Origin of the sequence: uncultured Microscilla sp. (assembly GCF_947493425.1) — a bacterium.
GTDB lineage: Bacteria > Bacteroidota > Bacteroidia > Cytophagales > Microscillaceae > Microscilla.
In genome coordinates this window covers 1-57671 of sequence record NZ_CANLRP010000013.1, presented here as the reverse complement: position 1 = coordinate 57671, position 57671 = coordinate 1, and the positions used below count along the sequence as shown (strand labels likewise).

At 40.0% G+C, this 57671-nt stretch carries 48 protein-coding genes (1 of these 48 running past the window's edge); 23 read left to right on the top strand and 25 right to left on the bottom strand.

Going from position 1 to position 57671, the window contains the following annotated elements:
* From Q0954_RS06045 to Q0954_RS06030, 4 genes are all read left to right on the top strand, one after another.
* Positions 1-384 carry the 3' portion of a 2-C-methyl-D-erythritol 4-phosphate cytidylyltransferase gene (locus tag Q0954_RS06045; protein WP_299454941.1) on the top strand. It extends 321 nt beyond the left edge of the window, so the window shows 384 of its 705 coding nt (coding positions 322-705); its start codon lies off the left edge, out of view; it ends in the stop codon at positions 382-384.
* Positions 368-562: a hypothetical protein gene (locus Q0954_RS06040; RefSeq protein WP_299454939.1), complete on the top strand. Its 195-nt coding sequence runs from the start codon at positions 368-370 to the stop codon at positions 560-562. The genes Q0954_RS06045 and Q0954_RS06040 overlap by 17 nt, the downstream gene beginning before the upstream one ends.
* A gap of 163 nt (positions 563-725) precedes the next feature.
* A complete protein-coding gene (locus Q0954_RS06035) occupies positions 726-1925 on the top strand; it encodes a VWA domain-containing protein (RefSeq protein WP_299454936.1) in 1200 nt (399 codons plus the stop codon).
* A gap of 157 nt (positions 1926-2082) precedes the next feature.
* Positions 2083-2508, top strand: a complete 426-nt coding sequence (locus tag Q0954_RS06030) for a hypothetical protein (protein WP_299454935.1) — start codon at positions 2083-2085, stop codon at positions 2506-2508.
* A 522-nt stretch (positions 2509-3030) separates the two neighbouring features.
* Here Q0954_RS06030 and Q0954_RS06025 read toward each other — a convergent pair.
* Positions 3031-3441 (bottom strand): hypothetical protein, encoded by a 411-nt coding sequence (locus tag Q0954_RS06025; RefSeq protein WP_299454933.1) that lies wholly within the window; start codon positions 3439-3441, stop codon positions 3031-3033.
* A 367-nt stretch (positions 3442-3808) separates the two neighbouring features.
* On the opposite strand from Q0954_RS06025, the gene Q0954_RS06020 reads away from it, so the two are divergent.
* Both Q0954_RS06020 and Q0954_RS06015 read left to right on the top strand, forming a co-directional pair.
* Positions 3809-6562: an AAA domain-containing protein gene (locus tag Q0954_RS06020; RefSeq protein ID WP_299454931.1), complete on the top strand. Its 2754-nt coding sequence runs from the start codon at positions 3809-3811 to the stop codon at positions 6560-6562.
* Positions 6563-6805: 243 nt separating this feature from the next.
* Entirely contained in the window at positions 6806-8485 is a 1680-nt protein-coding gene (locus tag Q0954_RS06015) for a hypothetical protein (RefSeq protein ID WP_299454930.1), read from the top strand.
* Between the two features lie 361 nt (positions 8486-8846).
* Here the strand turns inward: Q0954_RS06015 and Q0954_RS06010 are convergent, their stop codons facing one another.
* From Q0954_RS06010 to porU, 4 genes are all read right to left on the bottom strand, one after another.
* The gene (locus tag Q0954_RS06010; protein WP_002702537.1) at positions 8847-9065 is read right to left on the bottom strand and encodes a hypothetical protein; all 219 of its coding nucleotides are present in this window, start codon (positions 9063-9065) and stop codon (positions 8847-8849) included.
* A 197-nt stretch (positions 9066-9262) separates the two neighbouring features.
* Positions 9263-10543 (bottom strand): pitrilysin family protein, encoded by a 1281-nt coding sequence (locus tag Q0954_RS06005; RefSeq protein WP_299454923.1) that lies wholly within the window; start codon positions 10541-10543, stop codon positions 9263-9265.
* 140 nt (positions 10544-10683) lie between these two features.
* Complete coding sequence (gene porV / locus Q0954_RS06000; protein WP_299454921.1) at positions 10684-11868, bottom strand: type IX secretion system outer membrane channel protein PorV; 1185 nt, start codon at positions 11866-11868, stop codon at positions 10684-10686.
* Between the two features lie 215 nt (positions 11869-12083).
* Positions 12084-15497, bottom strand: a complete 3414-nt coding sequence (porU, locus tag Q0954_RS05995) for a type IX secretion system sortase PorU (protein ID WP_299454919.1) — start codon at positions 15495-15497, stop codon at positions 12084-12086.
* 304 nt (positions 15498-15801) lie between these two features.
* Between porU and Q0954_RS05990 the strand changes: the two genes are divergently transcribed.
* From Q0954_RS05990 to Q0954_RS05970, 5 genes are all read left to right on the top strand, one after another.
* The gene (locus Q0954_RS05990) at positions 15802-16236 is read left to right on the top strand and encodes a BlaI/MecI/CopY family transcriptional regulator (RefSeq protein WP_299454917.1); all 435 of its coding nucleotides are present in this window, start codon (positions 15802-15804) and stop codon (positions 16234-16236) included.
* Positions 16214-16801, top strand: a complete 588-nt coding sequence (locus tag Q0954_RS05985) for a hypothetical protein (protein WP_299454915.1) — start codon at positions 16214-16216, stop codon at positions 16799-16801. The genes Q0954_RS05990 and Q0954_RS05985 overlap by 23 nt, the downstream gene beginning before the upstream one ends.
* Before the next feature lie 157 nt (positions 16802-16958).
* Positions 16959-18710, top strand: a complete 1752-nt coding sequence (locus Q0954_RS05980; protein WP_299454912.1) for a M56 family metallopeptidase — start codon at positions 16959-16961, stop codon at positions 18708-18710.
* 186 nt (positions 18711-18896) lie between these two features.
* Positions 18897-19442, top strand: coding sequence for a YceI family protein (locus Q0954_RS05975; RefSeq protein WP_299454910.1), 546 nt, complete (start codon positions 18897-18899; stop codon positions 19440-19442).
* A gap of 212 nt (positions 19443-19654) precedes the next feature.
* Positions 19655-20605 (top strand): hypothetical protein, encoded by a 951-nt coding sequence (locus tag Q0954_RS05970; protein WP_299454908.1) that lies wholly within the window; start codon positions 19655-19657, stop codon positions 20603-20605.
* Between the two features lie 33 nt (positions 20606-20638).
* Here Q0954_RS05970 and Q0954_RS05965 read toward each other — a convergent pair whose 3' ends face one another.
* Both Q0954_RS05965 and Q0954_RS05960 read right to left on the bottom strand, forming a co-directional pair.
* Positions 20639-23068 carry a TonB-dependent siderophore receptor gene (locus tag Q0954_RS05965; RefSeq protein ID WP_299454905.1) on the bottom strand — a complete coding sequence of 810 codons (2430 nt, stop codon included), beginning with the start codon at positions 23066-23068 and terminating at the stop codon, positions 20639-20641.
* Between the two features lie 157 nt (positions 23069-23225).
* Complete coding sequence (locus Q0954_RS05960) at positions 23226-23606, bottom strand: DUF1987 domain-containing protein (protein ID WP_299454903.1); 381 nt, start codon at positions 23604-23606, stop codon at positions 23226-23228.
* Between the two features lie 717 nt (positions 23607-24323).
* Between Q0954_RS05960 and Q0954_RS05955 the strand changes: the two genes are divergently transcribed.
* Together Q0954_RS05955 and Q0954_RS05950 are read left to right on the top strand one after the other, a co-directional pair.
* The gene (locus tag Q0954_RS05955; RefSeq protein ID WP_299454901.1) at positions 24324-26207 is read left to right on the top strand and encodes a sodium-dependent transporter; all 1884 of its coding nucleotides are present in this window, start codon (positions 24324-24326) and stop codon (positions 26205-26207) included.
* 310 nt (positions 26208-26517) lie between these two features.
* Positions 26518-27498, top strand: a complete 981-nt coding sequence (locus Q0954_RS05950) for a helix-hairpin-helix domain-containing protein (protein ID WP_299454898.1) — start codon at positions 26518-26520, stop codon at positions 27496-27498.
* Positions 27499-27776: 278 nt separating this feature from the next.
* On the opposite strand, the gene bioD is transcribed toward Q0954_RS05950, so the two are convergent.
* Together bioD and Q0954_RS05940 are read right to left on the bottom strand one after the other, a co-directional pair.
* A complete protein-coding gene (bioD, locus tag Q0954_RS05945) occupies positions 27777-28391 on the bottom strand; it encodes a dethiobiotin synthase (RefSeq protein WP_299454895.1) in 615 nt (204 codons plus the stop codon).
* Positions 28392-28397: 6 nt separating this feature from the next.
* Entirely contained in the window at positions 28398-29537 is a 1140-nt protein-coding gene (locus Q0954_RS05940; RefSeq protein ID WP_299454892.1) for a pyridoxal phosphate-dependent aminotransferase family protein, read from the bottom strand.
* A gap of 80 nt (positions 29538-29617) precedes the next feature.
* On the opposite strand from Q0954_RS05940, the gene Q0954_RS05935 reads away from it, so the two are divergent.
* The 3 genes from Q0954_RS05935 (at position 29618) to Q0954_RS05925 (ending at position 31938) form a co-directional block, all read left to right on the top strand.
* Positions 29618-30442: an Rpn family recombination-promoting nuclease/putative transposase gene (locus tag Q0954_RS05935; RefSeq protein ID WP_299454890.1), complete on the top strand. Its 825-nt coding sequence runs from the start codon at positions 29618-29620 to the stop codon at positions 30440-30442.
* Between the two features lie 32 nt (positions 30443-30474).
* The gene (locus Q0954_RS05930) at positions 30475-31359 is read left to right on the top strand and encodes an Rpn family recombination-promoting nuclease/putative transposase (RefSeq protein ID WP_299454889.1); all 885 of its coding nucleotides are present in this window, start codon (positions 30475-30477) and stop codon (positions 31357-31359) included.
* A 102-nt stretch (positions 31360-31461) separates the two neighbouring features.
* Complete coding sequence (locus Q0954_RS05925; protein ID WP_299454887.1) at positions 31462-31938, top strand: nucleoside deaminase; 477 nt, start codon at positions 31462-31464, stop codon at positions 31936-31938.
* A 230-nt stretch (positions 31939-32168) separates the two neighbouring features.
* Here the strand turns inward: Q0954_RS05925 and bioB are convergent, their stop codons facing one another.
* From bioB to Q0954_RS05900, 5 genes are all read right to left on the bottom strand, one after another.
* Entirely contained in the window at positions 32169-33173 is a 1005-nt protein-coding gene (gene bioB, locus Q0954_RS05920; protein ID WP_299454884.1) for a biotin synthase BioB, read from the bottom strand.
* Between the two features lie 341 nt (positions 33174-33514).
* Positions 33515-34339 carry an ATP-grasp domain-containing protein gene (locus Q0954_RS05915; protein ID WP_299454882.1) on the bottom strand — a complete coding sequence of 275 codons (825 nt, stop codon included), beginning with the start codon at positions 34337-34339 and terminating at the stop codon, positions 33515-33517.
* 38 nt (positions 34340-34377) lie between these two features.
* Entirely contained in the window at positions 34378-35163 is a 786-nt protein-coding gene (locus tag Q0954_RS05910) for a LytTR family transcriptional regulator DNA-binding domain-containing protein (protein ID WP_299454880.1), read from the bottom strand.
* Entirely contained in the window at positions 35117-36247 is a 1131-nt protein-coding gene (locus tag Q0954_RS05905) for a sensor histidine kinase (RefSeq protein WP_299454877.1), read from the bottom strand. The genes Q0954_RS05910 and Q0954_RS05905 overlap by 47 nt, the downstream gene beginning before the upstream one ends.
* Before the next feature lie 34 nt (positions 36248-36281).
* Positions 36282-36719 (bottom strand): NUDIX hydrolase, encoded by a 438-nt coding sequence (locus tag Q0954_RS05900; RefSeq protein ID WP_299454874.1) that lies wholly within the window; start codon positions 36717-36719, stop codon positions 36282-36284.
* A 650-nt stretch (positions 36720-37369) separates the two neighbouring features.
* Here Q0954_RS05900 and Q0954_RS05895 point away from each other — a divergent pair.
* Both Q0954_RS05895 and Q0954_RS05890 read left to right on the top strand, forming a co-directional pair.
* Positions 37370-39883, top strand: a complete 2514-nt coding sequence (locus Q0954_RS05895; RefSeq protein WP_299454872.1) for a DUF5916 domain-containing protein — start codon at positions 37370-37372, stop codon at positions 39881-39883.
* 195 nt (positions 39884-40078) lie between these two features.
* On the top strand, positions 40079-40612 hold the full coding sequence (locus Q0954_RS05890; protein ID WP_299454870.1) for an AAA family ATPase: 534 nt from the start codon (positions 40079-40081) through the stop codon (positions 40610-40612).
* A gap of 50 nt (positions 40613-40662) precedes the next feature.
* Here Q0954_RS05890 and Q0954_RS05885 read toward each other — a convergent pair whose 3' ends face one another.
* From Q0954_RS05885 to Q0954_RS05875, 3 genes are all read right to left on the bottom strand, one after another.
* Positions 40663-41733 (bottom strand): DUF6340 family protein, encoded by a 1071-nt coding sequence (locus Q0954_RS05885; protein ID WP_299454868.1) that lies wholly within the window; start codon positions 41731-41733, stop codon positions 40663-40665.
* Between the two features lie 186 nt (positions 41734-41919).
* Positions 41920-42981, bottom strand: coding sequence for a nucleoid-associated protein (locus tag Q0954_RS05880; RefSeq protein ID WP_299454867.1), 1062 nt, complete (start codon positions 42979-42981; stop codon positions 41920-41922).
* A gap of 446 nt (positions 42982-43427) precedes the next feature.
* Positions 43428-43793 (bottom strand): T9SS type A sorting domain-containing protein, encoded by a 366-nt coding sequence (locus Q0954_RS05875; RefSeq protein WP_299454865.1) that lies wholly within the window; start codon positions 43791-43793, stop codon positions 43428-43430.
* A 157-nt stretch (positions 43794-43950) separates the two neighbouring features.
* Between Q0954_RS05875 and Q0954_RS05870 the strand changes: the two genes are divergently transcribed.
* On the top strand, positions 43951-44367 hold the full coding sequence (locus tag Q0954_RS05870; RefSeq protein ID WP_299454863.1) for a hypothetical protein: 417 nt from the start codon (positions 43951-43953) through the stop codon (positions 44365-44367).
* On the opposite strand, the gene Q0954_RS05865 is transcribed toward Q0954_RS05870, so the two are convergent.
* Positions 44357-44983, bottom strand: coding sequence for a hypothetical protein (locus Q0954_RS05865; protein WP_299454862.1), 627 nt, complete (start codon positions 44981-44983; stop codon positions 44357-44359). The genes Q0954_RS05870 and Q0954_RS05865 overlap by 11 nt on opposite strands.
* A gap of 118 nt (positions 44984-45101) precedes the next feature.
* Positions 45102-45836, bottom strand: a complete 735-nt coding sequence (locus Q0954_RS05860) for a ceramidase domain-containing protein (protein ID WP_299454861.1) — start codon at positions 45834-45836, stop codon at positions 45102-45104.
* A 536-nt stretch (positions 45837-46372) separates the two neighbouring features.
* Between Q0954_RS05860 and Q0954_RS05855 the strand changes: the two genes are divergently transcribed.
* Positions 46373-46969 (top strand): hypothetical protein, encoded by a 597-nt coding sequence (locus Q0954_RS05855; protein ID WP_299454860.1) that lies wholly within the window; start codon positions 46373-46375, stop codon positions 46967-46969.
* Positions 46970-47011: 42 nt separating this feature from the next.
* Positions 47012-47848, top strand: coding sequence for a maleylpyruvate isomerase N-terminal domain-containing protein (locus tag Q0954_RS05850; RefSeq protein WP_299454859.1), 837 nt, complete (start codon positions 47012-47014; stop codon positions 47846-47848).
* A gap of 213 nt (positions 47849-48061) precedes the next feature.
* Here the strand turns inward: Q0954_RS05850 and Q0954_RS05845 are convergent, their stop codons facing one another.
* The 6 genes from Q0954_RS05845 to Q0954_RS05820 form a co-directional block, all read right to left on the bottom strand.
* The gene (locus Q0954_RS05845; protein WP_299454858.1) at positions 48062-48439 is read right to left on the bottom strand and encodes a DoxX family protein; all 378 of its coding nucleotides are present in this window, start codon (positions 48437-48439) and stop codon (positions 48062-48064) included.
* Positions 48440-48736: 297 nt separating this feature from the next.
* Complete coding sequence (locus tag Q0954_RS05840; RefSeq protein ID WP_299454856.1) at positions 48737-49114, bottom strand: DoxX family protein; 378 nt, start codon at positions 49112-49114, stop codon at positions 48737-48739.
* Positions 49115-49187: 73 nt separating this feature from the next.
* Positions 49188-49637 carry a MarR family transcriptional regulator gene (locus tag Q0954_RS05835; RefSeq protein WP_299454855.1) on the bottom strand — a complete coding sequence of 150 codons (450 nt, stop codon included), beginning with the start codon at positions 49635-49637 and terminating at the stop codon, positions 49188-49190.
* A gap of 444 nt (positions 49638-50081) precedes the next feature.
* A complete protein-coding gene (locus tag Q0954_RS05830) occupies positions 50082-50795 on the bottom strand; it encodes a DUF2490 domain-containing protein (RefSeq protein WP_299454853.1) in 714 nt (237 codons plus the stop codon).
* Between the two features lie 153 nt (positions 50796-50948).
* Positions 50949-51917, bottom strand: a complete 969-nt coding sequence (locus Q0954_RS05825; RefSeq protein ID WP_299454851.1) for a type 1 glutamine amidotransferase domain-containing protein — start codon at positions 51915-51917, stop codon at positions 50949-50951.
* A 226-nt stretch (positions 51918-52143) separates the two neighbouring features.
* Positions 52144-53106, bottom strand: coding sequence for an oxidoreductase family protein (locus Q0954_RS05820; protein WP_299454849.1), 963 nt, complete (start codon positions 53104-53106; stop codon positions 52144-52146).
* A 325-nt stretch (positions 53107-53431) separates the two neighbouring features.
* On the opposite strand from Q0954_RS05820, the gene Q0954_RS05815 reads away from it, so the two are divergent.
* The gene (locus tag Q0954_RS05815) at positions 53432-55627 is read left to right on the top strand and encodes a bifunctional alpha,alpha-trehalose-phosphate synthase (UDP-forming)/trehalose-phosphatase (RefSeq protein ID WP_299454847.1); all 2196 of its coding nucleotides are present in this window, start codon (positions 53432-53434) and stop codon (positions 55625-55627) included.
* Positions 55620-57422, top strand: coding sequence for a glycoside hydrolase family 15 protein (locus Q0954_RS05810; protein ID WP_299454845.1), 1803 nt, complete (start codon positions 55620-55622; stop codon positions 57420-57422). Before Q0954_RS05815 ends, Q0954_RS05810 begins: the two co-directional genes overlap by 8 nt.
* Positions 57423-57671 lie beyond the last annotated feature (249 nt).

The window sequence follows — 57671 nt, the reverse complement described above, 5'->3', positions numbered from 1 at the left end:
ACAGTAGCTATTCATGACGGAGTTCGTCCGTTGGTAGCTGTCAAAACCATTGCACTCAGCCACGTAGAAGCGTCTAACAATGGCTGTGCTATTGCCTCAGTAGATCTTAAAGATTCTATTCGTGAGGTGCAACCAGATGGTGGCACCAAGGCAATCAACCGGGATAATTTCAGGCTAATGCAAACCCCTCAGGCTTTTAGGGTAAACGCCATTAAAGCAGCTTACGAAATAGAAGAAACGCCTGAGCTGACCGATGACGCCAGTGTATTTGAGAAAGCCGGGCACGCAGTCCACCTTATCAATGGATCGTACCAAAATATTAAAATTACTACCCCCGAAGATTTGGCAATAGCCAAAGCGATATTGGATGAGTCGCGTAAATAACCTTGAAAGTGGTTGGGAACTGTGCTCGGTATGCCAACTGGCGGTTCCTGCCACTCATTTACAAAAGTTTGCTGCCAAAGATGCTCAAGGCAATATTAAGCATCAGTATTATTGCTATGATAAAGAGCTGTGTCATAAGTTTTTGGAACTCAAAGCGCCTCCTGCCCCCACCTCATAACAGGCATCGCTCTAATGCTTTTCACTTACAACAATTTTTCTTTTCATTAGGTTATGTATATTTTGCAGAAATGCGCCAAAAGCTTCGTTTATACAATAGTATTCAACGACTGTATTTGCTATACCACCGCATAGATAATGTTTGATATTAAACCCACTAAAATATGCTCATCAACTTTTTTTACCTTCTAAGAAACAATGGTTTACCTGTAAGCCTGAGAGAACACCTGACCTTGATGGAAGCACTGAGCAAGGGAGTCATTGAGTATAATGTAGATGATTTTTATGCCTTGAGTAGGTCTATATTGGTCAAACATGAGAAAAACCTTGATAAGTTTGATCAGCTGTTTGGTTTGTTTATGCAAGGGGTACACAACCAAAGTATCGAGCAGTTGGTAGAAATCCCGAAAGAGTGGCTGGAGAACTTGGGAGCACGCGATTTTACCGAAGAAGAGAAAGCTCTTATTGAGGCAATGGGTGGGCTCGAAGCGTTAATGGAACGTTTTAAAGAGTTGATGGAGCAACAAAAAGAAAGACACCAAGGGGGCAACACTTGGATAGGTACTATGGGTACTTCGCCGTTTGGCGCCAATGGCTACAACCCTGAGGGGGTACGTATAGGGCAAAAAGAGGGACGACACGGAAGGGCAACCAAGGTGTGGGACAAGCGTGCTTATAAAAACCTGGACGATAATGTAGAGCTTAACACCCGTAATATGAAGATGGCTTTGCGCCGATTGCGTATATTGACTCGTGAGGGGGTGCAGGATGAGTTGGACATTAATACTACCATTAAAAAAACTTCTAAAAATGGGGGCTGGCTAGACCTGGAAATGGTACCTGTAAAGAAGAACAATGTGAAGGTGTTGATTTTGTTTGACATTGGAGGGTCTATGGATAGTTATATTCATTTGTGTGAGAAGTTTTTCTCTGCTGCTAAGTATGAGTTCAAACATCTTGAGTTTTATTATTTTCATAATTGTCTGTACGAATATGTCTGGAAAGACAACCGCCGTCGTCACGAAGAACGCATTCCCACTTATGAAATTTTCAATAAATACAATAAAGACTATAAGGTGATTTTGGTAGGCGACGCTACTATGGGACCTTATGAAGTAACCGCACAATATGGCAGTGTAGAGCATTATAATGAGGAATCGGGCAAGGTTTGGCTAGAACGCCTGAAGGAGAATTACCCGAATTACATCTGGCTCAACCCTACCGATCATAAGTACTGGGAGTATACCCCATCTATTGAACAAATCAAGGAGATCATGAAAGACAGAATGTATCCGCTTACGCTGGATGGGCTTACGCAGGCAATGCGAGGGCTCAAGGATAAAAAGCTTAAGTTTGAGGGTTAGTTTTTCTGTTCTCTGTGTAGGGTTTAGCCATTAGCTGTTCTGTTTTTTGTGTGGTATTAATGGCTATTCTCTAATTTGCAAATACAAGAAAAAGATAAGTGAGGGTTACTTATTAAAGAACATCCAGTCGCTGGCACCTAAAAAATTTTGACTACTTATGACTGCTAAAGACGAAGATAAAACTGACCATGAGCAAATAAACAAAATACGGTCGTTGATTTATACCCAACAACCTGCCAATATAGAGCTTGCCTTCCAACTGATGGTAAATGTAGTAACAATGCCTCCAGATCAAGCTTTACGGGTATTGTTTGTGGAGCTACTGACGCTGCGTGAGCATACTGGATGCAGTGGTAAGCTGGATGATCCTTTTGTTGACTTTATGATTTATGGGGTGCAAGTCCGCTATTTTTGGGACCGCAACGGTATTTATTATTATACTCAAGGAAAAAAGCATTGTTTGCTCGAAATGGATCGGTATCACTTGTTACACGTCAATCACATCCGTGAACGTTGTGTACAGCACTTTCACCAACACTTGTACCAGTTTGGGTATTTGGTAGCGCAGCAAATGAAGAAGTGATTTTTTTAATTACGAATAGACTAATTACGAATTTGAGAATTACGAATTACGAATGAGCGCAAAGCGACTATGGTCTACAGACTAAATTACGAATTTGAGAATTACGAATTACGAATGAGCGCAAAGCGACGCTAAAAGTCCTTCGTAGCTCAAAAAAAAGCTAAAGGCTAAAACTACACCAGGATCAAAAAAAGCTAAAGGCTAAAGCTACACCAAGATCAAAAAAAGCTAAAGGCTAAAACTACACCAGGATCAAAAAAAGCTAAAGGCTAAAGCTACACCAAGATCAAAAAAAGCTAAAGGCTAAAGCTACACCAAGATAAAAAAAAGCTAAAGGCTAAAACTACACCAGGATCAAAAAAAGCTAAAGGCTAAAGCTACACCAGGATCAAAAAAAGCTAAAGGCTAAAAGCCCCCTACAAACAGACAAAAAAAGGCTAAAACTACACCAAGATAAAAAAAAGCTAAAGGCTCAGAAAAAACTTGAAGCTTGCCGCTCGTACCTTGAGGCTATAACTACACTCAACGCTCAAACCAACCCACTACTTCGTTGTTTTCAAAAGGATTGGAATTGATATATGCCTGGTGGGTTTCGTAAAAAGTATCTTGCTGATTTGCCACAAATACTGGTGGGGGTTTTACCATATTTACATCCCAGTGAATACCTACATACCGCTGAAAATCTTCGTGTACCTGCCACTCCCTCTCTAGTTGCTCAGCTGAAAGCTCTACAATGGCATATCGCCTGAACCAATCATCCTGAGTCCAGTTTTCTTTGATGAGTTCAAACCAAAAAAATTGTGTAGCTATTTGTAGTATTCCTGTCATGGGAGCATCCCAATAATCCCCAATCCATATTACCTGATATTCGTCTTGACTATACTTTTTCAATGCTTTGGGGGGACGAGTATTTCTTAACTCTTTTAGCTTCATAGACTTAGTAAACTCCCTTAAAAGCATTTTTGTTCGGCACACCAGCAATTGGCTTACCCAACATCTATGGCTAGAGAAATGGAGAAAATGAGCAAATGGGATACCTTGATATGTAAATACAATGCCTGTTTTTGACAAGAAAACTCTATTTTCCCTAACTTGAGGGCTTTGTTTATTTCACACTACTTTAACTTTTCAATTATGGAGATATTTTCGTTTATAGGATGGGGACTTTTAGCCGCTACAGTAGTATTGCTTTATCTGACAATGCGCATCAAGAAAAAGTAAATAACCTCGGAGGTCTTAGGTGTTTGGTGGTTATTTAGAATGAAAATGGTATATTTGATAGTGAGGTAAAAATCAAACTATGAGAATACAACAACTGGTTCATTATTTTAAAGATTGTTATCAGGCAGACCAACGCGAGGCTACTGTTTGGAATCTTTTTGATAAAAAAATAGAGCATAAAAATTTTACAGACAAACAAGAGCAACTGCTTAATCAAAACCTCCCTCAGGAATATATTCCGCTCGACACAGCACAGCATATCGAAAAAGAACTGCAGCTTTATCAACGGGAAAAATCACTGTATTACTTTGCTTTTTTTGTAACAGGCAATAACCCCAACGAACACATTGGTCCCCGAAAACTTTGTGCTCCCCTGCTTTATTACCCTGCCGAATTGATCAAGGAAAAAGAAGATTATTATGTAAAAATAGATTTTAGCAAACAACAAGTAAACTACCCTTTGTTGGCAATGCTCAACCAGCCAGATCATAATGTGGAAGAGGTTTTTAAGCAAATTCCACAAGAAGCCATCACTTTTAGCGAAACCAAAGAATTGACAGATGTACTCAAACAATCTTGGACTGAGGTAAATTTTGAGGAGATGTATCGCTATCCAGAAGATTTGCTGAACGAAGAGGCACTCAAAAAATTGATGAAATCGAAAATACTGCGTCTGGTGCCAGCCAGCGCTGCAGGTGTTATGATGAGTTCAAATACAACTCGTGGAGTAATCAATGAACTAGGAATCATTGGCAATAGTGATCAGTTCTCAAGTGCACTCAAGGCATTGTTTGGTGAAGCTGCCCCCACCCACTACCCACCTCCCAAGCCATCGCTGGTGCCTTCAGTGCTCAGCAAAGCCCAGAAAAAAGTATTGGCGATGGCACAATGCCACCCACTAAGCATTGTAGTAGGACCACCAGGCACGGGCAAAACTTATACTATAGCTGCCCTTGCTACTGACCACCTCACCAGAGGCGAGTCGGTATTAATCGCCTCTCAAATGAACCATGCGGTAGATGTGGTAGGCGATAAAATAGAACAACAGCTTGGGTTTAAAAATGGGGTAATTCGTGGTGGTAAAAGCCAGTACATGAAAGACCTTAAACTGTATATTAAGAATATTTTGAGTGGCATTGGCATTCCTGACCCTGGCCAGGTACCTGAGGCAAAAAAGAAATACCAGCAGATGGGTAATCGTTTGCAAACCATTGAGCAAGAAATACAAGCCCTTGAGGTATTGTTTGACCAAAGAGTAAATGAGGAGATAAAATGGGGAAACTTTATTGCTGCCAACAACCAGGCAAAAAACCTGATCAAGCGCTGGATTGTCAATTTTAAAACCAACCGAATACGCAATAAAAGCACTGAACGTCCTATTCACTGGGAACTGGTGTCAAAGCTTGAGGGCTTGCTGGCACAACGTACTAAGCTACTCAAAGAATATATTCACCTGGGCTACCAACTTAAGCTGGTAGATGTAATCAGGTTTAAACGCAAAGACCTGAGTAATTTCCTGAAGGCTATCAAGGCACGCAAAGGGCACAAACAAGCACAGTTTTTTGACAGCATCGATTTTGACACTATACTAAGTACTTTTCCTATTTGGTTGGTTAACCTTTCAGACGTGAGCAATGTGTTACCACTTCGTCAAGATATGTTTGATGTGGCGATTATTGACGAAGCTTCGCAGTGTGACATTGCCAGTTGCCTGGCGATTTTGCAGCGTGCCAAAAGGGTAGTAATTGTGGGTGACCCCTCGCAATTGCGTCATGTATCGTTTTTGTCAGAGGCTAGACAAAATTTTTTACGTAAGCAACACCATTTAGACCATGAGACCGCTTTTGACCTTGACTACCGCAACCAGAGCGTGCTGGATGCAGTAAATGGCTCTATAGAAACCCAGGATGCTATCACGTTTTTGGATGAACACTACCGTAGCTTGCCTGAAATCATCAATTTTAGTAACAAGTTTTTTTATCAAAACAGGCTCAACCTTATGACCCAAACCCCTCATAATGAAAGGGTGAAAAGTTTGCAACTATTGACCAATGAAGGAGAACGCAGCCCCAAAGGTTACAATGAAGGCGAGTCGGAGATGATTATTGCCCGCATAAAAAAGACTGTTGAAAACGAGCAAATTTTATCAAAAGACATTTGTCACAGCATAGGGGTGCTGTCACCATTTAGGGCACAGGTTGACTATCTAACCAAGCGTATTTCGGAGGAAATTTCACTTGCCTCGCTCAAAAAACATAACCTGATGGTGGGTACCGCACACTCGTTTCAAGGAGAAGAGCGCGACATGATGTTTATATCATTTGTAGTAGATCAACACTCGGCAAGTGGCTCGTTTGTACACATCAACAAAGAGGACTTGTTTAATGTAGCGATTACCCGTGCTCGTGCCAAGCAATTTGTAGTTACCTCGGCCGCCCCTCAAGAGTTGAAAAATCAAACTTTGCTTAAGCAATACTTAAGCTATGTGGTAGATGAGGAAAAAAATTTCAGCCGTAACTATGATCCATCGGGGGCTCACTGTACTTTTGCCGATGAGGTAGAAACGGCATTACAATCGCTAAAGTACCATTGCTTTCGGTCTTACCCTATTGCCGGGCTCGACATTGACATTGTGGTACAAGACAAGCATAAAACGATGGGTATCAACCTGATAGGGTTTCCAGGTATTTACGAAAATGCATTTACACTAGAACGTTATAAGATATTAAGCAGGGCTGGAGTGCCTATCGTTCCTCTCCCTTACCTTACTTGGAAATACGACCGGGCAAAATGTATAGAAGTGATTGAAGCTACACTTAGAAAGTTAAAATAACTGTCTTATAAGACAGTTTTCAAAGTTCTGTATGTTCGCTCATATCCTAAAAACAAGTACACATATTCATATAATTTCAAGTTATAACAAACCATCAAATGCACTGTTAAAATCTAGTACCCTAGCCTCTAAGTAAACTGGAAATTGGGCTAGGTTTTGTTTTTTTTAAGAGAAGGTAAAAGAAGCAAATGTAATAAGCTCCAGTGTATTTGGTTGATTGAACAAACTACATAAAGAAAATACATGCACACACAACACAACAAAAAAACAACTGCTAACGATTTAAGCACCATTAACCAATCCGTCCAACAAAAAACGACTAGTAAAAAAGCCCAAAAAGACGGCAAGGCAAACATTCGGGCAAAACAACAACCCATACAACGTAAACTCCAGAACGCTTATGAAAGCAAAGAGGGGCAAAAACAACCCATTCAGGCAAAACAAGCCCCAATACAACGCGCAAGCAGCCAAAAGGTAGCTCCACACCTTCAACAATATGCTGCCCAAAAATACGGTGCAGACCTAAGCCGGGTAAACATTCAGGAGAATTCGCCTTTTCCTTCTTCTGTCAATGCCAAAGCTACTATTCAAGACAACAGTATTCACATAGCCCCTGGAGAAAGTACGACAGTAAAAAACCACGAAATAGGGCACGCCATTGATAACCAGCTCAATGGGGCACCAAAAGCAAATGCTCAGGTAAACGGTCAGGCAGTAAACACCGATCCAACCAGAGAAAGTGCCGCAGATAGAATTGGAACAGAGCTGGGGAATGTACCCGTGCAACGACAAGTAGTTGAGTCGCCACCACCAACCATGAGCACTGTCCAACTAAAGAACAGTGACACACATGTTATACAAAGAAAAATAAATAAAACACAGGGCGCCAACCTCAAGGGTTGCATCGAACCACTGAAAGCTTATTGGAGGTCTATAGGGATTGGCAGGCTATTCAGAGACACTTTAAATGAGCTCTCAACTGATAAAGAGAATACCTATCTTCTCACTGGATTTCAAGCAGCTTTTGAAGAACTTGGTAATCCTGGAACCGATGATGATAAGTTATACGCGATGACCGAAGCACTCATTCTTGACATCAAAGCTTACACGCCTTTTGATTTTGGTTTGGCGCCTTTCCAGAAAGGAGACAAAAGTACCCGTTATCAAGAGCGACCTTCGACTGCATCTGTAAGCCGGGATGGGGTAGTAAGCGGAAACATTAACTTGAGCCATGTTACAGTGGAATCAGGCGTTGACGCCATAGGCGCACAACCACTTTCTGTGGCGCACGGAGCTTCTGGCGAGTTTGGCACAGGTTTTTATACCGTATCGGGAAGTACCAAAGACGGAGCTTATGGTGTATCGGGCAAGTGGAGTGATGCTAAAGACTACGATCAAGTGTTACACATGACTTTAGAAGCTTCTGGAGTGTTGCTTGCCTTGGGTATTCATGATCCTGCTGAGGCAGCACTGGTGTTGGCAATGCTGAGTAACCCGGCTGGATACGGAGTAATACCCCCTGGTGCAGCATACCAGCTCATGTCGCAAATCAATGTGCGTGGTCGGCTTTGTTTGTTGCCCGATGAACGTGATGTAAGGGTAGATGTTGTTCCCTCAGCTAGTCCGGCTGAAGACGGCAAAGCTTCTTGGAATGAGGTAGATGGCAAAGGTGGTGTGTTGGATAGCTATGCCTTGGTTGTGGGCCCGCAACGACCCGCTATTTTACACCAAGTGCGCCAGATTGCCTTTAAAAGCGGACTTATGGAAATATTATTAAACAGGCAACGACACGATCAGGCAGAATGGATAAATAGCCATAAAACAGGAGAATTAAAAGCAGGAAGTGCCTTGGCTGACACCCAGCTTGACACTGATAAAGCATACACAGATGCTTTGGCTCAAATTAGACAACTGCTACTATAGATAACCAATATCATACTCTACTTGTCTGTGCGATCTAATAAAGATAAAACAGGCAAGTGGAGGTGATAAAACAAAAAAAAAATGTTTTTTGGGATACCCAAGCAATGGGTAAGTGATGTGTAAAAAATAAAGTGAGCTGATTCAAGAAAATATTTTGTTTTCTGATGATTTTAAAAAAATGAACATAGCCAAAGCTATGTGATGTTTAGCCTTTGGCAGAGCTCAGCACAGCGAAGCTGTAGCTATCGGTTTTTAAGAGAAATCAGGAGGCAAAAGATACACTTTAATGGCTCAACTTATTTTTGCAGGATCACTAAAGAAAGGGCAAAGTACAAGGCTGGTTGGAGGAGTTTATATCAAACTACGGCTTTCTGACGGCCGCCACTCTATACATGGTTTTTGTATAGGTTTCATATTTTTCCATTTCATAATTTCCCCTCAATTCTTCTTCTACAATCTTGCGCAAAGTGGGTTTAAGTTCCTGAGGACTTACTGCCTTTTGCATACGAATGGTTAAAACACGGTAATGGGCATCAAATGATTGATCTTTGAGTATAGTATGATTATTATTAGTCAACATAGCGAAACTTAAATTTAACAAAGATGAATAGGTTATGATGTATACAAATCATAAACCAAAAACCTAATATACGCAATATAATTCGGTAATTCACTAAAAAACCCAAATACTGGCACTCATCTGTAGCTCATACAACGCAAATACCCTGAACAAATAATGAATCAAAGCATTTTATAAAACACTCATTATCAAATGTTTTACTTCCCTCCTACTACTATTTCATACATTTCTTCGGTACGCAAATATTTATTAGCCAGTTCTATCAAATCTTCAGGGGTAATGTTTTTAAGTATTTCAAAGTAACTGTCATAAAAACTATAGTCCAACCCGTGAAAGTGCAACCCTTTGAACACATCGGCAAGGGCAAAAGGGGAATTAATGGTGCTGGTAAGTGTACCTGACATATAATTTTTTACAAGGCTTAGTTCTTCTTCTGGCACCAGTTCAGTACGCATGCGCTTCGATTCTTTATGAATTTCGTCTATAGTGTGTTGAGTAAACTCTTTGCGTACATCGGTCATGATACCGTAATAAGCTGCTTGTTCCAACAATGCTACTCTGGCATAAATGCCATAAGTATAGCCTTTATCTTCCCGAATGTTGCTCATCAGTCTTGAGCCAAAATAGCCGCCAAAAATTTCATTGAGAATAATAAACTTAGAGTATTCGGGGTGGCTTTTGGTGAATATAAGCCCTCCCATGCGTATAGACGACTGGGTGGCATTTTCGCGGACGTCTAAATGCAACTGTTGCTCTGAAGGCATCGGAGTAGGCACTATCTGGGGCGGATGCAGTAAAAACTCTGCCAAGTCGATCCCTCCAAAATATTTGTTCAACACCTTGAGTACCTCCTCGTTGGCATCGCCTGACACAATAATGTCACAAGGATTGTTTTTAATGTATTTATGGTAAAACCCCTGCAAATCTTCGCGACTTACTTCATCTATAGCTGCTTCGGTGAGGTCTAACCCATAGGGGTGTCTGCCAAACAACACTCGACTCATTTTGCGTGACGCCCTAAAACCATTACGCTTAAGGTTAAGCAGCAGGTTTTGTCGAGTAATATTCTTAAAACTATCCAGTTCTTTTTCAGGAAAGGTAGCTTCGTTGAGCAATTCTGTAATTAAAACCAATAACTTATCGAGGTATTTCGATAAGGTGTATAAAATCACTCCTATACGGTCAGGCCCTGGTTTAAACTCGATAAATGCTCCATATTGATCAATATATTCGCTTATTTGTTGCGTATTGCGGGTGCTTGTACCCTCACGCAACATCTTGATCACAAAAAACGAAGTGGCAAGTTTAGGATCAATCAAAGCCCCCGCTTTAAAAAATAGCTCCACCCTAAGTACTGGCTGCCCTCCGGCATTGATCAGATGCACAGGAATGCCATTGTCAAGGTATCGGGTTTTGGCTTGCAATATAGGCACCTTGTCAGCAACGTGAAAGGCGGGGGGTTGTGATCTGTCTAACATAGTTCGCTCGTTTTTGTATTCGTCTGATGATTCTAACACAGGGCTTATCTTCAGGTGCTTAATTTTAAATTAAACAAATAAAAAACCCTTCTCCAAACGGAGAAGGGTTCAGGTAAGTTTTTCCTGTACTTTGTAATAAACTATTTTTTGTCTTCGCCGCCAAGGTTAAACAAAATTGAGAAGCGAAGTGTTTCTGCCAATGGGTTGGTTTCTCTTTGTGGTAGTAAATAAGCTGCGTCAAAACCAAGTTTTTTATAACGTAACCCTACTCCTACAGTAAAGTACTTACGATCACCTTTTTGAGCATGTTCGTTATAATACCCTACACGTGCCGCAAATAAGTCATTGTACCAGTACTCTATTCCAGTAGCAATGATAAATTCTTTCAATTCTTCGCTAAAACCTCCTGGGGCATCGGCAAATGAGCCAAACATACCACTCAACAAAGTTTTATCGCGAGGGCTGGTACCAGAAATGATGTTTCCCTGGCTGTCTACCTGGGGGGGAGTAGGTACCATTAACTTGTTAAGGTCTAAAGCAACAGTAAATTTATTAAATTCGTCAATGTTCAGAGTAAAAGCAGAACCTAAACGAAGGTTGGTAGGAATAAAGTCTCTTTCGTTTTTGTTGGTATAAGAGATTTTGGCGCCAATGTTAGAAATGTTTGCCCCAAAAGCCAGGTTTGACTCCATTCCACTTACAGTCAAGTCGGTTTTGTAAAATACGGCTATGTCAGCAGCAGCTGTGTTTCCAGCTTTGGTTTCTTGTTGGTTTGCCAAGATCAAATCGGCCGAAAGGTTGGAGTGAATATAACGTCCACTTACCGCTACTCCCAACTTTTCAGAAAGTTTACGTGAGTAGGTCAAGGTAGCCGCTAGTTCGTTGGGTACAAAATCACGAATGATCCCCCCTTGATTATCAGTAAATTGAATACTACCTAAATTGAAGTATCTTAGTGAAAAACCAAATGCCTGACGGTTGTCCAGTTTGTAATAGGCAGACAAATAAGACAACGACATGTCGTTTACGAGCTTACGCAACCAAGGAGTGAAAGAAAGGGAAGCACCTATTTTGCCTTCGGCAAAAACCAGCTTTGCCGGGTTCCAGTAAATACTGTTTACGTCGGCAGTAGTAGCTACTCCAACGTCTCCCATACCAGCAGCGCGGGCGTCAGGTGAAATAGATAAAAAAGGTACAGCAGTGGTGATGGGTCTCGACACTGTATCTTGCCCTATAAATGCGGCTGTCTGACTAAATGATTGGGAAGAACCCAAAGCTACCATAAAGGCAGCCACTAATAAAACTACACGTCTATGAAATTTCATTGTGATTTGGTTTTTATAATACTTTTGCAAATATACTTTTTTTGTTGGGAATTTTAGGCAAAAAGACGACATGTATACTTTTTGTATACTTTTATCAGGGGGTTTTATGCCTTTATTCCCCCCTAAGGTTAATTAGTCACTAATATTTGTTATAAAATTATCAGGATAAAGCCGTGTACTTTGCTGTTTGTGAACTTGTTATTGGTAAATTGGTGTTAATCTAACACTACCAATCTGCGTACAATAAATTTTTCGGCACCATCGGTAACAGAACGTGCCGTGATCTTGTATACATACACTCCTTGAGGTATTTTTTTGCCTTGTTTATCCAAGCCATCCCACACTCCCTCAAAACGAGTCAGAGCCTTGTTGGTAGTATATTGCAGTTTTTTTACGTGTTGTCCATTGCGGTTATAAATCTGAATGGTTACTTCGAGGGCTTCACCCGCCCGATTGTGATCAAAACGAAAAGTAGTCGCCTGATTAAATGGATTTGGGTAATTCATTACCTCGTTTATCGCCATTACAGCATTGTCGGTTACAACAAAATCGATGCTTGCTTCGCTTGAGTTGTTGTGGGTATCCCACACTTTTACTACTACTGTATGCTTCCCTTTGGCAAGGTCACGTACAGGATATTGCACCACCCCCTCTTGATAAGTATCCAGGTTGCCTTCGTAAAAATCGTTCAGAACCCAAGGGTTTTCCAAGTCACCATCCAACACCGCCGTCATTTCATGTCCTACTCCGGTTTGGGCAATGTTCAGCCCATTTTCGTCGCTCAATTTGGCAATCAAAGTAGCCGATGGCTGTACCACGCCCCCACTTACAAAAGTTTCATCATTCATAAAAAGCGTAATAGCCGGGGGGGTATCATCAGGGGTGATAGAAGCACTGGTACCACCAATGATTACATCAGTTTTGGCTCCCTGGGCGTCATTGACTCCATCGTTTGCCTGGGCATAAAAACTCCACTTCCCCTCTCCAAACTTATAATCAATGTCTTTGGGTACAATAAAGGTAAAAGTAAACTTACCTGCCTTCACACTCGCCTTACCTACAAATATTTTGTTGTTCTGTGCCTTAAACTGAATACGGCTACTCTCGGTTCCCAGAGTAGTTAGTTCTTGCGCCTTGTCAAATATGGTAATGTCCAGGACTCCATCAAATCCATCGAGCAAAATATCCTGCGCATTTGTCACCTCCCCTTCTACAGTCACCTTGTCCAGTGCACTTATGGTATTCACTACTTGCCCTGTATTGGCATTGGTTATTTTAGTAACGGCCACTTTATGTTTAGGATAAGCCAATCGTAATGACGGGTCGCCCAATAAGGCAAAATTACGATTGATGGCTCCATTCAAGCTGTTGTTTTTGGTCTTGATCATCAAGTCACCCAAACGAGGCATTTCCCCGTCAATGGGTTTAAACACTTCAGCATAAAAAGCTTTGCTCAATAAAAAATTAGTACTCGAATACACCGGGCGGGTGGTAGTAATGAGCCCAATGCCTCCGCCTTTGGGGTTGAGCAAAATATATTCGGCACCTGCTACCCGCAAGGGGTCATCATAACGTCCAAACTCACAAGTAGCCGTTACAAAAAGCGGTAGGTTATGGTAGTTTTCCCAATCATTGATTTGTGGTACATTCAGTAGCTTTTCTTCTGCCCAACCAATTTCTCCGCCGTGTCCGGTATAGTTTACAATAAGGGCTCCCCTTTCTACATTTTGGGTAAGTGCTTCTTTCAAAGTAGGAGCAAGCTCACCATTAGGGGTAGACACTTGCTCGAATGCGTCTAAAAACAACTTGCTTACATTGAAATTCTTATGGTTGTTTCTAATGTCTTCAGCAAGCACATCAGCATCTAATTGGTGGATGTTTACATCGCCATCGTCTGCCACAAACACCACTCGGTTGCGCCAACTCCCTAAATTAGATTGGTTATTGGCGTACCCAATGAGTTTGGTTACTACATTAGCTGCCTCTTCGAGTGTTTTTACGGGCAAGCGCCCAATGCCAATTTCCAGCGTATGGTCGCCCAAAGAGGTTTCTGTCCATTCGCCTTCACTTGCTTCAAGAAACCCAAAATAATCGTCGGAAGAATGACTCAATATAGGATGCAGCGATTCGCGTGACTCATAGATAGGGACAAAATTGGTATTGTTGGCTACTCGATCTTTATAGTCATAAGAGGCATCGCCAAATAACAACAGGTATTTAAATACTTGTGAATCGCGCAGGTAAAGCATCCGGGCAAAGTCGCGCAAAGCGGTTACATCTTGTTTACCCGACGAGAATTCGTTGTAAATTTGAGGAAGTTTAACTACCGTCACACTCAAACCATCATTGGCGCGCCTAAAGTCTGCCAGGCGTTCGGCTTCGCTCAAAAACACTTCTGGAGTAATAATCACCAGATTGGTGGGGAGCAAAGCATGTAGGTTTTGGTTGGGCAATGCTTGTACCGACTCAGGGTTGGGAAAATCGCTGCCCTGAAAAACCACAAATTGTTTCAACGCAGTGGCAGTACTTGCTCCAAACACCGCATTGCTCCCACTTAAAGCATAAGGTTGGTTTACAGGGTGCAATGGGTTGCTAATATCCCAAACAATGGCACCGTTGCCCACATTGGCTACCGAAAAAGCGGTTAAAGGTTGCTCCAGGCTGGCTATAGCCCTAAAGGTAGTTTGGTTATCATACAGCTGTAGTTGTCGTTGATAGTTTACCCGCAGATAATTTAAATAACCTGAGGAGCTTCCTCCGTTTTTATCGTACACTAGGTTGATGGTTAATTGACTCAACCCGGATAACTGACTGGTGTTCAGGGTGAAGTCCCTTACATTGTTGATACCTTTTACATCATAAGTGCCCGTGGGTTGGGCAGCTATTGACTGGGTACCCAAAGTAACACCATTGAGCGATACAGAAAACTTGGTGTCGAGTGCCGAACGCCCCATCACAAAAGAAGTAAGTGTAAGCGAGGTATTGGCTAACAAACCAGGAGTGTCAAAAGTAAAGTTCTGGCTCGTTTCAAAATCAAAAACTTCGCCGTACCATTCCCTGCCTGAGCCTTGTTCCAAAATAGTTCGTTCGTCTTTTTCGTATGCTTGATAATCGTCGTAAGTAGTCAGGGTTTGGGTAGTACCACTTAGGTTTTCCTGCGACTGTACCCTTTTGCCCTCATTGCTACCTATAGTCAAAAAGCAAAAAACTGAATCGGAGTAAATATTTTGGGTATGTTCAAATAGTTTGTTGGTGGCATTATAGGTCCACTCTACGGCGCCTTGGGCATAAAACAAAATGTAATCGTTGGCGTCAAAGCTCCCATCGTCTTGCCCAGCTACCCAGATGGAGTTTTCTTGCAGGTCGTCTACGCGGGAAGCACTATTGGCTTGAGGCAACATGCCCCCTACATTGCCATATAGTTGTATGTTTCGAGGGTTAATGTTGTCTACATCTATTCCAGCATTTTTCAAAAAATTATAGTCTATTTTATAAATGCCTTGTTGGGTAGTACCTATTTTATACCAAGTACCTGTGCCCAACACCGACGAAGAAGCAAAGTTTTGTGCCTGGATAGGGTGTTGAAAAAGCAGGAGGCAGGCAAAAATAAGTGAAGTGATATATTTCATAGGTGTTTGCTAAATTATTGTTTTTTTATTGTACTGACTTTCAGCAACTTGAGTAATGGTTAAGTCAAAACTATTTTTTATGGCATTCATTTATGCAACCCTTGCCAATGGCAAGTGTCATTGATGATGTAAACCTAAACGCCCTTTTATCAATACGTTTGTTTTTACAAAAATACTTGTTGTCAAACATTTTAGTTCCTGTATCAGGAATATTTTTTTGAGCAGAAGTTTTAAAAACTTAGTTGGAAATTTTAGTTTCATAAAACAAGTTTTAAAAGTATAGTTACCCCTACTAAAAATATCAATGAAAAAAAACGCAAAAAATAAAGGACAAAAAGGCAAGCAACTCACCAAGGCAGAGGAACAGGTAATGAAAGTTTTGTGGAAACTGGAAAAAGCTTTTATCAAAGAAATCATTGCCGATATACCCGTAGCGCCTGGTAAAAAAAAACCCGCCTACAGTACAGTGTCTACTATAGTAAGGTTGCTTGAAGAAAAGGGTTTTGTCACACACCAGACCTTTGGCAACACTTATCGTTATGAGCCATTGGTAAAAAAAGAAGAGTATACCAGCTTTTGGTTAGACCGCTTCATGACTGATTATTTCGGAGGATCTTTTGCTCGTTTGGCGTCATTTTTTGCCAAAGACAAAAACGTGGACATATCAGACATTGAAGATATTTTGGAAGACATAGACAAGAACCTTAAACAAAAAAATGATGATGAAAGAAAGAAATAACCACGCTCAGCCAAAGCGTGACATTGCCCGGTATTTTTTAGTAATTCCCTTGGTTATTTTGGCGGGCTGGCTTTTGCAGCGAAGCCCCTTATTTGGTGCACGCAATGACAACGAACCAGCGATTGCTCAAGTAAGCCAACAAGAACGATTGGAAGCCCTTGAAAAACAGCAAGAAGAAGCTGAACGTCAACGCGAGCAAAGTTTCCGATTGGATGTTGACTTCAACGGTGAAAAGATTACGATTGAAAATACGGCAGATTTAGAAAGACTGGGAAAGGAATTTGAAAAAATGGGCAAAGAGTTTGAAAAAATGGGAGAGCACTTTGAAAAAGATTTCAAGGAAACCTTGATCAAAGAACTCAATAAGGGAATTCAAGAATGGAAAAAGGAGGATTTACCAGCGCTCAAAAGAAAACTAAAAAAGCTTAAGAAAGAGCTGGGCAAAGAGCTTAGGAAAAACCTGAATGACGAACTCAAAAATATAGATACCAGAGACTTAGACAAGCACGAAAAAGAGTTACTTAAAAACATAAGTGAGCTGGTAAAAAGCCTGAATAACGATTAGAGCATTTCGCCAAGTATTGAGCACTGAAGCGGAATTAAACACATCTAAGAAACAAGTGTAACTATCACACTGTAAAATAGTTAGCCTTACTTTCAGCTGATTACTTGTCGTTGCTTATGCTACCCACTACTATTTTATTAAAAAACCATTGAATACCATGAACGATTGGATAATATACCTTATAAAAGTAAACCTAAGCTTGTTGTTTTTATATGCTTTTTATCTCATCTTCTTAAAAAAAGAGACGAGTTTTCACTTAAACCGTGCCTATTTGCTGATAGGCTTGGGGGTGGCACTTGCGGTGCCATTGTTACACATCGAGTTGCCAAAAAAATCGGTACCAACTCGTATAAGTCAGTGGCAACCGCTTGCAGTAAGTTCTCCAGTGGTTACCTCCAAAAAAACAACTACCTCTGTAGTACACCCGACTACTACCACTGCTATTCATAATAAAAAAATACACCCAATCACTCAACATCAAGCTTCTGGCAAAACAACCCACCTGCCAACCAACAAAGCCACCATTCCTTCAATCAATTGGTGGAACGCCTGGCTAGGGCTGTACATTGCAGGAGTATTGGTGTGCCTGGCGCTTTTTGCTTATCGGTTGGTGCGTATCATACGGGTTATTGCAGGTACCCAAGCAATGCCACAAGACCATTACAAAGTAGTGTTTACTTATGGTAAGTTACCCATGCTGTCGTTTTTCAACTATTTGTTTTGGGACAATACCCTGAAACTTACTCCCGAACAAAGGGCACAAGTTGTTGCCCATGAAGTAGCTCACATCCAGCAAAAACATACTATAGATGTCTTGTTGATGGAGTTGTTTTGTGCCATGTTTTGGTACAATCCAGTGGTGTACTGGTGGCGGAATGCCTTGCGTGAAAACCACGAGTTTGTAGCTGACCAAGCAGTCATCAAACAGCAAGACGCCCACAGTTATGCTATGTTGTTACTTAGCCAAAGTTTAGGCAGTGTGCCTCAGTTTACTTTGGGGAATCGTTTAGTTCAATCGCAAATTAAAAAAAGAGTAAATATGATGACCAAGAAAACCATGTATCGAAAAATCTATTGGAAATACGCCCTCATTGTACCTATGTTGGCTTGCCTGGGCATTGGGTTCGGCCAGGTATCGTTTGGGCAAAGTGTTGCCTTGAGCAGTAGTGCTTTGGTAACACATCAGTTGGCTTCTGGCAAGGTAGTAAAGCCAACCTCAACTAACAGCCAGCAGGTAACAAACCTATCCACTCCATCCAAGGTGCTTATCAAAAAAATGGTAAAACAAAGAATAAAGGAAGAACTAGCCTTGCTTACCACAGTAGTGGATACGCCTGGTAAAAAAACCAGCAAAATGCGTCGTTTAAATAGATATTCTCACCATAAAGATCGTCGTTACCGAAAAATAGACAGTGAGGATGATTATGTAGAAATGGAGGCTAATATCAAAGGAACCGACTATGAGGTACGTTTTGACAAAGCCGGAAAAGTAAAACGTTTGTATGTAGATGGCAAAAAAATAAAGTCAGGGAAGTTTAAAAAGCACAAAACAACTACTGACAGTATGTGGCAAGACTGGATAGCTCTAAAGGATGGGCTGAAAGAGCTGAGTGTATCGCTCAAAAATATGGGCAAAGATCTTAAACGTAGCTTACGAAAGGCAAGCAAAGACCTAAGCAATATTGACCTTGAAAACGAACTTGACCTGGGCGATTTGCTCAAGCCTGTGATTGGCCTAAGCCTCGATGTAACCAGTGATGTATTGAAAAACCTTAAGGTGGATCTAAAAGACCTAAAAAAGGATTTGAAGATAGACCTGAAAGACTTTAAAAAAGACCTCAAAGAAGCATTAAAAGAACTGAAGAACTTCAAGTTTGAGTTGGAAGATGAGGACGATAATGATGATTAATCGTGTATAATTCATACTATTAGTTCAAGCATACCCGTTAAAAGAACTTAACGGGTATTCTACTATCTGACTGAAAAAGAGCCTTCTATTTTTTTATAAAGTTGTAGAATCTCTGAACAAATCTTACCTTGACACGGTAAAACAAACTATGATAATGTTTCTGTACTTTTAAAACTACACTCCATCATGAAAAGGCATATTTTCCTGCTTGGTTTTTTTTTGTTCACTCTTGTCCATGACACCAAAGCACAAAAAAAAATATATAGCACTCACACAGGTCAAGTCACCCTATTTTTAAATTCTAACCTTGCCCTCATTCAGGCAGTTAATAAATCTGTGACTTCTGCCTTTAATCGCAAAAACAACGAAGTGTCTTTCATTATTCCCACCAATAAGTTTCGTTTTAGCAACCCTGTAATGCAACAACCTTTTAACGAAACCTACCTCGAAGCCAGCAAATACCCCCATTCTACTTTTAAAGGGAAAGTAAAAGAAAAGATCAATTTTGAAATTAGTTCTCCTCAGAAAGTAACCGTGGTAGGCTATCTTAAAATGCACGGCGTAAAGAAAAAGCGTTCTATTCCGGCTACTATCGTAGTAAAAAACAATAAAATCAGTTGCTTTAGTCGCTTTCAGGTCAATACCAAAGATCATCAGATCAAAATACCTCAGGCCTTGTTTAAAGATGGAAAGAATGTAGTGGAGATTAACTTAATTGCCAAATATGATTAGGAAGCAAAGACCTGACTGAAAATATACTGCCTGATAACATGCACACAAACCCTCTCAAATCAAGTAATTTGAGAGGGTTTGTGTGGTTTTAGCAAAATCTTCTTTCCAACACAGGCAACGTTTCCTTCACTTGAGTTGTAACAACATAAAACAAGTTGGTTTTTGACTATATTTCTTTACTTTGCACAAAACTCAATATACTTGCCTCCATTATGTCAAACAGGATTCAATACATACAGTTTTACGGATTACTACTCATTTTTTTATGGACTACCTCAGCACAACTACAGGCACAAGGCTGTAGCGACGCCGGGTTTTGTACGATGGGTGCCATGAAGCCCGATCAACATTTTAACCAAAAAGTAAGGCTGCGTTTACGCTCGGTAGAACTGAGTCACTATCTGGGGGTTACCAAATTTGATAACCTCATTTTGGCGTATACTGTAGATTTTAACATGGGTTTTAATGACAAAACCAATTTACAGGTAAAGTTGCCTTATCAATACGCTCAGGGGCGCTTGGGCAGCAATCACGGAATAGGTGATGTGTCATTGAGTTTTAGTTACAATCTCGTGAACAAAGAAAAGTTTCAGATAAATGCTACACTGGGTACCAAAATACCTACAGGCAATCCCAACGTACAATCTGAGTCGGGCAGACCATTGCCTATGTATTACCAAAATACTTTGGGTACTTATGACTTGATTGCAGGAATTTCGCTGATTAGTCGTAATTGGCTGATTGCTACGGGGTATCAACGCGCATTGAATAGTGTAAACAATCAGTTTTTATGGGGCGAATGGGCAGGAAGCGAAAATTTTATCTGGGCTGAGCACTACCCCCGGTCACGAAAACTATTCAGAGGTGATGATTTTATGTTAAGAGTAGAATATAACCTACGCTTTTCACGCATCAACTTTAATACGGGTTTATTGGCTATTTACCGCCCCACTCAAGACAAAATGACGATGGGCGAACGCACCATCAATGTAGACGGAAGCGATGGGTTGGCACTTACTTATTTGGTCGGAATGGGATTTAGGTTTAATACTCGCTCGGCAATTAAAGTAGGGGCAGGTTTTAGGCTCATTCGTCGCGCTCAAAATCCTGATGGGCTTTCGCGTGAGTTTGTAAATACCATAGGGTATGTGTTCAATTTTTAAGAAAAGTGTCCCCAAACCAACAAGGGCTTGTTTTTATAACCTAAAAGAAGCCCCAAACTGTACGTTTCGTTTCATTTGAGGGTTGTATACCAAGTCCACGTCTAGTCCATCAGAACCAATGCCTGCATACTCAGCATCAAATACATTTCTTATTTTCAGAAATACACCCAAGTGTTTGCTCAGCTGATAACGCCCGATAAAATCCAGGTTATAATAGCCCTCAACTTTAAAATCTGATGCATCTGCTCTAGGTACAAAACGCCTTACCCAATCAGTCATAAACACATTCTCAAAACGAAAGTAAGTATGCTTAAACGGTTCTATTGAAAAGTTCAACTGTCCCATAAACTTAGGCACCATTCTGGGCACACTGATTTCTTCGTTTTCTTCGTTGGGTAATATTTCTGAACCTTCAGCATAATTTAGGTACACATCAGCATTGAGTTTTAGTAATGGCAAAAGATTTGACAAACGTACGGCCAATTGCAGTCCATACAAATCGCTTCGGCTGTTTACATCATTTACGGCCGAGCGAGTTCGGAAATTATTCTGTGTTTGAAACTGTGACACCGCATTGGCACCATATATACTGGTATCTAATGGTATCAGGCTTTGGGTAATCAATTGGTCTATTCGGCTATAATATCCTGTCAGGTCAAAGTCTATATTACTATTGAGTGTATAGCGTACTCCTACCTCATAACTCGTAACAAACTCTGGTGATAAGTCTTCATTAGGCACTCGTTCGTATTGTACCAGGTTGGGTACTCTGGTGCCATTGAATATTACAGGCAAAGCCAACGAAGAGTAAGTGTTGCGGGCACTGGGTGCCTTGAAAGCTCTCCCGTAAGACGCTCTTACCGAAAGGTTATTGTTGAACTTATACAACACCGCTACTCTGGGATAAAAAGAACCTACTGCATTGGCTGAATCTACATTGGTAGTAAACTCAGACGAGGCATCTTCACGCACTCCTGCAATCAGCGTGAGGTTATCGCGTTGATAGAGCAATTGGGCAAAATAGCCAGTAATGGTGTGCAAAATGGGATTGTCGCCAAAATGCCCAAAAACGGCATGCGGGGCGCGTTGGGTAGTGCTAAAAGCCTGATAATCGCCAGGGTTAAAAGGTGTATCGGATTCATTGACTGGAGGTAAATTGCCTGAAAAAGTGGCAGAAAAACCTGCGGTGATTTCCATATATTTATTGATGGAATAAGTACCTAGCGCTTCAAAAAATAAATCATCAGAAGCCTCATAAGTATATGCCCTTGCACTGGCAAAACTGGCATAGTTTACTCCATAAGTAGAGCCTACGTCCATCCTGTACTTAAGATAAGATGCATTGACAGTAAGTGCAAATCGTTGCCAGGCTTTGTTATAGCTTAAGGTAATTCGCTCTATACGGTCGGCTATGTAGTTGTCAGAGCGGGCATAAGAAAATATGTCAGGGCTTCTGCCCAAAGAACTGTGGTTGCTACGAAAGAGGTTGTTATAACTAAAAGTAAAATCTCGATACTCCAGTTGTATGCCAAACAGCGAGCTTTCCTGGGGCAATGCGTTCACCAAACCTTTGTTTGCATCGCCTTGGTAGTAAGGGTAAGTCGCCTGAATACTATCCAACACCTGACCAGGATTAGTATTGAGCAATCTTAAATAGTTAATCTGATCGCTTGACATACGTTTAGAAGCAAAAAAGTGGGGAAGAGGGCTAAATACATTGCCTTTGTATGAAAACTCACTACTCACTTGTCCTACCAACTCTACCTCTTTGTTATGGCGAATGTTTAGATCATCGCGTTTGCCGCGATTGCCATAAAAAGTGTATTTAAGTATGTTTTTGTTTTTACCTACCTTGCCTCCTGCCATAAAATTTACGTGTTGGTAGCCATATTCACCTAAAGTAACATTGGCTTGCGCAAATGAGCGACTAGAGGGAGAGTCGGTAATAATATTAATGACTCCAGTCATGGCGTCAGCCCCATACACTGCAGAAGCTGGTCCATAGATAATTTCTATTTGCCGCGCCTGAGCAATGGGTAGTTGCGCTCCAATGGCGATTCCTCCTGCCACACTAGGTTGGATGGGAATGTTATTGATGAGTATTTTGGTGTAATAGTTACCTATTTGCCCCCTAAAAAGAAATGTTTCTCCGTCGAGCCCTGATCCTGGTTGCGATACTCTTACCCCTGGTACCGCTTTCATAACGTCAACCAAGGTTATATAACCATTTTTTCGGATTTCTTCTTGAGTTACTACGTGGATAGTCACCGGCAGGTCTTTTATTCTTTTGCTCGACCTACTCGCAGAAACAACTTCTACATTGGTAGAAGCACGTCCTGCAATAATATCTTGCGCCTTCAATACATCTAATGGAATAGTATTTAGGCGATTAGTATCAGGTTGGGCATAAACTGTTACGTTCAACAGCAACAATGTAAAGCAAATAATAATGATTGTTTTCATGACCTATCTCTTATTACAAACACAGTTATATTTGCTTTTCTTATTCCACACAAACCATCTATATCATTGTTTTGATCTCAAAGCAGTCACAACACCAAATTTGTCAAAATATAAAAGCTCCAACACACGCAATCTACACATAGGGACTATACTAACCTCAGTAACCAATCAAGTTCATTTTCAGTTTGGTTTCTTGTATAAAATCCTCGGCTTCTTCCAAAATATCATCATCTTCGGTAGGATAATACCAATTGGCCTCTACCTGCCCACCTTCATCGGCGTATTTTTTCAACACTTTGAGAATATTTAGAAAGGCTTTAGATGAATTGGTGTTGAAGTAGGTAAGTTTGAAGTCAAACCGAATGGGATGTTTAGACTGAATGTACTCTTCTACCCATTGAATCAAAGGGCGATAAAACTTTTTAGCATCTTGATGATATGACTCTCCGATAATTTCACATACGCCAGTATCTGAGTTAAAATTGACTGTAGGTATAAAATATACTCCCTTATTACCTTTTATAGCTATATCTTTCATGTTTAATTTGGCGCTTTTAGTCTATGAAACATCTACAGTTTCATTCACCTAATCAGTTAAGTTATTTAAAAACAGGCAAATGACACAGGAAACAACTTTTCTGCCAGTACCCAGTCTTCAGGTTTTAGAATCAAATTACTGGTTTAATGAGTAATGCCTTGCTGTTTAATTATGTGGTTTTTTTTACAGGACACTCTTAAGAATGAACAAAAAATAATTTTCCCCGATCAATCGAGACTATGAGCTTTTTTAACCATAACGCTTGTTCTGATATACATCAAGATTCAAAAAGCGAACGACACCCACCAAACCAACGATGCTGTGCTAAGCGTTGCCTTCGGCCAAAAGTGCCTCAGCTAAGTAGAAAATCTCTACCTCGAAATCGGTCACTTATTTTTTTACCATTCCTTAAAGTTCTAAGTTAGTTTTTTAGGATAAAAAAAAAAAGAAGTATTGCTCAAAAAAGTAAATCTCACTCAATTTTAGTCGTAAATATTAGACTACATGAAGGTATTCTACCACCTTCAAAATGAGGGGAAATGGGTAGAGTTAACAAAAATTATATCTCTTTTGAATGAAATTAAACTAAATAAAATCAAACTTAAACTTAAAAAAAACGTAGGCGTGTAACTTTAAATCATATCTAATTGCACAACTCAAAAATATGCTGTAGTTTAGCCATTCATTGATTCAGTATTAAATCCAACTATTTGATAAATGAGTACAAATAAAGAAGCCTGGGGTTCTCGGGTCGGACTGGTATTGGCTATGGCTGGAAACGCCGTAGGTTTAGGAAACTTTCTTCGCTTTCCTGTGCAAGCTGTTCAGAATGGAGGAGGAGCTTTTATTATCCCCTATTTGGTATGTTTTGTATTAATGGGTATTCCTCTCCTTTGGGTTGAATGGTCAGTAGGGCGTTTTGGGGGGCGTCAGGGTAACCACTCTACACCGTTTATCCTTGATACCATGGGTAAACGTAAGTTTTGGAAGTATTTTGGTGTATTTGGTATTTTTACCAACATTGCGGTAGCTGCCTATTACACCTATATCGAGTCCTGGACACTTACTTATGTTTGGAAGTCTATCACAAGAGGTTTTGCCGGATCAAGCCCTGAAGCAGTTTCAGCCTACTTCGATTCCTATACCGATTCTTTTATGGGTATTCCTGTACCTGCACTTATCATTTATGTTATTACGCTATCTCTCAATATATATATACTATCTAAAGGCTTAAGTGGCGGGGTAGAAAAAGTAGCCAAATTTGGCATGCCTATGCTCATCTTGTTCGGAGCTTTTCTTGCCATTCGCGGCATTACCCTGGGGTCGTCTGGTGCGCCAGAAGGTTGTACTGACTGTAACTCTTTCTTAGCATTAGATTTCTTATGGAAACCACAAGCATCCAGTATCTGGGATTTTAAAGTATGGATGGCCGCTGCAGGGCAAATATTCTTTACGCTCTCGGTAGGTATGGGTACTATTCAGTGTTATGCTTCTTATGTACGTTCTAAAGACGATATTGCCCTCAACGCAATGTCTGCCGGATGGATGAACGGTTTTGTAGAAATTGTACTGGGTGCATCCGTTGTTATTCCTATTGCAGTGGGTTACCTGGGGCTTGAGTGGGCACAAAACAATGCTGGCTTCTCTATGGCTTTCCAAACCATGCCTTACCTGTTCGACCAATGGGGCAGCGTACTGAGCGTAGTAGCTGGAGTAATGTGGTTTGGGTTACTCTTTTTTGCGGGCATTACCTCATCGTTGGCCATGGGTACTCCCTGGATGGGCTTTATGCAAGATGAGTTTAATTGGGGACGCAAAAAGGCCGCCTTATCGTTTGGGGTCATTACACTTATTGTCGGTTTGCCATCGGTAATGTTCTACAGTCAAGGGGTCTTTGGAGAGTATGACTACTGGGCAGGAACCATTGCTTTGGTAGTATTTGCTCTGGCCGAAGTGATTTTGTTTGCCTGGGTGTTTGGTATGACCAAAGGCTGGGCAGAGATCAACGAAGGGGCTGACATTACCATTCCATCATTTTTTAAACCCATCATTAAATGGGTCACCCCTACGCTTTTGTTGATTGTATTCTTAGGCGCTTTGATAAAACCAGTAGGTGGCGATTGGAACAAGCTCTTTAACGGACAATTTGCCCTTGCTGATGATAGTATCATTGGGCAAATTACTAACCAGGGTGTAAAAGCCAACAAGTCTTTCTTTGCCGATAGCTTTGAGAATGATGTAGAAGGTGAAAGTATAGTAACCAAAATACAGGGTACTACTATACAGTTGAGCCAGAGTAAAAAGTACTACAAAACTCCTGAAGGCAAAATAAAAACATATACCAACGAAAAGAGTGTCACCCCTTTTGATTCCATGACTGTAGTGCGGTCAATCAACGTGGCACAATACGGAGGCAAGAGCGCCAAGGTAACCATCAAAGAAGGAGACAAGGTGAAGTTTAAAGATAAAATAGCTACTGGTAGTTTTACCAATCAGATATTCTATATCAACCTTGGTCGTTTGCTGTTATTAGGCGTATTTATCTTTATTACGGTATTAGTATACCAAGCCAGTAAAAGAAGGACTAAAGAAAACCTGTAACCCTTCAAGTATTAGCATTTACAAAACTAAAACATAAATTAAATGAGTACCTCAGCGTTAATAATGATGATAACAGTACAAGTGACTGTTACCTTAACTATGGCTTATTTTTTTAGAAAAGTATTGACCACTCCTTCTAAGTCTAACTTAGAAGATGAGTAATAAAAAATAAATAATGTGTAGCAGTGATTTCATTGCTACACATTCTTATTTATAGAAGTCAGATGCGAAGTTTTGAACCTCAAAAGCATCATACACGTATTCAAAATCAAGTATCTCCCTAAGATACACCTACCTTAACTAAATGCTTATGAAACGTGTAAAACTTTGGATACGTAACTATTTTGGATTTTCACGCAAAGAAACCAACGGCTTTGTCATTCTTATGGCATTGTTGGTGGTACTGGTTACCATATTGCTGATTAACCCACCCTTGGGTAGTTTTAGTAAAAGGCAAGTAGACAACTCAGACCAAAGCACATTAGATAGTTTGGAAGCACTCATTGCCAAACAAACCGCTGAACTGGCGGCCGAAAAAAAAGAATACAAAAAATCTTCTGCTTATATCAAAGCCCCTCGCTACTCACGCAAAAAGAAATACAAAAAAACACCTGCCTACACTCCCAATGAATTTTTCGCATTTGATCCTAACACTGCTACAGTACAAGATTGGCAGAAATTGGGATTTTCGGCTAAAGTAGCCGGGCGTATTCAAAACTATGTATCCAAAGGAGGCAAGTTTCGCCAAAAAAGTGACTTAAAAAAGATTTATGGTTTTCCTGAAAGAGCTTATGATCAACTGGAGGCATATATTCAACTACCAGACAAGTATGAAGCACCCAAAAACCGAAAGTACACCACCGCCAGCCCGTTTGCTACCCAGGAAGACAAAATTGCACCGTTTGACTTAAACGAGGCCACTACCGAACAGCTGAAGCAAATCAAAGGAATAGGTGAAGCACTTTCTGAGCGAATAATTAATTTAAGAAATCGTTTGGGGGGATTTTCTAACACTGAACAACTCAAAGATATTTATGGGCTCAAGCCCGAAGTCATTGCCACTTTATTACAACACACCTCGTTGACGCCTGCCAATATCAAAAAAATCAATATAAATACTGCCAAATTTGAAATACTCAAGGCTCACCCTTATATCGGTTATAAATTAGCAAAAATCATTGTCAATTACCGGGAACATCACGGCAATTACAATTCTATCAAAGACTTAGGTAAAATTAAAATTATAGACGAAGCCAAACTTGCCCAGCTTACGCCTTATATTGCTTTTTAACCTAAGGAATGGTACCAAAATAAATTTACATTCTTAACCTCATCTTTTGAGGCTATACTTTGTTAAAAAATAGCCGAATAGCGCTGCTATTAGCCGATTTTTTACCGCGTCTAGCAACAAAATATTTTAGCGTTACTATAGAAATTTATTTTTACACCATTCCTAAGTTAAGAAAAAACAAAAAGAGCTTCAATAAAAAAGTAGCACCCTCTTTCTGATTTCAGGAGGAATGCTACCTTGTAGTTTATAGTCATCAACAAACCTTCACAGGTACTTGGCTAAAAACTTAACAATTTTGCCAAAGATGACACCACAGATTGGGTAAGTGGTCCTTCTATCCAGGGAATTTCACCCAGGCAAGGTACTTGGCTATAAGCTAGAATAGCTTCTTTGCTACTAGGGGTAGGCTCACCATTAAAGATAATTCCTTTGATGTCAACCTTATGCGCCTTGAGCAATTCTATAGATAATAAGGTATGGTTAATACTCCCCAAATAGTATTTAGATACCAGAATAACCGGAATACCTAGCTGCTTGATCAAGTGGATATTCAAAAATTCGTGGGTCAAAGGTACCATCAAGCCTCCAGCAAGCTCTACCACCAAATGGTTGCGAGTATCGGGGAGTTGTATTTTATTTGGCTCTATAGTTACCCCATCTATAGCCGCAGCAGCATGGGGCGACATAGGTTCTTTAAACCTATAGGCTTCAGGGTGAAATACCGCATTATGGTTACTTACCAAAGCTTCTACTTTGTGGGTGTCAGAGTTGTCTAATTCACCTGACTGAATGGGCTTCCAATAATCGGCTTGCAATGCTTCGGCCACAATAGCTGACACTACAGTTTTACCAATTTCGGTATCTATCCCTGCAATAATATATTGATGTTTCATGTAAGATTAGTTTTTAATAGTTTCAATCATTTGTCGAAGCTCGGCTTCGGTATTAAAAGCATGTAAACATATCCGAAGTCGTTCTTGTTTAGCAGGTACTGTAGGGCTTAGAATTGCTTTTACATAAAAGCCAGCAGTTGCTAGTTTTTGCGATACAGCCTTGGCTTGTGCGTTGCCTGGTACTATTACCCCTTGAATGGGTGACGGGCTATCGAGTATTTGATAAGGTGTTTGCTGGCGCAATTGTTTTTGAAAAAAGTCAATCAAATACTGTAGGTGCTGGCGTTCTGCCTGACAACCAGGTAATAACTCATAGGCAGCCTCTATGCTTAACAAAGAGTGAAAAGGCAACGAAGTGGTATAAATAAAAGAACGGGTAAAGTTGATGAGATAGTCGCGTAGGTGGTGGCTGCCTAACACTATAGCCCCATGAGTGCCCAATGCTTTGCCAAAAGTATGCATACGTAACAAAACCCTTTCCTGCAGATTTTCGGCTTGTACTACCCCCTCTCCCTTGTTGCCAAACACCCCCGTAGCGTGGGCTTCATCTACAATCAGATGAGCTCCATATTTCTCGGCCAAATCTGCTATAGCTTTCAATGGTGCCAGATCGCCATCCATAGAGTATACCGACTCTACCCCAATAAAAACATTGCCTTCTGCAACGCCTAGCTTTTTTTCCAGGTCTGCCACATTATTATGTTTAAACCTCAATCTTTTGGCATGACTCAGGCGGGCACCATCTATCATACTAGCATGGGCAAACTCATCAGTAATGATTGTATCTCCTTTATGGGCAAGTGCAGCAAAAATGCCTATGTTGGCATCATATCCAGAATTAAACAACAGCCCTGCCTCTGCCTGATGAAAGTCGGCAATGCTTTGCTCCAGTTGTTCGGTATACTGAAGGTTGCCCGAAATAAGCCGCGACCCAGTGGCTCCTATAGTGGAGGTTAATTGGTTTGTTTGTGCCACTTTTTGCTCAATCAACGCCTTGAAAGCATCACTGCGTGCCATTCCAAGATAATCGTTCGAGCAAAAATCTATTAAATGGTGTTTATCTACCAAAGTACGCAGTAAACCATCTTCCTGGCGTTTTTGGAGGCGTTTATCTAAAAAATTCTGCGAGGTTTTTATCCTGTCCATATTCAGTCAATTAGACCACAAAGTTAGCAGTTAAATGCTTAAGTTTGTGATAAGTTGTTTATTTAAACCCTTGCTTTATTATGTCAGAAAGATTTATTAACCCGTTTACCGATTTTGGTTTTAAAAAGCTGTTTGGTGAAGAAAGTAACAAGGAGTTGTTGATTGATTTTCTCAACGAGTTGCTCCAAGACAAACAACACATCACCGAAATTACTTACCTCAAAAACGAGCAAATGCCTAATAGTCCTCTCGATAGAAGGGCTATTTTTGACCTCTATTGCCAAAATGACCGAGGAGAAAAGTTTATTGTGGAGCTACAAAAAGTAAAACAGGAGTATTTCAAAGACCGAAGTATTTACTATGCTACTTTTCCTATTCAGGAACAAGCCGTTACAGGCAGTGATTGGAATTTCAAGCTAGAGGCGGTGTATACTATTAGTATTATGGATTTTGTGTTTAATAGGTACCAAGAGGGTAATAATAAATTTAAACACCACATTCAACTAATAGACACCGAAACCCAAGAGGTTTTTTATGATAAACTGACCTTTATCTACCTCGAAATGCCCAAGTTTAACAAAACCGCTGATGAGCTTGAAACTCGCTTTGATAAATGGATGTATTTACTCAAAAACTTGTCAAGATTTCATGAAGTGCCCCCAGCATTGCAAGAACGTATTTTCAAAAAATTGTTTGATGCTGCCGAAATTGTTAAACTCAATCCACAAGATCAACAGGCTTATAGGGAGAGTTTGAAGCATGTTTGGGATTTTAATAATGTGGTGAATACGGCAGTAAAAGAAAACTCTGTAGAAATAGCTCTTAACCTAAAAGCTCAAGGTGTAGACTCCGCTACCATTGCCAAAGCTACTGGTTTATCTGCCGAAGAAATCGAGGCACTCTAAAATAACAATTACAATTAAACCCTTGCTTTATTATGTCAGAAAGATTTATTAACCCGTTTACCGATTTTGGTTTTAAAAAGCTGTTTGGTGAAGAAAGTAACAAGGAGTTGTTGATTGATTTTCTCAACGAGTTGCTCCAAGACAAACAACACATCACCGAAATTACTTACCTCAAAAACGAGCAAATGCCTAATAGTCCTCTCGATAGAAGGGCTATTTTTGACCTCTATTGCCAAAATGACCGAGGAGAAAAGTTTATTGTGGAGCTACAAAAAGTAAAACAGGAGTATTTCAAAGACCGAAGTATTTACTATGCTACTTTTCCTATTCAGGAACAAGCCGTTACAGGCAGTGATTGGAATTTCAAGCTAGAGGCGGTGTATACCATTAGTATTATGGATTTTGTGTTTAATAGGCACCAAGAGGGTAATAATAAATTTAAACACCACATTCAACTAATAGACACCGAAACCCAAGAGGTTTTTTATGATAAACTGACCTTTATCTACCTCGAAATGCCCAAGTTTAACAAAACCGCTGATGAGCTTGAAACTCGCTTTGATAAATGGATGTATTTACTCAAAAACTTGTCAAGATTTCATGAAGTGCCCCCAGCATTGCAAGAACGTATTTTCAAAAAACTGTTTGATGCTGCTGAAATTGTTAAACTCAACCCAAAAGACCAACAGGCATACCGGGATAGCTTGAAACATGTATGGGATTTTAATAATGTGGTGAATACAGCTATAAAAGAAGGCAGAGAAGAAGGCAGAGAGGAAGGTAGAGAGGAGGGTAGAGAAGAGGGCAAAGCAGAGGCCATCAGAGAAACCGCCCGAAAAATGAAAGCCAAGGGCATAGATGCCTCTACTATTCACAGCATTACTGGTTTATCAACAGAAGAAATTGAAGCACTATGATTTTTACTTGTAAAACCCTACTACATTGCGTTAATTTGCGGGGTTTGCATAAAAATAAGAGCAGGCTAAAATCAATATCTGTTAAAATTTAACAACGTTACCATGCACGAAAATCACGAGCATTTTATAAACAGGGCTATCGAGTTGGCAACCCAAGGAATGGATAGTAATTCGGGCGGACCATTTGGTGCGGTAGTAGTCAAAAACGGTGAAATAATTGCCGAAGGACACAACCGGGTCACTTCTACCCAAGATCCTACCGCTCACGCCGAGGTAGTAGCTATAAGAGAAGCTTGCAAAGTTTTGAATACTTTTCAATTAGACGATTGTGTCATTTACACCTCTTGCGAACCTTGCCCTATGTGTTTAGGCGCTATTTATTGGGCACGTCCCAAGGCAGTTTACTATGCGTGTAACCGCGAAGATGCTGCACACATCGGTTTTGATGATCAGTTAATTTATGATGAGTTGGATAAAAAAATTAACGAGCGACAAATCAAGTTTATAGCTATAGGCAGAGACAATGCTTTGAAGGTGTTTGAGAGGTGGCAAAGTAAGGGAGATAAAACGGAGTATTAATTGCAAATTTGAGAATTACGAATTACGATGATATGCACTCATTCGTAATTCGTAATTTCTACATTGGCTAGTGCATTGGGGATTAAATAAATGCACTATTTATTCGAGAGTATTTCGTTTGCTGACGCACTTCAAAAAGTGCGCATAGCCAAAGCTACGTAAACTTTTTGAAGTAAAGTAAGCGGGCTAAAGACTCCGAATAATATGATAGGAATTTAGTTTCCAGTGCACTAGGCTTCTTTTTCCACAGTTTCTTTAGGGCGAAACTGCTCACGATCTACATTTTTGTAGGCTTCACGAGGAGCCAAGCCCAAAATATCAAACATTTCCATGTCATCCTTAAAGTCAGGATTAGGCGTGGTAAGCAATTTGTCTCCAGCAAAAATAGAGTTGGCACCAGCCATAAAACACATTGCCTGCTCACTCAACGACATTTCTGTTCTTCCTGCCGACAGGCGTACTACAGTTTTAGGCATTAAAATGCGTGCAGTGGCAATCATACGTACCATATCTTGTACGGGTACTTTGGGTTGGTCTTCAAGTGGTGTACCTTCTATCCTTACCAATGCATTGATCGGCACTGAATCGGGGTGAGGGTGCAAGTTTGAGAGTACCTTCAGCATTCCAATACGGTCTTTGTCAGTTTCGCCTAAACCTACAATCCCCCCTGAACAAACAGTGAGTCCTGCTTCACGTGCATTATTGATGGTGTTCAAACGATCTTTGTAGGTACGGGTAGTAATGACTTCACTATAATATTCTTCCGAAGTATCTACATTATGGTTGTAAGCATACAATCCTGCATCGGCAAGTTTTTGTGCTTGGTTGGCATTGAGCATACCTAAAGTACAGCATACCTCCATGTCCATGTCGTTCACTGCCTTTACCATGTCGAGCACACGGTCAAAATCGCGGTTGTCGCGTACTTCGCGCCAGGCAGCGCCCATACACACCCTTGATGAGCCAGCTTCTTTAGCTTCTTTAGCCATGTTTACTACTGTCTCAAGAGGCATGAGTTTATGCACGTCTACATCAGTACTATAGCGTGCTGCCTGTGGGCAATATGCGCAGTCTTCGGGGCAACCTCCGGTTTTTATAGAAATAAGGCTGCTTATTTGCACCTCGGCATAATCTTTATTTTGGCGATGAATAGAGGCTGCTTCAAACATCAAGTCGAGCAAAGGTTTATTATAGATGGCTTCAATCTCGGCGAGCGTCCAATCGTGTTTTATCATATCACAAGTGGGTAAAATTTTATTATATAAAGAGTTTACTATCAATAGCTTGGTTTGATTTGGGGCATATAAAACACCCTAAACTACCACGCAAATTAACAGACGAAGGGCAAGAAAGCGAAATTTAGGTAACTTTTTGTACAAAACCCTTATTTGAGAATCTTTCTAAATAACCCTGCAAGCTATAAAAAATGGGGTGAACGTATCCTTAAATAATCAAGAGCTTTACTTGTTTGAGTGGTTTGCGTAAAGTAAAGATAGGCTTTATTATGGTAAAATAGAAACAGAAAGAAAGTCAGGCATAAATACATACGCCTGAAGCAGTTAGAAGGGGGTGGATTCTAGTGCTTGTTGTTGATTTTCACAGACAAAAATTCAGATATATGCTTGACATAAGCAAATATATCGCAGTGATAAAACCCAATAGAATTAGCACAACCGCACTCTATAATGTAATACTCGTACTCCCCACTGCACTTTGCTACATCCATTGCAAAAATATCGTGAGGTTGGTACTCACGGCACCTTTCTTCTACAAACCTGATCATCTCTGGTGGCACATCGGTAGCTGACTTGTACAGCTCAAATGATTTTCGATAAGCAGTACTTGTGACGACTTTGCCATTGACCACAATATTTCGCCATTCTTTTTCGATGTGGTAAGCAGTACTAACGAAAATTTCGGTGGTGGCATCAACAGTTTCAGCCTTGTTTTGCACTACCTTATCATACCAACTTTTGATTTCGGCAAATGTAAGTACCATTCCAGCAAAAGCCTTTGAGTCGGCATTGGGTCGGATAAAAAACCTGGCGTCACTGGGGTAATCTCTCCCTCTAAACTGCTCGAATGTAAACACCTCGCCTTCAGATGATAGCATAGACGCCTTCCATTGATTGATATAATTGCCCATGGTAAAAGTGGTTTCATCATAAAACAAACCCGCAGGTTGCCCCAAATCGTTGTAAACTCGTTCCATCATAGTGGTAGAGCCATAATAGATGTTTTCGTGGTGCTTATCTATTGAGAAAACAGGCAAGGTAGTGGCAAAAGGAATGACCTGTACCAATTCATAAGGCAGTTGCAACTGCTGGCAGGCAGCGATGATTTTATCCCGGTCGGCAGTTGCATAGTTATTTTTCTGAACAATCCATCTTATTTTTTTCATACCCTGCCACTATTTTTGGTTTTTACTCTTCACTATTTTTAAAGCTCAAACAATCCCTTGACCCTATCAGAAAAACTGGCGCCAGAGGTAACTTTAGTTCCTTCTTTATCATTGAGGTGTAAGATATAGCGCCCCCGAAAATATTTTTCAAATTGTTTGATAAACTCGCTATTGACAATATACGACTTGTGTACCCGCACAAATTGCTCTGGGAGCTTGTCATCAAGTGTAGTCAAAGTATAGTCTACCAAGTGTTTATTTTGATCGGGTGTGTGTAAATACACATACTTGCCATCTGCCTCAAAATGAGTTACATGGGTCAACGGCACCAAACGAATAGTATCACCTACCTGAATAGGAATACCCGTAATGGCTTTGGCAGGCTGTAGTTGTTGCAAAAGTTGTTGAATAGATTGCACATGTTGCTCACCCGCAGTTGACTCCGCTTCAAACCGATGAAGTTTTTGAATGCTGCGCTCCAATCTTTCAGGCAAGATAGGTTTAAGTAAATAGTCTATCGAATTTTCTTCAAACGCCTGAATAGCGTATTGATCGTAAGCTGTAGCAAAAATTACTACGGGCAAATGATGAAGCCTTCGGAGCATTTCAAAACCATTCAACAAAGGCATTTCTATGTCCAGAAAGATTAAGTCAGGTTTGAGCGTGTCTACTACTTGTTGCCCTTCCTGCCCATTTTGAGCTTCACCTATTACTTCAAAAACATCTGTATGTGCCTTTAGCAAACGTTTAAGGCGGTCGCGAGCCAATATTTCATCATCAATTATAACGGTTTTGTATCGCTTGTTTGTTTTTGGTATATTCATGGGCAAGCATTTTTTTGAGTGTAATAACCAATTGTTTTTTGGGTGAGTTTTCAAAATAAAAGTCAGCATTGCCCGGAAACAGCAATTCGAGTTTTTCACGGGTACTTTTTAACCCATACCCCGATACTAACTCGTCAGAGAAACCGGGACCATTGTCACCAATCATTACCTTGATCTGATCGTTTTCAGTATTTATTGTCAAACTAAGCTTTCCTTTTTCAGCAAGTTTGGCTATTCCATGCTTGAGAGCATTCTCGACCAAGGGTTGCAACAAAAAACGAGGAATCAGATAGTTTTTTGCTCCTGGTGGCAGATCTAGCTGATAATTCAGCCTGTCGCCAAAACGAACCTTCTCTATTTCCAGGTAAGTAGCCACCATATCCAGCTCTTCGCCTATGGTAGTCAAGTGGTTATTTTTTCGATTGGTATTGTACCTAAAAAACTTAGACAAAAGTAAAGTCATTTGCTCGGCTTTGTCGGGGTTGGCATGTATTAGGCTTGCAATAGAATTGAGGGTATTATACAAGAAGTGAGGATTTACCCTGGCATGTAATGCGTCCAACTCTGCTTGAGTTTTAAGTTGTTTTAACTCCATGAGTTTCAATTCCTGCTCGGTGATTTTACTGTCCAGTTGAGCTCTTTGATGAATTTTAGTAAATATAATCATACCTAATGCAGTGTAGAAAACAATCAAAACAACGGTGACCCCTATAGAGCTTGGGTTAGCCCCCCACCAGTATACACTTATCCACCCGATGATTTTTACCCCTACAAAACAGTTGATCACCATCACCAAAAATACCAATGAAAAGCTGATTGGTTTCCAACTGATTTTATCGGATAAGTACAACGATATTTGGATAGCAAATGTAAGGCAACAACCAATGACTACCCCTTGGGTAACCCCTATCAACAGGCTTATTTCGTAGTGTTTGTTCATCACACCAAATACCAACCCCACGCCTAAGCCTATGGGTAACGCGGTAAGCAATGTATGTATATAGTCTACCCAGGTAAAGTAGCGTTCGTGCCGACGCGACATTAACTTAGCAAAACGTTGTTGGCATTTTTTAAGTTTATTCATACAATTGTTTTAAGCTTGGCTACTACTACCCAACTTAAGGCTTCACCTCTGCTATAGCCATTTTCAAAATTTCATCATGATCAAATGCCATTTCAGGTAATTCATCCAACGCAAACCAAGTAGCATTGCGGGCATCGTCTCCTGCTATAGGCTTACAAGCATTGATGTCTACCAAGGCATAATGTGCTATAGACACGACCCAGCCTCGTGGATCTCTGTCGGGTGCAGTAAAAGTGTGCAACTGCTGTAGCTCTACCCCTTTCAGGTTTGTTTCCTCTTCCAACTCACGTTTTGCGGCTTGCAGAGCAGTTTCGTTGGCATCTATAAAACCGCCAGGTATCGCCCATTTATCCTGAAAAGGCTCATGTGCCCGCTGAATAAGCAGTACTTTAGTAGCTTGGTTGACCTCTTGCCCAAATATAATACAGTCAACAGTAAGGGCAGGGCGGGGATAATCATAAGTATGTGCCATAAATCATTTTTTTAAAGTTAGTGATCTTCTATTTATCACAAGGACAATAAGGAATCAAGTTGTAGATTTTTGGTCTGAATAGGAAAAAACAAGGAGTGAAATTTACTCAAACAAGCCAGGAAAAATGAATAAAGGTATTGAACAACTCTTTATACTGCCTGACCGCTTTGTTTTTACCTCCAACTGTAATACTTGCTTTTTTGAACCGTCTTACTCATGAACAAGCTCCAGATGATGGCTTCAAGGTTACTTTTACCGCAAGATAAATTATATGGCTTTTCCCACTATTTAACAAAGGACACCACCAAACCACAACTGATTCATTTAACCATAGAAAATATGTATTTACCTAAAATATGCCTCACTTAAACAAAAATCAGTAACCTTTTTACTAAAGAGCAGTTTCTATTTTAAACAAACTACACATTAAACCATAAAGCACTGACTATAAATCATATACCTTGACTTACAGTGCTTACATTAAGCTTGTGATCACACTACCAAAACCAATGATATACAAACAATGTCACGAAAAAAACACCTTTGTATTGCAACCTGTTCTACCGGCCTATGTCTTTGAAATACCAACGTAAGAAATACACACATAATCCATATATTTTACTTTAAAGCATTATCAATAGATATTTACCATGAAAACTTTTACTTCATCATTCCTCTGTGTTTTACTATGTTGTGGAGGATTTTTGAGTTGGGCAAAGCCTCCAAAAACAAAAAAACCCAATTCGCTCAAAGCAGTAAAAATAAAAAATAAGCCTACAATTGATGGCAAACTTGACGATGAAGTGTGGGTACGTGACCCTAGCTTTTACATAGGAAACTTCATCCAAACTCGCCCCAGCAATGGCAAGCCCTCTGCCCAAAGAACCGAAATCAAAGTAATTTATGATGACTTTGCCATTTACATTTCTGCCAAAATGTATGACAATGAGCCCGATAAAATTCTCAAAGAGTTTGGGCAACGCGATTCGGAAGGTAAAAACTCTGACTACTTTGCCGTAAGCTTTGATACTTACAATAAACAACAAAATGCCTTTTCGTTTATAGTATCGGCGGCTGGAGTACAAACTGATAAGTTTATTTCTGCCCGAAACGAGGACGTAAACTGGAATGCAGTTTGGAAAAGTGCAGTAAAAATTACCGATGAAGGTTGGACTGCCGAACTTGAAATTCCTTATTCTGCCTTGAGGTTTCCTCGTGATGCCAACCAAACCTGGGGGGTAAACTTTATGCGTAGAGTACAGCGTAACCAGGAAACCAGCTACTGGAACCACGTAGACGCATCTTTGAGCGGGTTTGTAAATCAGTTTGGACAATTAACCGGGCTCAAAAACATCAAACCTCCCGTACGCTTGTTTTTGCTACCCTATGCCTCTTTTTCAAGCCAATATGACGATACAAACGGCAACTCAAACACTTATGGTGGAGGAATGGACTTAAAATATGGAATCAGCGAAAGCTTTACTTTAGATATGAGTTTGGTACCTGACTTTAGCCAGGTACAGTCTGATAATGTAGTACTCAACTTAAGCCCTTTTGAAGTGCGTTTTCAAGAAAACCGCCCTTTCTTTACCGAGGGTACCGAGCTGTTTAATAAAGGTGGGCTGTTTTATTCACGCCGGGTAGGACAAAGTTCTTTTGACCTAAAAGATGAGCTGGGAGAAAATGAAGAGGTAGACAAATGGCCAGGAGAAACACAATTAATCAATGCCACCAAGCTTTCGGGCAGAACTAAGGGCGGTTTAGGCATAGGGATATTCAATGCAGTAACCAAAGCATCGTACGCCAGAGTAAAAGATACTGAAACCGGAGAGACAAGAACGGTACTGGTAGACCCATTGACTAACTACAATACTTTTGTGCTAGACCAAAACTTGCCTAACAACTCTAACATCAGTTTTATCAATACCAATGTTTCGCGTGCAGGAGGGTTTACTCACGCCAACGTTACAGGAACCGACTTCCGTTTTCATAATAAGAAAAATACTTATCGTCTACAGGGCTTTGCGGCAGTATCACAGCGTTATACCCGCGACAGCGAATCGGGTAGTTACATTCCAGACTTGGGCTATAAATACAATGTTTCATTTAGCAAAGTAAGGGGTAAATTTCGTTTTTGGATGAACCGTAACGTAGAAAGCCACAACTACAACCCCAACGATATGGGATTTTTACAAGCCCCCAACGAAGTGTCGCACAATGCCGAGGTGGGATATATGACTTTTAAGCCTAAAGGTATCCTCAATCGTTTTAACTGGTGGACTGGCACCTGGCACCGCATGCTTTATAAACCTTTTACTTTTAACCAATTCGGGCTATGGACCAATATGAACTTTAACTTTACCAACTTTTGGTACGCTGGTTTTAATTTAAACACTACTCCGGTAGACAACTATGACTACTTTTCGCCCAGGGTTGAAGGGCGATTTTTTAAACGGTTGCCTGCACAAGAGGTTAACTTTTGGGCGGGAACCGACAGCCGCAAAAAATTTAGACTTACCGGATACGGTGGTACTTGGGCTCGCCCCGATTGGAAACAACAAGATACCTGGTTTGGTATAAGACCTCGTTACCGAGTGAATAATAAGTTGTCTTTTATTCATGACTTTAACTATACTCGCCGAAACAACGAAAGAAACTGGGCAGCCAATGTAACTGACGACAACGACCACACCCACATTGTGTATGGCCGTCGAGATGTACGAAATATTACCAATACGTTTACTCTCGATTACGCTTTTAACCGTTTGACCAACTTTCGTTTGAGAATACGTCATTACTGGAGCAATGTAATATATGATCAATTGTATTTATTGCAACAAAACGGTGAGCTACTGGCTGACCAGGCTACTTTGCAAAGCCTGGAGACCAACTCTGAGGGAGTAAGTGAGCCAGTGACACATAACCAGGATTTCAACGCTTTTAACATTGACTTTGTATTTAACTTACAATTTGCACCAGGTAGTTTTCTTACCCTGGTATACAAAAATGCTGTATCTAATTTCTTGTCGGGGCGCGAAGTAAACGACTTTAGTTTTGAGCGTAACTTCCGCAACAATGTAATGAACGCCCCCCAGGTTAACACGTTTTCGGCCAAAGTAATTTATTTCTTAGACTATCTATATGTAAAAAAGCTCTTTAAATAGAGACCCAAACAAACCATATACACAATAACCTTTGTATATTTTCTCAATAATAAATCAAAAGCCTGCCCTTGTTTTAGTGCAGGCTTTTTTGTTTTTATCAATGGCTTGTTTACCTGCTAAAACAATGCTACCTTATACAAATACTTGGGTTTGCTTCAGGTTAGCCCAAACAGTAAAAATAATGCATTGACTGACATGAAAATCTTAATAATGGGCGCTTCCGGGGTGGGTACTACTACCCTGGGGCAGACACTGGCAAAACGTACCTCCTACACTCATTTAGATGTAGATAATTATTATTGGAAACCCACTACGCCACCTTTTCAGGAAAAAGTGCCTTTGGTGAAAAGAAATCAAAAATTAACCGCAGACTTCAATTCTTTACCTAAGGTAATTGTCAGTGGCTCGCTCATTAGTTGGGGTAATGAATGGTTACAAGCGTTTGACCTGGTAGTGTTTCTTTACTTGCCGCCCAAAATAAGAATGGAACGACTCAGACAAAGAGAAATACAACGACATGGCGAGGCACTACATACCCACGAACTCATTCGTCAAACTTCTCAAGCTTTTTTGGAGTGGGCAGCCCAATACGATGACCCTGCCTTTACAGGAAGGTCGTTGGCAGTACACCAACAATGGTTACAAAAGCTCACTTGCCCAATACTCAGGCTAGAAGGAGCAATCGAGTTTGAACAAAAAATAACGAAGGTGATGGCACTGATGGAATAATATCTATGATGGGCAATATACTTTCCGTGCCGTCTCTTATTGCCCAAAACCTACTCTTTGTTCAACTGCTGCTTAGCCCGTGTTTCGTTTCTGATTCGACGCTGTAGCAAGTCATAATATTCTTTGCCATACTTGTTGCCATACCTTATATACGAAGTTTGCGCCCATTCCTTAGCATTTCTCAGGTCACCCAATACCTCATACCCTACCGCTATGTTATAGGCCAAATAGCCCGATTCTTTGTTACGGGCTCGCCCTAACCCACTTTTCCATACCTTAATGGCTTCTGCCCACTTTGCTACATCAGCGTAGCGACTACCCTGCTCTAGTTCGGGTGCTCTTTTGGCTTTTCCCCTAAAATGTCGGGTAATGCGCATAGGCATGGGTGATATACGATAAGCATAATACCGGCCTATTTTTTCGGCTGTTCGACGCGAGGCATTCGTTTTGGAGATCAGCGCTCTGACAGCAGCGGATTTAGTGGCTGCAGCAGCTTTCCAGGTACCTGTTTTTTTGTACAGCTTTTGGTCTATCATGCTTTGGTTGGCAGGTATATAAAACTTAATGCCTACTTTTATTTTGTTTACTCCACGGGCATAAAACTCATTTACTTCTACTTGCTTGGTAACCCCACCTTCTTTTACTTTCTTTTTGGTTTTTTGTGTCCCATGTGTGATTATAAAATCAGTATCAAAAATTTCAATGGCTACTACTGCATCGGTCTTATAAGTAGCACACAAAGCCTGTATTTTTGACCAACTCAAAGGTTTAGGAAAAGCAGTTGTCATACTGTTGCCCTCTTCGCGAATGGGTGCTACCTTAGATGTAAACCGGGTAGAAGCAGTGAGTTTGGCTCTAAATGCCTGAATCAATGCTTGGGTGGCTGCTTTGTCTTCTTCGGGAAACTCGCCAGTAAGCACACTTTCTGCCACGTTTAAAAGGTTTTTGTTAAACTTGGTGCGGTCTACTACCAACAATGATTTCACCTGAGGTGGCACCGAAATATCGGCAGGGCGAGAGGTTCTAAGGGTTACTTTGCGCCTGCCCGTAGAACAACTCATAACACTGGTTGCCAGTAGCGTTAGGGTAATGAAGTATAGGTTGAATTTGTTTGTCTTCATAATTGTATCTATTATCGATCTATTACACAAAATACATTTATTAAAGATAAATCAAAAACAATCATTCACAGATAGTTACGACAAGTGCTTGCTGTATCGTTAGAAAACAAAAAAGCACTTTAGGAGTAATACCCAAAGTGCTTTTTTGCTGAGAACCAACAAACAACAGTCAAATCATTTATACGCCTATTTTTCGTCGTTGTAATACAGCTGATAATAGCTCATCTGGCGCTCTTCATCAAACCCCTTTATTACATAATCGCGGTTGCCGTGGATATACACACTAAAGTTTTTGTCAAGTTTAAGCACACTTTTAAACTTCTTCTTGGTTTCTTTTACGGCATTAGACGAGATTTCAAAATCTTCAAACTTCAACTCTACATCAGCCTCTTCTTTGTGTTGCTCTTTGTACTGCTCTTTGTACTCTCGGAAGGCTTCTACTACTTCGGGCTTTTGAATTACCTCTTGTTCGAACTCTGATTCGTTGAACACCTCTTTTTCTTTAAAATACTCTACCGATTTATTAAGCAATGCGATTTGTTCCGGACGCTCTACCTCCTGCTCTTCGCTCAATACCTCATCTACAAAGTCTTTGCACATGGTCAGGTAGTTTTGAGTATGGTAAAAGTTGTTTTCGTAAGGCTTCACCCGCAAAAAATCATCGCGCCAATATTGCGCCTGACTACTTTTGTTGAGGTTGTCGACAATACATACTTTATAACCATGCTCTTTTTCAGTATTAAAAATCAAGCAGCCCTTGTCGAGCTTGTTAATATTGATTCCATCAGCATAGTCAATGTTAAAGTTATTGTTTTGCTGATACACCCGCAGGTAGGTATCTTTGTTTTCAGACTTAAACAAACCCACTGCATCTGCCAGTTCGTCTTCTACTATACAGTCGGTAAAGTGTACAATGTAAAATTCGCCTCCCTTGATTTTATTGTGGTGAGATGCCTCGTACAGGTGTTTGGCTATATTCACCGATTGGTCATAAAAACTGTCAGGGTTCTCAAATATTTGGTCTACATAATGATATACCTCATTCAGGTTTACGTCGCTGTCATGGGCAAACTGAAAAAAAGCATCTGTTTTGAATGAGGACAAAAAATATTTGAGCAACAAATCCTGAATCAAATCATCATTAAGGTTGAGCAAAGTCTTGGATAACTGCACCCCTTCTTCCTTAGATTTATTGCCTACATTATGTACTACAATGTTTTGTAAACTAACGCCGTCGAAATTGAACATCCCAAAAATATGATTGTGTGAAAAATACTAAGTTGAGTAGCTGCAAGTCATGAGCAACAAGCATAAAGCTACAAAAATAAGGTGCATCATTCTATATATAGAATAATACACCTTCCTTAGGAATGGTGAAAAAATAAATTACCGATTTCGAGGGAGGGATTTTATTCTGAGACGAGGCACTTTTTGCAGGCGTAACCATAGCTACGGCTAAAAAAAGCTCATAGTCCCGGCGGAACTGCCGGGTTAATGAAGTATCAGAATGAAAAATCACCTCCAAACTGAAAAGTTATTTTTTTCCGTTCCTTATCTTTACGAATTTACAAAAAAATTGAGAGAGTCTGTCACACTCCGCTAAATTTTAATTGTGTACTAAAGCAGTCAAGCCCACACTGCAAAATTTACATTTGCAAAATGGGCTTGATTGTTTCAAATTTTTGAGTAAAGCTTCATGCGCTTACTACTATTTTTTTTCTCTCTTTATATTTTCCGTTCTTACTAATCACAATAAAATAAATGCCTTTGCGCCAAGATTTGGTTTCTACGACAAACTCACTGCTGATAGTTTTGAACCTTCCAATAATTCTACCTACCGGATTGTGTATGCGTATTTGATAAACGGCTTTGTCTGTATCAAATTTCACTTTTACTTTTTCTCCCCGGTGTACAAAAATGGTTTCTGCTGCTTGAAACGCAGCCAATGCTTTATACGTTTTGATGTCATTCAAGGCATTTTTTAATTGGTGACCTTCTACGCTAGTTGAAATTGTAATGGCTAAAAATGCAAAAAAGCTCCACTTTATCATTTTATTCATACACTTTACTACTCTAAATAGGCAACAAATGTTACCGTGTTTTATTCTATCGGTATACATACGTGATTTTTGACAAAAAAACGTACTTTATTTAATCTCCTACGGCTGGTTTTACGTAAATATGTAAGGTTCAACCCCCCAACAATATTTACACAGCATGGAAACATATTTGAAAAACGAATTTATTACAATTCATTATAGCACTGAGCAAAAAATTATCCAGCTCACATGGTTAGGTTTTATAGACAGTACAGCACTACGACAAGGGTTAAACATTGCCCTTAACCTGGCAAAACAGAATAAGTTGAATTTGTGGATTATGGATCAGCGACTCAGGCGAGTACTAAGGTCAGAAGATGCTACCTGGATTATCAATGATTGGTTTCCTCGCTTTTATAAAATAAACCCCAAAAGTAAAATCGCTATTTTATTACCCGAAGATACCTTTGGGGAGTACAATACCAGAAAAAACGTCAAAGAAATAGAAAGCCGTCACCAACAAATGATGCCTTACAAATATTTTAGTACTATCAAGCAGGCTTTGTATTGGTTGACTCCAGTAGTTATAGCCTAGCAATCAACTCTAACAAGCTGGCAACAATTCGAGTGATTTCCGCTTTTTTTTCTTCCTCCGTCAAGCCTTGCTCATCCAATGTCTTAAGATTTTGAGCTATCAAAGCAACCGCAGTGTTAAACCCTGCATCTCCTTCTGAATACTGCAGCAGTTTTATCACTACTTCATTTACTGCCCCATCTTCCAATCGTTTTTTTAATTCTTCTTTCAAAGCATCATTATTTTCATCTTCCAACAGGTAATTGCTGGTTTCGCGGGCAATCACTTTTGCCGGAATCGCGGCATTTCCTTCTATTTTTATCCAGGCACGATTGGCTACTTTGCGAGATAAAATGGCTATTCCAAATCTTTCGCTTACCTCTTCGTCGTGTAATAATTTTTCTATTTTTGCCAAAACCTTGCGTTCTTTATCGCTCAAAGTTTCTTCCTCAAGGTCAGTTTTTATCCCGTTGGTCATATCTACCCCCGAAAAACTAATCTGACGAGCTACTGGTAAATCCTTGTCAAGGCTTGATACCACAGGCTTGTTTGACTCTTTGGGTAAGTCAAGCTCTTCGGCTTTTTCGTAGTTTTTAACAAGTTGGTCGGCTATTCTTTTCTGATCTAGTAATCCCATATTTGTGGTAGTTCTAAAGTATTAAATTAAAAATTGTACGAAGGCTAATATACGCAAATTATTGATGACCTAACGCGACTCATCAACGGTTTGCTTGTGATTTTTATTATGATTTCACCTAATTCTTATCATTTATTCGCTGATTTCGGGCTTTTTCCATGTTTACAAACCGGTATACATACTCTGCTAAGAAGAAAGCACCCGCTACAGTAAACAAGTGCCAAAGCCAGTGGATGCCCATAGGCAATATAGATTTTACTACAGCTAAATGGTCGAACTGACGACAAGCCAGGGCTGCCAGAAAAAACAAGATGGCAATAAAAAGTATTTTGGCATTGGCGTAGCGGGTTCTGGTAAGAACCATCAACATGGGGCTAAACATAAACACCCCACGAGTAAAATAGGAAATATTAATTTTGTAAGGATTGGGCACAAACATCCAGACAGGCAACATCAACCCCACCATTGCTAATACTACAAAGATGGTATAAGACCAACGCCCTAGAGCTTTTGCCCAAAAATAAATGGTAAGGGCTAAAGTAATAATGATGATGGGCATAAAGTCCATAATGAGTAACCAACGAGAGGTACGAAAAGCGTGAAACAGGGTGCTGCCCAAGCCACCCAAGACCAAAAATGGCAAACAAAAGGTAATAAAGGGGTATTCGCTATACCTTCCCTTGAGCTTAAGCCCCCAATACAAAGGTGGCAATAAAAAAAATAAGGAAGAATAAGCATTCCAAGGTTCTACTATCAGGTTATTCAAATGTTCCAGGGTAGTTTCTGTATATACAGGTCCACCATCGACAAGTTTGCTGGCTATTACTTTTCTTAAGGTATCAGATACCATCATAAATATTTTGTTGATTACTTAGACAACACACACAGTCACAATTAGCTTTGGTTTTGTTGTCAGGTTTTAATATCACTTCATCCAAATGTACTTATATTATTACATTTTAGCTTTGCTATAGCCGCGAATTGTTCTACAAAATTCGGGCAAATTGACTGGCTAAGTAAACCTACAAAAATAATCTGAGCCATAAAACGGTACCTTTGCCGAGTGGACTTCCTCAAAAAACAGTTCCATAGCTTGGGCTATGCAAAGGTTTTTTGACTCGCCCACTCAACAAATATTTTGTTTTATTGGCACATCTTATTTTTTCCGCTTTACTAACTGGAATTGTTTGATTTTGCCCTGCCTAGTAACAATTAAATATAATCCAGGCAAAGGAAATCAAAATATTTTATATTAAATTAAGCTATGTAAAACTACAAAAATCACTCATACCACCCAACAAGAACTTTTTTATTAGAGGTACTTTATTTTGTCGCTTTGGCATTCATTACAAACAACTCCATATATATCTCAACTTTTCAAAAACAAGGATGATGAAAACTCTACGCTATTTACTATCATTAAGTTTGACTTTGTGTAGCATTGCGCTTACTCAAGCTCAAGATAGACAACGTATTCGCTATGTTACTTCTAATGCCAATGGTACTGAAGAATATTTGTACCGTAACTTGAAGGGTGATTTTTTTGAATACGCCTCCAGCACACGCCCCAAGCGTATCAAGCTGACAACGGTGAGTAAACAAAAGATTACCTATGGCGAAGTATACAAGGTGAGTTTTCCGGGGAAAAATTCAGTATATAAATTAACTCTGGAAGGCGAAGGACTGATGTGCTCTAACCCAAATGGGAGTCACCAAAACTTCGAAGCAGAAGACAAGTTAGTGTGCAAGGGTAAAAATGGACTTATAGAATACCTCTATACCAAGAGTGTTCCACCTCGGTTTTATTATAACAACAACCGTAACCGTAAAAAAATTCAACTTCAATTTGTGTCAAACAATGGAGCCATTATGAACATGAAGTTTCCAGGTTCAAACAAAATATACAAGCTCAATAGCCTCATCAATGGCCATGTGATTTGCACCAATCCTGACGGCAGCAAGCAAGTTTTTATGTTGGAGGACTGACCTATACTATTGCTTTTAAAGCATCACCTAAAAATAAATCAAATGCCCAAAGACATATTTCTTGATTTGGTACACCAACTACCTAAGTTGGATCAAAAACTGATGGCTTTGCTCAAAAACCTTACTCCTGAAGAATGGCAAGCACAAACTATAGCCAAGCTTTGGAAGGTAAAAGATGTGGCTGCCCATTTGCTCGATGGTAACATTCGTCTGCTGTCTATCTTGAGGGATGATTACATGGGTGATCCTCCCGAAGATGTTCATACATACTCAAAATTAGTAGCATACCTCAACCGCCTCAATGCTGATTGGGTGCAGGCAATGAAACGAGTAAGTCCTCAAATGTTGGTTGCATTGCATGAACTTACGGGCAAACCTTATTATGATTATTATGCCTCACTTGACCCTTTGGGTAAATCTAAGTTTCCGGTAGACTGGGCAGGCGAAGAAGAAAGCAAAAATTGGATGCACATAGCCCGAGAGTACACCGAGAAATTTTTGCACCAACAACAGATCAGAGATGCAGTAAATAAACCAGGCATTATGCACCAAGAGTTTTTTTTACCTTTTGCCGAGGTTTGTCTATTGGCTTGGCCTCATACTTTTCGTGAAGTGGAGGCTAAAGAAGGTACCACCATTAAGCTACATATTCCGGGAGGTTGGAAAGATAACTGGTACTTGACTAAGCAAAACCAAGGCTGGAGTTTAGACAAATCTACGTTTCAGCACCTCACCACAGACATAGTCATTGAAGCAAATGACTTTTGGAAATTGGTTTCTAAAAGTTGGCGGTATGACGATGTAAAAGAACGCGTGCAAATTATTGGGGATCAGAATCTAGCCCACAAAACACTGTCAATGGTCTCTTTTATGGCGTAGCAACAAGCAATAGACAAAGCATAAAAACAGCAGGCAAGTTCTTTGTAATAATGATTTGGTTATCTACAAGCATTTATTAAGAGTAAAAATAGAGGAATCGACAGCGTAGCCTTTGAGAATGATCACTGTAATTTCCTCTATTAATCGAAGTGTTTTGAAAGGCCACTTGAAGCTTTTTAATCAAAACTTTCAAATCTCCTAAAAAAGCCAGTTTTATTCGCTCGCAGCAGACGTCTTCAACATTTTGTGCTTGTAAAAGTATGACACTCCTACCGCTATCAACCCTACAATCACAGGGGCGTACTTTCCATCCTGCACATGGGCATGGGCACCTATAGCAAACAACAAGTTGAATACAAACCCGGCATACGCCCATTCTCTTAACATGGTAGATTTATCTGTCCAGATGGCCACCAAACCTAAAATTTTGGCTACAGCCAATGGGTATACAATAAATGCTGGAAACCCTGCCTTCGGGAAATTCTCGCTCACCATTTCATACTGTGTAAAATACATGGTGGCACTAAATGTCATGATTAATGTTAATAATCCGGTAGCAATTCTGTAAATTAATAAATCTGTATTTTTCATAATCAAATGTGATTTAAATTATTTTTATTTACCTTATAATTATTCACCCAGGTAAATATTTGTGTAAAAAATTTTAACCTCTCAGTTTGTCTAAGACATCACTGGCTAGCTTAGTTTCTTCGCCCGAAATACCCTCAACGAAGGTTATGCTTGATTTGCCAGGTTTTGTCATTTTTAAATGAGCCCCCTCCTACCTCTTTCACTTTTAACTTTACCCAACAAAGCTTTTTATAACCTTATATTTTACCGCAAAAACAAGTATGAAGACTTGCATTCATAAAATTTAAAGAAACTCGTTTATTCGTTTGATGCAGGTGCTTTCAATAATTTATGCTTGTAAAAGTATGATACTCCTACTGCTACCAATCCTACAATGGGAGCTACATATTCTCCATCTTGAACATCCAGATGGGCACCTATTGCCAACAACAAATTGAACACAAATCCGGCATACGCCCACTCTCTTAGCATCGTAGATTTGTCAGTCCAGATGGCCACCAAACCCAAAATTTTTGCTATAGCCATTGGGTATATGATATATGTGGCAAAGCCTGCCGCTGAGAATTTTTGGCTCACCATTTCATACTGGGTAAAATACATGGTGGCACTAAACATCATGATCAACGTCAATAACCCGGTAGCGATTCTGTAAATTAATAAATCTGTGTTTTTCATAATAAAATGTAATTTGAATTAACCTTATTTACCTTGTAATTATTTTCCTTGATAAATATTAGTATAAAAAAATTTAACCTCTAAATTTGTCTAAAATTTCACTGGCAATTTTTGCCTCTTCGTCCGAAATGTTCTCAACAAAATTTATGGATGATTTGTCATCTTTCTCACCAATTTTTACTAACAAATCTAATCCAGCTTTTGTGATTCTTAGATGAACTACCCTCCTATCTTCTTCACTTCTGGCTCTTTCGACCAACTGTTTCTCTACCAGCTTGTCGCAAAGACGAGTGGCATTGGGAGATTTTTCTACCATTCTGCTTTTCACCTCATGCATATTGAGCCAGTCATTGGCACCTCGTAAAATGCGTAAAATGTTAAACTGTTGAGGAGATACACCAAAAGGCTTGAGAAAGCTCGCAAATTGGTTTTGAATCCAGTTTCGAGTAAATACTACATTTGCTAACAAACGATACTTATTGTCTACAAATGAAGACTTTATTTCTTCATCAATTTTTGCCATTTTTTTTCTAACTTTTGACAAAGTTAATAAAAATTTATTTACCCTGGTAAATATTTATCAAAAAAAATGAAAAAAACTTCAAATAACTACCTAAAAACACTGCTATTCACTAGTGCATCGGGGATTAAATAAATACACTATTTATTTCGAGGGTATTTTGTTTGCTGACGCACTTTTTGAAGTAAAGTAAGCGGGCTAAAGACTCCGAATAACCGAGCCTACAGCTACGCTGTGGCGAGCTCAGTGAAGCTAATATGATAGGAATTTAGTACCCATTGCACTAGTGCTTTGGGAACTAAGTAGTTTATACACTATTTCGAGTTTATTTTGGTGGCTGTCAAACCTCCAAAAAACGAGCATAGCCTAAGCTACGTGAGTTTTTTTAGGTGAAGTCAGTAGGCAAAAGAAGCCGAAATATGTGAAAGGAATTTAGTACCCAGAGCACTAGTGATTAGATATTTTCTTTCTGAAATCTAAATTATGTGTCAACTTAAAAAACAGTGTATGGTTATTTTCTGTCAATTGATTTTCTTTAATGATGTAATGATTCAAATAACCCAAATCTACCCCAATGGATTGCCTGATTAAAACATTCAATCCAACATACGCCCTGTTTTGACCAAAATAGGATTGGGTTACCCATTTTCCATGATTGATTATTATTCCTTCAGTAAACCTTATTGACAACTTTGTATTTTTGCTATTCAATTGAATAGGAATTTTTAAACCTATGTGATTGATAATGAAATATCGAAAATCAGCGTTAATATATTCCTGATTAAATCTTATGACATTCGTTATTCCCACATTACCAATTTTATTCTTAACAGTGATTTTTTGAAAAAACCGATGGATTGAGATTTGATTGGGTAGTGGCTGCTCACCGTAGGGAAACCGTTCTATCCACTCATACCCTGCTCCAAACTCTACGTTTCTTTTGTGATAATAATTTAGCCCAAACCCTGCAAGAGATTGTTGCCAGTTTTTTACGAAATCGTTTCGACTCCAGGCATACATTGCATTCACAGAAAATTGGTCATGCATACGAAAATTAGCGCTGTAAATCCACCAGGAATTAAAATGATTTGCTTGTTGTGCTTTTGCTTGAAATGAAATGAAACCTAAAAGCATACATATAGAAAATACTATTTTGATCATGAACTCAATATTGACTGAACTTTGAGACCTCTTTTGTATTCAAAAGTTATCGCCAGAGTTTGGGCTGTTTACCTTGCAAATGCAAAGCATAGCCCTAAACCCTGACTAAACCTCATTGTTCCTATGCCTGATTTATAGGGGGCTCAACTATCCTTAATTGTTATTGAGTAACTTTAACAACTCTTTGGCAGTAGCATTTGCTGATTTGTTATTCTGACCCGTCACTAATTCACGGTCTACAACTACGTGGGGTGCCCAGTCTTTCTTGCTATGAGAATACTTACCCCCAGCATTGGTAAGGGCATTTTGTGGCCAGTAAAATAATTGGTCGCCACTTAGGTAGTATTTAGTGGCAACGGCTTCTTCTGAATTGCTAAAAACCGTCATTTTATAACCTGCATAAATCCAACCTTTCGCTGGCTTGGCTTTTTTACCAGCTCTCATATCAGACTCAAACTCGGCACTATTTGGCAAAGAAGATAATAAAGCAACCGGACCGTGGCATACCAGTCCTGTAGGCTTAGAGTTGGCATGAAAGTGATGCAAGAACTTGCTCAGTAAATCATTGGTTACTAAGTCGCCTAACGGAGCGTGACCACCAGGTACAAATACTGCATCAAAATTTTCAATGCCAATTTGTTCAATACGTGCAAAACTTACCACTGGACTGTGTTTTTTGTCATTCAGCATAAGTCGGTTAAACAAAGCTTTGTGGGCATTGTAATTTTCCTGACTTTCGTCCAAAAAGTGTTTTCGTGTATCAGAAACCAAATCAAGTGTTGGTGCCATGCCAGTTGGAGTAGCAAAAGTCAGCGTATGACCTGCCTCCATAAATATTTTGACTGGCTCCATCAACTCATTTAGATAAAAACCTGTTTTGTAATCATACCCCCCTTTGAGTTTCATTTGCGACACATCTGACATTACAATCAGAATATTACTAGCAAATGCGGCTTGGTAGCTCACCAAAAAGGCTAATACCACAAGTGTGCTTAACCTCACCATACGCTGTTTTAGCCCACGATAAGGCATCAAAAACTTATTAAACCATACACCTTTTTCTCTGTACCCAGCCGTGTCTTGAGTGTTAGCCGTAAAGATTAGTGCTTTTTTAGTACTCATAATTATTTGTGTTTTAAAATTTATTACGCCACAAAGATGAGGGGTTAGTGTTATAAAATGAAATAACTTATTTTACAGATGATATAGATTTTATTATATCACTTAATCTGAGGATATTTCAAAACATGATACACACTTGCAACGGTTTTAATAAGTCACTAAAAATCAACATTATAAAAGGTTTGGTCGATTGTAGAACAGTGTTTTTGAACCCAAAACCTTTGGGCTATAAGCTTGCCAACACCTCTTCGGTTACTTGCATAGTATAGTCGTTCAGTTTTTGGTGGGTGGGCATCCAGCCTAACAGAAATCGGGTAAAATCGGCACAGGCAATGGGGTATAGTTGTCGCCACTCTTGCTCTAGGGCTTCGGCATCTACACAGGGGTTGGCTATAGCCAATGTCTTTTTCAATGTGGCAAAATAAGTGTCTAACAACTCACTTTCATAGCGTTCGCATTCGGCACCCGACAAACAACTGCCCAAAAAGTAAGTCACGTCTTTCATTCCACAGCCCCCACCCACATATTGAAAGTCTACTGCAGCCACCTTTTTACCATCTTTAGAGAAACAAAAATTGGCTAGTTTGGCATCTCCATGTACAATGGTTTGGTACTTACATTGGCTTAATAACTCATCTATCACGTGGGCTTTAGCTTTGAGCACCTGGTGTTTCATCTGCTCAAATTCGTCGGGGCGGGTTGCCAAATGCCAATAGGTGCCCACTTCCCATAACCCTGTAGGCGGCTGGTGCACGAAAGTGGCATGAAAGTTTGCCAACCAGGTCAAGCACACCTTTACCTCTGGCAAACTGAGCTGGATTTTTCGTAGCGGAAAGTGTCCGTTCAAATCTTCTAATACAATCCATTGGTTGTTGCCTTTGGTATAGGTACCAATGAGCTTGGGTACTTTACAGCTATCGGGGCAAAGTTGGCTCCATTGCTTGTACCAATGGGTTTCTACCTGATAAGATTTTACTTTTCGGTTGTGAGACTTTTGGGTGTTCCAGCCTCTTGGGTGCTTGTTGGCTTGGTTTAAAGCAATGTGTTTTACTACCACTGTCTTAAACGATGGGTTGTTCAACTGATAGCGAACAATGCTCCCATAGCCGCTCCACAAAGATTGAATGGTTTCAACTTCTTTGCAATCGGTAGATTGGGTGATTTTTAGCAGGTGTTTTGTAAAACTCATCTTTTTATGGCTTTATTGTTTTCTATGGTGCGCAAAATGGTGTATACTGGCAAAAGCAAGCAAGGCAAAGAACCAAAAATCTGTAAAGTTTTCCAACTACGTGTTACTAACAAAAGTAATACTAAGTTAAATACAAAATCATCTACTTATTTTAACCCATTTATCAAATAGTCCCATCGTTTTTTCTAAAAAACTACTCACCTGAAGTATTTCCAAAATCATAAACTTTATATTGCTTATTTTGAACACTCGTTCACGTTTCGAGCAATATTCAGCCATAGTTGGAACTGCCTCTAACTAACGTCTAAAAACAACCCTATCAAAAATGAGCAAAACTATCATTGTATCTAATCGCCTCCCTATTAAAATTCAGAAAAACAATCAGGAGTTGACCTACAAACCAAGTGCGGGTGGACTTGCCACAGGTTTGGGTTCCATCTACAAAGAAGGTAACAATATCTGGCTAGGCTGGGCTGGTTTACACTTGGCAAATGAAGAAGAAAAAAGCCAAGTCACTGAAGACCTGGAAAAGGAAAGCCTCAAACCTATTTTTTTGTCAGAAGAAGACGTAGAAGGTTTTTATGAGGGCTTTAGCAATGCTACGATCTGGCCTTCTTTTCACTATTTCCCCCAGTACGCTGTTTACCAAGATAATTTTTGGAAAAGTTATCAACAAGTCAATCAAAAATTTGCGGAAGCTATTTTGGAGGTGTGCGAAGCAAATGATACCGTCTGGATACACGATTATCAACTGCTGCTTGTCCCACAATTGATTAGAGAAAAACGCCCTAACATAAGCATTGGCTACTTTCAACACATTCCTTTTCCCTCTTACGAAATTTTCAGGCTCTTGCCTTGGCGTAGAGAATTGCTTTTGGGTATGTTAGGGGCAGATTTAGTGGGCTTTCATACCTATGATGACATGCGCCACTTTTTGAGTTCGGTAAACCGTTTGGCGGGCATAGGTTATTTTCATGGAGAAGTCGAAATGGGCAACCGCAAGGTAGTGGTAGATGCTTTTCCTATGGGCATTGATTATGATAAGTACGCTAAAAAAGCCTCGTCGCCCAACACTATTAATAGAGAGGTGCGTTACCGTTCTTCTTTAAATAATGAAAAAATCATTCTTTCTATAGATCGGCTCGACTATTCGAAAGGCATCAAAAACAGGTTACAAGCCTTGGAGATTTTCTTTGAAGAATACCCTGAGTATTTAGAAAAAGTGGTGCTTTTTATGGTGGTGGTGCCTTCGCGCGATACGGTACCCAGGTACCAAGCCCTCAAAACAGAAATAGATGAGTTGGTAGGGCGCATCAACGGAAAGTATGGGCGGGTAAGCTGGACTCCTGTACATTATTTTTATCGTTCATTCCCTATTGAGGCTTTGTCAGCTTTTTATAGAATGGCAAATGTTGCCTTGGTGACTCCTCTACGTGATGGAATGAACTTGGTTTGTAAAGAATATATTGCCAGCCGATTAGACCAAACGGGGGTGTTGATTTTGAGCGAAATGGCTGGTTCTTCTAAAGAGTTATCCGATGCTATTTTGATTAACCCTAATGATATTAAACAAATTGTATCAGCATTGCACCAAGCCCTTACGATGCCCAAAGATGAGCAAAGGTTTCACATGGAAATTATGCAAAATTCTTTGAAAAGGTATAATATTCACCATTGGGTTAAACTATTTTTAGACAGGTTGACAGAGGTAAAGGAGCAACAGTCGTATATGCATACCAAAATATTGGAAGAAAACACCATCAAACAGATCAAAGCCGCTTACCAAAAAGCGGAAAAAAGGCTCTTATTTTTAGATTATGATGGCACTCTGACGGGTTTTGCCCAAAAACCTGAACAAGCCAAACCTAATCAAGAATTGTATGACATTCTCAATGGTTTGATACAAGACCACAAAAACCAAGTGGTGATTATCAGCGGACGCAAGCACCATACGTTGGAAGAGTGGTTTGGGGACTTGGACATAGATTTGATAGCCGAACACGGCATTTGGAGCAAACAGGTGGGCAAAGATTGGGAGGTACAAGAAGGCATGAACAACGATTGGCAGAAAGAAATTTACCCAGTGATGGACTTGTATGTCAATAGAACCCCTGGTGCTTTTGTCGAGCAAAAGGCGTATTCTTTGGTATGGCACTACCGCAAAGTAGAGGTGGGTTTGGGCGAACTAAGAACGAGAGAGTTGAGCAGTCATTTGAAATACTTGACCAGTAATATGGGGCTGCAAGTGCTGGAGGGCAATATGGTGGTAGAAATAAAACCCATCACTGCCAACAAAGGGGTGGGGGCTACCAAATGGCTGCAAAAATTTCCTTCAGATTTTGTGATTGCCCTAGGCGATGACAAAACCGATGAAGATACATTTAAGGCAATGCCCGAAGACGCTTTTACGATCAAGGTGGGGACGGGCAATTCAGAAGCAAACTATTATTTGAATGGTGTGGAAGAGGTGAGAGATCTTTTGAAAAATTTAGGAATGAAAAAACAAATAAGTCATGGATAAAAGACATACTTACAACTTTGGTTTGATTGGAAACTGCGCTTATTTGGCTCACATTGCCAAAAACACAAATATTGTTTGGTTATGCTTCCCAAGGTTTGATAGCAGTTTTGTATTTGGTAGCCTTTTGGACAGTGAGAAGGGGGGCGAATTTTCGGTATTACCTCCACAAGACAACTTCGAGTCTACGCAATATTATATAGAGAATACCAACATTCTTTGTACTGAAATAGCTACAGAAGAGGGCAAGTATAGAGTGACCGATTTTGCGCCCCGTTTTTACCATTTCGACCGCTATTATCGCCCTTTGATGTTGGTCAGAAAAATAGAACCGCTTTCGGGTTCGCCCAGGGTAAAGGTAAAATGTCAGCCTGTGGGCGATTATGGCAATTTTACCCCCGAAAACCATCGGGGGAGCAATCATATAGAGTATTTGGGTTTAGAAAAAAAGATGCGCCTCACTACCGATGTTTCCTTGACTTTTATAGAAGATGAATCTTATTTTTTGCTCAACGAAACCAAGTACTTATTCTTAACCTATGGCAGTCCCATGGAAGCGAGCATTCAAGATACGGCAGAAACGTTCTTGAATAATACCATTCAGTATTGGCGAAAATGGGTAAAAAGTACCAGCATCAGCGATTTTTACCAAAATAAGGTAATACGTTCAGCTTTGGTGCTCAAAATGCACCAATACGAAGACACAGGCGCCATCATTGCCTCAGCTACTTCGAGCCTGCCTGAGTCTCCCCAAAGCACCCGAAATTGGGATTATCGTTATTGCTGGATGCGCGACACATATTATACCTTGAATGCTTTCAACAATATTGGGCACTTTGAAGAACTCGAACTTTATTTTAAATATATTACCAATATTGCGCTGAGGGATGATAAGCGTCTACAGCCTTTGTACAAAATCAATGGGGATGCTTTTATTGAGGAAAAAATATTGGATTTGACGGGTTATCAAGGCAATAACCCTCCGGTGCGGGTGGGCAATCAGGCGTATGAACACATCCAAAACGACGTATATGGACAAATACTAGTATCGTTACTGCCCATTTATGCCGATAACCGCTTTGTTTTTGAAGAAAGACACGAGTCTAAATTGCTGATTTTTAGGCTTTTGAAAAAAATAGAGGAAACTATAGATGAACCAGACGCGGGCTTGTGGGAATTTAGGAACAAAGCCCAATACCATACTTATACTTATTTGTTTCATTGGGCGGGTAGCGCTGCGGCTTTGCGCATAGGCAAGTTTTTGAAGGATGAAAAGATGGTGAACCTGGCAACCCAGCTGCAAAAAAAATCGGCTGAATACATAGAGAAAGCTTATGATAAAACCAGAGGGGTATATACCCAAGCGATTGGTACACCTAACCTTGACGCCAGCACGCTGCATTTGATTACGATGGGTTATCTCAAGTCTGACAGTGAACGCGCCAAAAGTCACTTGCTTGCCTTAGAACAAGATTTGAAAACCCCTGAAGGTTTGTTTTACCGCTACAAGCACCAAGACGATTTTGGCGAGCCCGAAACTACTTTTTTGATTTGTGCTTTTTGGTATGTAGAGGCATTGGCTTGTGTGGGTAGGTTAGATGAGGCAATTAACACTTTTGAGAAATTATCGAGGTATGGCAATCATTTGGGCTTGTTGAGCGAAGATGTGAGCGCCAAGGATGGTAGTCAATGGGGCAACTTCCCGCAAACTTATAGCCACGTGGGTTTGATGAATGCCGCCGCTCGTATTTCTAAAAAGCTGGATAAACCTAATTTTTTAAGTTTTGAGAAGCGGTAAACCAGACTGTTTTTAAATGTTCTAAAAGGGGCACTTGAAACTGACCTATAAAAGAAAGTCTTCAGACTTGCAGCCAAAAAGCCCAGCTGTTTTAAGTGTTCCCAAAGGGGCACTTGAAACTTAACCATAAAAGAAAGTCTTCAGACTTGCAGTCAAAAAGCGTAAGTTTAGATAAGGCAATCTAATTTTGCCATCGCAAGCAAGTCAAAAGACTTGCAGTTATCAACACTTTCAAGTCTCCAAAAGGAA

Bases quoted from the DNA above. Each gene is read 5' to 3' on its own strand.
- Q0954_RS05975 (WP_299454910.1), top strand. From the start codon at position 18,897: ATGAAAAGGCATATTTTCCTGCTTGGTTTTTTTTTGTTCACTCTTGTC.
- Q0954_RS05895 (WP_299454872.1), top strand. From the start codon at position 37,370: ATGAAAACTTTTACTTCATCATTCCTCTGTGTTTTACTATGTTGTGGA.
- bioB (WP_299454884.1), bottom strand. From the start codon at position 33,173: ATGATAAAACACGATTGGACGCTCGCCGAGATTGAAGCCATCTATAAT.
- Q0954_RS05845 (WP_299454858.1), bottom strand. From the start codon at position 48,439: ATGAAAAATACAGATTTATTAATTTACAGAATTGCTACCGGATTATTA.
- Q0954_RS05950 (WP_299454898.1), top strand. From the start codon at position 26,518: ATGAAACGTGTAAAACTTTGGATACGTAACTATTTTGGATTTTCACGC.
- Q0954_RS05965 (WP_299454905.1), bottom strand. From the start codon at position 23,068: ATGAAAACAATCATTATTATTTGCTTTACATTGTTGCTGTTGAACGTA.
- Q0954_RS05875 (WP_299454865.1), bottom strand. From the start codon at position 43,793: ATGAATAAAATGATAAAGTGGAGCTTTTTTGCATTTTTAGCCATTACA.
- Q0954_RS05925 (WP_299454887.1), top strand. From the start codon at position 31,462: ATGCACGAAAATCACGAGCATTTTATAAACAGGGCTATCGAGTTGGCA.
- Q0954_RS05890 (WP_299454870.1), top strand. From the start codon at position 40,079: ATGAAAATCTTAATAATGGGCGCTTCCGGGGTGGGTACTACTACCCTG.
- bioD (WP_299454895.1), bottom strand. From the start codon at position 28,391: ATGAAACATCAATATATTATTGCAGGGATAGATACCGAAATTGGTAAA.
- Q0954_RS05815 (WP_299454847.1), top strand. From the start codon at position 53,432: ATGAGCAAAACTATCATTGTATCTAATCGCCTCCCTATTAAAATTCAG.
- Q0954_RS05855 (WP_299454860.1), top strand. From the start codon at position 46,373: ATGATGAAAACTCTACGCTATTTACTATCATTAAGTTTGACTTTGTGT.
- Q0954_RS05865 (WP_299454862.1), bottom strand. From the start codon at position 44,983: ATGGGATTACTAGATCAGAAAAGAATAGCCGACCAACTTGTTAAAAAC.
- Q0954_RS06040 (WP_299454939.1), top strand. From the start codon at position 368: ATGAGTCGCGTAAATAACCTTGAAAGTGGTTGGGAACTGTGCTCGGTA.
- Q0954_RS05960 (WP_299454903.1), bottom strand. From the start codon at position 23,606: ATGAAAGATATAGCTATAAAAGGTAATAAGGGAGTATATTTTATACCT.
- Q0954_RS05885 (WP_299454868.1), bottom strand. From the start codon at position 41,733: ATGAAGACAAACAAATTCAACCTATACTTCATTACCCTAACGCTACTG.
- Q0954_RS05900 (WP_299454874.1), bottom strand. From the start codon at position 36,719: ATGGCACATACTTATGATTATCCCCGCCCTGCCCTTACTGTTGACTGT.
- Q0954_RS05985 (WP_299454915.1), top strand. From the start codon at position 16,214: ATGATGATGAAAGAAAGAAATAACCACGCTCAGCCAAAGCGTGACATT.
- Q0954_RS05880 (WP_299454867.1), bottom strand. From the start codon at position 42,981: ATGTTCAATTTCGACGGCGTTAGTTTACAAAACATTGTAGTACATAAT.
- Q0954_RS05870 (WP_299454863.1), top strand. From the start codon at position 43,951: ATGGAAACATATTTGAAAAACGAATTTATTACAATTCATTATAGCACT.
- Q0954_RS05930 (WP_299454889.1), top strand. From the start codon at position 30,475: ATGTCAGAAAGATTTATTAACCCGTTTACCGATTTTGGTTTTAAAAAG.
- Q0954_RS05860 (WP_299454861.1), bottom strand. From the start codon at position 45,836: ATGATGGTATCTGATACCTTAAGAAAAGTAATAGCCAGCAAACTTGTC.
- Q0954_RS05910 (WP_299454880.1), bottom strand. From the start codon at position 35,163: ATGAATATACCAAAAACAAACAAGCGATACAAAACCGTTATAATTGAT.
- Q0954_RS05825 (WP_299454851.1), bottom strand. From the start codon at position 51,917: ATGAGTACTAAAAAAGCACTAATCTTTACGGCTAACACTCAAGACACG.
- Q0954_RS05840 (WP_299454856.1), bottom strand. From the start codon at position 49,114: ATGAAAAACACAGATTTATTAATTTACAGAATCGCTACCGGGTTATTG.
- porV (WP_299454921.1), bottom strand. From the start codon at position 11,868: ATGAAATTTCATAGACGTGTAGTTTTATTAGTGGCTGCCTTTATGGTA.
- Q0954_RS05935 (WP_299454890.1), top strand. From the start codon at position 29,618: ATGTCAGAAAGATTTATTAACCCGTTTACCGATTTTGGTTTTAAAAAG.
- Q0954_RS05980 (WP_299454912.1), top strand. From the start codon at position 16,959: ATGAACGATTGGATAATATACCTTATAAAAGTAAACCTAAGCTTGTTG.
- Q0954_RS05970 (WP_299454908.1), top strand. From the start codon at position 19,655: ATGTCAAACAGGATTCAATACATACAGTTTTACGGATTACTACTCATT.
- Q0954_RS06005 (WP_299454923.1), bottom strand. From the start codon at position 10,543: ATGTTAGACAGATCACAACCCCCCGCCTTTCACGTTGCTGACAAGGTG.
- Q0954_RS06020 (WP_299454931.1), top strand. From the start codon at position 3,809: ATGAGAATACAACAACTGGTTCATTATTTTAAAGATTGTTATCAGGCA.
- Q0954_RS05905 (WP_299454877.1), bottom strand. From the start codon at position 36,247: ATGAATAAACTTAAAAAATGCCAACAACGTTTTGCTAAGTTAATGTCG.
- Q0954_RS05835 (WP_299454855.1), bottom strand. From the start codon at position 49,637: ATGGCAAAAATTGATGAAGAAATAAAGTCTTCATTTGTAGACAATAAG.
- Q0954_RS05820 (WP_299454849.1), bottom strand. From the start codon at position 53,106: ATGAGTTTTACAAAACACCTGCTAAAAATCACCCAATCTACCGATTGC.
- Q0954_RS05955 (WP_299454901.1), top strand. From the start codon at position 24,324: ATGAGTACAAATAAAGAAGCCTGGGGTTCTCGGGTCGGACTGGTATTG.
- porU (WP_299454919.1), bottom strand. From the start codon at position 15,497: ATGAAATATATCACTTCACTTATTTTTGCCTGCCTCCTGCTTTTTCAA.
- Q0954_RS05830 (WP_299454853.1), bottom strand. From the start codon at position 50,795: ATGATCAAAATAGTATTTTCTATATGTATGCTTTTAGGTTTCATTTCA.
- Q0954_RS06025 (WP_299454933.1), bottom strand. From the start codon at position 3,441: ATGAAGCTAAAAGAGTTAAGAAATACTCGTCCCCCCAAAGCATTGAAA.
- Q0954_RS05990 (WP_299454917.1), top strand. From the start codon at position 15,802: ATGAAAAAAAACGCAAAAAATAAAGGACAAAAAGGCAAGCAACTCACC.
- Q0954_RS06030 (WP_299454935.1), top strand. From the start codon at position 2,083: ATGACTGCTAAAGACGAAGATAAAACTGACCATGAGCAAATAAACAAA.
- Q0954_RS05940 (WP_299454892.1), bottom strand. From the start codon at position 29,537: ATGGACAGGATAAAAACCTCGCAGAATTTTTTAGATAAACGCCTCCAA.
- Q0954_RS06035 (WP_299454936.1), top strand. From the start codon at position 726: ATGCTCATCAACTTTTTTTACCTTCTAAGAAACAATGGTTTACCTGTA.
- Q0954_RS06010 (WP_002702537.1), bottom strand. From the start codon at position 9,065: ATGTTGACTAATAATAATCATACTATACTCAAAGATCAATCATTTGAT.
- Q0954_RS05810 (WP_299454845.1), top strand. From the start codon at position 55,620: ATGGATAAAAGACATACTTACAACTTTGGTTTGATTGGAAACTGCGCT.
- Q0954_RS06015 (WP_299454930.1), top strand. From the start codon at position 6,806: ATGCACACACAACACAACAAAAAAACAACTGCTAACGATTTAAGCACC.
- Q0954_RS05915 (WP_299454882.1), bottom strand. From the start codon at position 34,339: ATGAAAAAAATAAGATGGATTGTTCAGAAAAATAACTATGCAACTGCC.
- Q0954_RS05850 (WP_299454859.1), top strand. From the start codon at position 47,012: ATGCCCAAAGACATATTTCTTGATTTGGTACACCAACTACCTAAGTTG.